General features: G+C 67.4%; 51 protein-coding genes, 2 tRNA genes and 1 pseudogene (1 of these 54 running past the window's edge). 35 read left to right on the top strand and 19 right to left on the bottom strand.

Annotation, left to right across the window (positions count from 1 at the left end):
- The 3 genes in view from LK533_RS14850 to LK533_RS14840 are tightly spaced (each overlapping or abutting the next) and all read left to right on the top strand, a layout consistent with a single transcriptional unit that may run on beyond the window.
- A protein-coding gene (locus LK533_RS14850) for a hypothetical protein (RefSeq protein ID WP_229363859.1) crosses the window boundary here: on the top strand, positions 1-178 show its 3' portion. The gene continues 89 nt to the left of window position 1, outside the view; the window shows 178 of its 267 coding nt (coding positions 90-267); its start codon lies beyond the left edge, outside the window; the stop codon is at positions 176-178.
- A complete protein-coding gene (locus LK533_RS14845; RefSeq protein ID WP_229363858.1) occupies positions 175-468 on the top strand; it encodes a hypothetical protein in 294 nt (97 codons plus the stop codon). The genes LK533_RS14850 and LK533_RS14845 overlap by 4 nt, the downstream gene beginning before the upstream one ends.
- Positions 465-2,054, top strand: coding sequence for a PepSY-associated TM helix domain-containing protein (locus LK533_RS14840; protein WP_229363857.1), 1,590 nt, complete (start codon positions 465-467; stop codon positions 2,052-2,054). The genes LK533_RS14845 and LK533_RS14840 overlap by 4 nt, the downstream gene beginning before the upstream one ends.
- A 308-nt stretch (positions 2,055-2,362) precedes the next feature.
- Here LK533_RS14840 and LK533_RS14835 read toward each other — a convergent pair whose 3' ends face one another.
- Together LK533_RS14835 and LK533_RS14830 are read right to left on the bottom strand one after the other, a co-directional pair.
- On the bottom strand, positions 2,363-3,580 hold the full coding sequence (locus LK533_RS14835; RefSeq protein ID WP_229363856.1) for a tyrosine-type recombinase/integrase: 1,218 nt from the start codon (positions 3,578-3,580) through the stop codon (positions 2,363-2,365).
- A 150-nt stretch (positions 3,581-3,730) separates the two neighbouring features.
- Positions 3,731-3,806, bottom strand: a tRNA-Thr gene (locus LK533_RS14830).
- A 195-nt stretch (positions 3,807-4,001) separates the two neighbouring features.
- On the opposite strand from LK533_RS14830, the gene LK533_RS14825 reads away from it, so the two are divergent.
- Both LK533_RS14825 and LK533_RS14820 read left to right on the top strand, forming a co-directional pair.
- Positions 4,002-4,850, top strand: coding sequence for a hypothetical protein (locus LK533_RS14825; RefSeq protein ID WP_229363855.1), 849 nt, complete (start codon positions 4,002-4,004; stop codon positions 4,848-4,850).
- A 75-nt stretch (positions 4,851-4,925) separates the two neighbouring features.
- Entirely contained in the window at positions 4,926-9,527 is a 4,602-nt protein-coding gene (locus LK533_RS14820) for an NAD-glutamate dehydrogenase (protein WP_229363854.1), read from the top strand.
- A 175-nt stretch (positions 9,528-9,702) separates the two neighbouring features.
- Here LK533_RS14820 and LK533_RS14815 read toward each other — a convergent pair whose 3' ends face one another.
- The 6 genes from LK533_RS14815 to LK533_RS14790 form a co-directional block, all read right to left on the bottom strand.
- Entirely contained in the window at positions 9,703-10,137 is a 435-nt protein-coding gene (locus tag LK533_RS14815; protein ID WP_229363853.1) for a DUF6188 family protein, read from the bottom strand.
- 390 nt (positions 10,138-10,527) lie between these two features.
- On the bottom strand, positions 10,528-10,782 hold the full coding sequence (locus LK533_RS14810) for a hypothetical protein (RefSeq protein ID WP_229363852.1): 255 nt from the start codon (positions 10,780-10,782) through the stop codon (positions 10,528-10,530).
- 73 nt (positions 10,783-10,855) lie between these two features.
- A complete protein-coding gene (locus LK533_RS14805; RefSeq protein WP_229363851.1) occupies positions 10,856-11,116 on the bottom strand; it encodes a ribbon-helix-helix domain-containing protein in 261 nt (86 codons plus the stop codon).
- Positions 11,113-12,939, bottom strand: coding sequence for a cobaltochelatase subunit CobT (cobT, locus tag LK533_RS14800; protein ID WP_229363850.1), 1,827 nt, complete (start codon positions 12,937-12,939; stop codon positions 11,113-11,115). The genes LK533_RS14805 and cobT overlap by 4 nt, the downstream gene beginning before the upstream one ends.
- Positions 12,940-13,944 (bottom strand): cobaltochelatase subunit CobS, encoded by a 1,005-nt coding sequence (gene cobS, locus LK533_RS14795; RefSeq protein ID WP_229363849.1) that lies wholly within the window; start codon positions 13,942-13,944, stop codon positions 12,940-12,942.
- 58 nt (positions 13,945-14,002) lie between these two features.
- Positions 14,003-14,665, bottom strand: coding sequence for a winged helix-turn-helix transcriptional regulator (locus tag LK533_RS14790; protein WP_229363848.1), 663 nt, complete (start codon positions 14,663-14,665; stop codon positions 14,003-14,005).
- 85 nt (positions 14,666-14,750) lie between these two features.
- Here LK533_RS14790 and LK533_RS14785 point away from each other — a divergent pair, with 85 nt between their 5' ends.
- Genes LK533_RS14785 through LK533_RS14750 form a run of 7 tightly spaced genes read left to right on the top strand, consistent with a single transcriptional unit; the run spans position 14,751 to position 18,078 of the window.
- Entirely contained in the window at positions 14,751-15,179 is a 429-nt protein-coding gene (locus tag LK533_RS14785; RefSeq protein ID WP_229363847.1) for a VOC family protein, read from the top strand.
- A 1-nt stretch (position 15,180) separates the two neighbouring features.
- Complete coding sequence (locus tag LK533_RS14780; protein ID WP_229363846.1) at positions 15,181-15,300, top strand: DUF4287 domain-containing protein; 120 nt, start codon at positions 15,181-15,183, stop codon at positions 15,298-15,300.
- Positions 15,297-15,410: a DUF4287 domain-containing protein gene (locus tag LK533_RS14775; RefSeq protein WP_229363845.1), complete on the top strand. Its 114-nt coding sequence runs from the start codon at positions 15,297-15,299 to the stop codon at positions 15,408-15,410. The genes LK533_RS14780 and LK533_RS14775 overlap by 4 nt, the downstream gene beginning before the upstream one ends.
- Entirely contained in the window at positions 15,407-16,096 is a 690-nt protein-coding gene (locus LK533_RS14770; protein ID WP_229363844.1) for a glutathione S-transferase family protein, read from the top strand. Before LK533_RS14775 ends, LK533_RS14770 begins: the two co-directional genes overlap by 4 nt.
- Complete coding sequence (locus LK533_RS18070) at positions 16,093-16,806, top strand: DUF1428 domain-containing protein (RefSeq protein ID WP_420705869.1); 714 nt, start codon at positions 16,093-16,095, stop codon at positions 16,804-16,806. Before LK533_RS14770 ends, LK533_RS18070 begins: the two co-directional genes overlap by 4 nt.
- A 10-nt stretch (positions 16,807-16,816) precedes the next feature.
- Positions 16,817-17,593, top strand: a complete 777-nt coding sequence (locus LK533_RS14755) for a VOC family protein (RefSeq protein WP_229363843.1) — start codon at positions 16,817-16,819, stop codon at positions 17,591-17,593.
- Positions 17,590-18,078, top strand: coding sequence for a VOC family protein (locus LK533_RS14750; RefSeq protein WP_229363842.1), 489 nt, complete (start codon positions 17,590-17,592; stop codon positions 18,076-18,078). The genes LK533_RS14755 and LK533_RS14750 overlap by 4 nt, the downstream gene beginning before the upstream one ends.
- 9 nt (positions 18,079-18,087) lie before the next feature.
- On the opposite strand, the gene LK533_RS14745 is transcribed toward LK533_RS14750, so the two are convergent.
- A complete protein-coding gene (locus LK533_RS14745; RefSeq protein WP_229363841.1) occupies positions 18,088-18,693 on the bottom strand; it encodes a J domain-containing protein in 606 nt (201 codons plus the stop codon).
- 11 nt (positions 18,694-18,704) lie between these two features.
- Here LK533_RS14745 and LK533_RS14740 point away from each other — a divergent pair, with 11 nt between their 5' ends.
- The 12 genes from LK533_RS14740 (at position 18,705) to LK533_RS14685 (ending at position 28,032) form a co-directional block, all read left to right on the top strand.
- A complete protein-coding gene (locus LK533_RS14740) occupies positions 18,705-19,013 on the top strand; it encodes a BolA family protein (RefSeq protein WP_229363840.1) in 309 nt (102 codons plus the stop codon).
- A 5-nt stretch (positions 19,014-19,018) separates the two neighbouring features.
- Positions 19,019-19,726 carry a glutathione S-transferase gene (locus LK533_RS14735; RefSeq protein ID WP_229363839.1) on the top strand — a complete coding sequence of 236 codons (708 nt, stop codon included), beginning with the start codon at positions 19,019-19,021 and terminating at the stop codon, positions 19,724-19,726.
- A 78-nt stretch (positions 19,727-19,804) separates the two neighbouring features.
- On the top strand, positions 19,805-20,467 hold the full coding sequence (hisG, locus tag LK533_RS14730; protein WP_229363838.1) for an ATP phosphoribosyltransferase: 663 nt from the start codon (positions 19,805-19,807) through the stop codon (positions 20,465-20,467).
- Positions 20,461-21,747 (top strand): histidinol dehydrogenase, encoded by a 1,287-nt coding sequence (hisD, locus tag LK533_RS14725; RefSeq protein WP_229363837.1) that lies wholly within the window; start codon positions 20,461-20,463, stop codon positions 21,745-21,747. Before hisG ends, hisD begins: the two co-directional genes overlap by 7 nt.
- A gap of 41 nt (positions 21,748-21,788) precedes the next feature.
- A complete protein-coding gene (gene nusB, locus LK533_RS14720; RefSeq protein ID WP_229363836.1) occupies positions 21,789-22,304 on the top strand; it encodes a transcription antitermination factor NusB in 516 nt (171 codons plus the stop codon).
- A 31-nt stretch (positions 22,305-22,335) separates the two neighbouring features.
- Positions 22,336-23,253, top strand: coding sequence for a thiamine-phosphate kinase (gene thiL, locus LK533_RS14715; RefSeq protein WP_229363835.1), 918 nt, complete (start codon positions 22,336-22,338; stop codon positions 23,251-23,253).
- Positions 23,254-23,643: 390 nt separating this feature from the next.
- Positions 23,644-25,806 (top strand): sodium-translocating pyrophosphatase, encoded by a 2,163-nt coding sequence (locus LK533_RS14710; RefSeq protein ID WP_229363834.1) that lies wholly within the window; start codon positions 23,644-23,646, stop codon positions 25,804-25,806.
- Positions 25,807-25,963: 157 nt separating this feature from the next.
- Complete coding sequence (gene infA, locus LK533_RS14705) at positions 25,964-26,182, top strand: translation initiation factor IF-1 (RefSeq protein ID WP_003049127.1); 219 nt, start codon at positions 25,964-25,966, stop codon at positions 26,180-26,182.
- Positions 26,183-26,192: 10 nt separating this feature from the next.
- A complete protein-coding gene (locus tag LK533_RS14700; RefSeq protein ID WP_229363833.1) occupies positions 26,193-26,762 on the top strand; it encodes a Maf family protein in 570 nt (189 codons plus the stop codon).
- Positions 26,763-26,766: 4 nt separating this feature from the next.
- Complete coding sequence (locus tag LK533_RS14695) at positions 26,767-27,747, top strand: ribonuclease (protein ID WP_229363832.1); 981 nt, start codon at positions 26,767-26,769, stop codon at positions 27,745-27,747.
- Positions 27,725-27,925, top strand: a complete 201-nt coding sequence (locus LK533_RS14690) for a DNA gyrase inhibitor YacG (protein ID WP_229363831.1) — start codon at positions 27,725-27,727, stop codon at positions 27,923-27,925. The genes LK533_RS14695 and LK533_RS14690 overlap by 23 nt, the downstream gene beginning before the upstream one ends.
- Positions 27,926-27,956: 31 nt before the next feature.
- Positions 27,957-28,032: transfer RNA gene (locus LK533_RS14685), tRNA-Phe, on the top strand.
- A 1,294-nt stretch (positions 28,033-29,326) separates the two neighbouring features.
- On the opposite strand, the gene LK533_RS14680 is transcribed toward LK533_RS14685, so the two are convergent.
- Both LK533_RS14680 and LK533_RS14675 read right to left on the bottom strand, forming a co-directional pair.
- Complete coding sequence (locus tag LK533_RS14680) at positions 29,327-32,041, bottom strand: TonB-dependent receptor (protein WP_229363830.1); 2,715 nt, start codon at positions 32,039-32,041, stop codon at positions 29,327-29,329.
- A 39-nt stretch (positions 32,042-32,080) separates the two neighbouring features.
- On the bottom strand, positions 32,081-34,972 hold the full coding sequence (locus LK533_RS14675) for a TonB-dependent receptor (protein WP_229363829.1): 2,892 nt from the start codon (positions 34,970-34,972) through the stop codon (positions 32,081-32,083).
- 156 nt (positions 34,973-35,128) lie between these two features.
- Here LK533_RS14675 and agaR point away from each other — a divergent pair, with 156 nt between their 5' ends.
- The gene (agaR, locus tag LK533_RS14670; RefSeq protein ID WP_229363828.1) at positions 35,129-35,899 is read left to right on the top strand and encodes a transcriptional repressor AgaR; all 771 of its coding nucleotides are present in this window, start codon (positions 35,129-35,131) and stop codon (positions 35,897-35,899) included.
- A gap of 33 nt (positions 35,900-35,932) precedes the next feature.
- Here the strand turns inward: agaR and LK533_RS14665 are convergent, their stop codons facing one another.
- Positions 35,933-37,039, bottom strand: coding sequence for an amidohydrolase family protein (locus LK533_RS14665; RefSeq protein WP_229363827.1), 1,107 nt, complete (start codon positions 37,037-37,039; stop codon positions 35,933-35,935).
- Between the two features lie 158 nt (positions 37,040-37,197).
- Here LK533_RS14665 and LK533_RS14660 point away from each other — a divergent pair, with 158 nt between their 5' ends.
- The 7 genes and pseudogenes from LK533_RS14660 to LK533_RS14630 form a co-directional block, all read left to right on the top strand.
- Entirely contained in the window at positions 37,198-39,288 is a 2,091-nt protein-coding gene (locus LK533_RS14660) for a glycoside hydrolase family 36 protein (RefSeq protein WP_229363826.1), read from the top strand.
- Positions 39,285-40,211, top strand: a complete 927-nt coding sequence (locus LK533_RS14655) for a DMT family transporter (protein ID WP_229363825.1) — start codon at positions 39,285-39,287, stop codon at positions 40,209-40,211. Before LK533_RS14660 ends, LK533_RS14655 begins: the two co-directional genes overlap by 4 nt.
- Before the next feature lie 73 nt (positions 40,212-40,284).
- Positions 40,285-41,565: a D-tagatose-bisphosphate aldolase, class II, non-catalytic subunit gene (locus LK533_RS14650; RefSeq protein WP_229363824.1), complete on the top strand. Its 1,281-nt coding sequence runs from the start codon at positions 40,285-40,287 to the stop codon at positions 41,563-41,565.
- Positions 41,558-42,688, top strand: coding sequence for an SIS domain-containing protein (locus LK533_RS14645; RefSeq protein WP_229363823.1), 1,131 nt, complete (start codon positions 41,558-41,560; stop codon positions 42,686-42,688). The genes LK533_RS14650 and LK533_RS14645 overlap by 8 nt, the downstream gene beginning before the upstream one ends.
- Positions 42,685-43,626: an N-acetylglucosamine kinase gene (locus LK533_RS14640; RefSeq protein WP_229363822.1), complete on the top strand. Its 942-nt coding sequence runs from the start codon at positions 42,685-42,687 to the stop codon at positions 43,624-43,626. The genes LK533_RS14645 and LK533_RS14640 overlap by 4 nt, the downstream gene beginning before the upstream one ends.
- A gap of 63 nt (positions 43,627-43,689) precedes the next feature.
- Positions 43,690-44,370 carry an HAD-IA family hydrolase gene (locus tag LK533_RS14635; protein ID WP_229363821.1) on the top strand — a complete coding sequence of 227 codons (681 nt, stop codon included), beginning with the start codon at positions 43,690-43,692 and terminating at the stop codon, positions 44,368-44,370.
- An 8-nt stretch (positions 44,371-44,378) separates the two neighbouring features.
- Positions 44,379-44,504 (top strand): annotated as a pseudogene (locus LK533_RS14630) (integrase core domain-containing protein); the annotation flags it as partial.
- A gap of 406 nt (positions 44,505-44,910) precedes the next feature.
- Here LK533_RS14630 and LK533_RS14625 read toward each other — a convergent pair.
- The gene (locus LK533_RS14625; RefSeq protein ID WP_229363820.1) at positions 44,911-45,297 is read right to left on the bottom strand and encodes a hypothetical protein; all 387 of its coding nucleotides are present in this window, start codon (positions 45,295-45,297) and stop codon (positions 44,911-44,913) included.
- A 169-nt stretch (positions 45,298-45,466) separates the two neighbouring features.
- Here LK533_RS14625 and LK533_RS14620 point away from each other — a divergent pair, with 169 nt between their 5' ends.
- Positions 45,467-47,224, top strand: coding sequence for a M14 family metallopeptidase (locus tag LK533_RS14620; protein WP_420705870.1), 1,758 nt, complete (start codon positions 45,467-45,469; stop codon positions 47,222-47,224).
- Positions 47,225-47,368: 144 nt separating this feature from the next.
- Here the strand turns inward: LK533_RS14620 and LK533_RS14615 are convergent, their stop codons facing one another.
- Entirely contained in the window at positions 47,369-48,313 is a 945-nt protein-coding gene (locus tag LK533_RS14615; protein WP_229363818.1) for a serine hydrolase, read from the bottom strand.
- 496 nt (positions 48,314-48,809) lie between these two features.
- Between LK533_RS14615 and LK533_RS14610 the strand changes: the two genes are divergently transcribed.
- Complete coding sequence (locus LK533_RS14610) at positions 48,810-51,632, top strand: TonB-dependent receptor (RefSeq protein WP_229363817.1); 2,823 nt, start codon at positions 48,810-48,812, stop codon at positions 51,630-51,632.
- A 56-nt stretch (positions 51,633-51,688) separates the two neighbouring features.
- Here LK533_RS14610 and LK533_RS14605 read toward each other — a convergent pair whose 3' ends face one another.
- The gene (locus tag LK533_RS14605; RefSeq protein WP_229363816.1) at positions 51,689-52,363 is read right to left on the bottom strand and encodes a fumarylacetoacetate hydrolase family protein; all 675 of its coding nucleotides are present in this window, start codon (positions 52,361-52,363) and stop codon (positions 51,689-51,691) included.
- 144 nt (positions 52,364-52,507) lie between these two features.
- Positions 52,508-53,086, bottom strand: coding sequence for an opacity protein (locus LK533_RS14600; protein ID WP_229363815.1), 579 nt, complete (start codon positions 53,084-53,086; stop codon positions 52,508-52,510).
- Between the two features lie 350 nt (positions 53,087-53,436).
- Between LK533_RS14600 and LK533_RS14595 the strand changes: the two genes are divergently transcribed.
- Entirely contained in the window at positions 53,437-53,745 is a 309-nt protein-coding gene (locus LK533_RS14595; RefSeq protein ID WP_229363814.1) for a hypothetical protein, read from the top strand.
- Positions 53,746-53,978: 233 nt separating this feature from the next.
- Here the strand turns inward: LK533_RS14595 and LK533_RS14590 are convergent, their stop codons facing one another.
- The 3 genes from LK533_RS14590 to LK533_RS14580 form a co-directional block, all read right to left on the bottom strand.
- Positions 53,979-54,281: a hypothetical protein gene (locus tag LK533_RS14590; protein ID WP_229363813.1), complete on the bottom strand. Its 303-nt coding sequence runs from the start codon at positions 54,279-54,281 to the stop codon at positions 53,979-53,981.
- 11 nt (positions 54,282-54,292) lie between these two features.
- Complete coding sequence (locus LK533_RS14585; RefSeq protein WP_229363812.1) at positions 54,293-57,175, bottom strand: M16 family metallopeptidase; 2,883 nt, start codon at positions 57,173-57,175, stop codon at positions 54,293-54,295.
- Between the two features lie 143 nt (positions 57,176-57,318).
- Positions 57,319-57,671: TonB family protein (locus tag LK533_RS14580; protein WP_229363811.1), on the bottom strand; the 353-nt coding region annotated here is incomplete at its 5' end.

Genomic DNA, 57,671 nt, shown 5'->3' with positions numbered 1-57,671 from the left:
ACCGGGTCGGAGCAGGGCGCCCGTCGGCGCGCTGCTGCTGGTTCTCGGAACGGCCCTGCTGCTGCAATGGGCGGGTCCGGCGACGGCTCTGTTCATCGCCTGCACGCTGGCGATGCTGGTCTGGTCGGTCGTGCCGCTCGCCGCCGCATGGGCGCGCCGCCCGCGGAGCAGCCCATGACCGCGCGACCGCTCTCCAGCCGCAACTGGTTCGGCAAGGCAAGCGCCGGTGTGGTGCTCGGCTTTGCCCTGGCCCTCGGCCTTTCCGGCCTGATCGCCTGGGCGATCGGCGTCGGCGACACCTACTTCTCCACGCGCGGACAACTGACCATGTGGGCGATGGCGCCGATCTGGTGCACGATCCTGAGTTTCGTGTTCCTGTTCCGCTCGGGCGTGCGAGCCTGGGCGGGGCTCGGGGTTGCGACCCTCGTCGTCTGGCTGCTGCTCTTTGCAACGGGATCGCTCGCATGAAGCTGCGCGCCGACATCGTGCGGATGTACAAGGACATTCACGGCTGGGTGGGTATCCTTTCCGGGCTCGCGCTGTTTATCGCCTTCTACGCGGGCGCGATCACCATGTTCGAAGAGCCGCTGCAGCGCTGGGCGTCGCCGCCGAGCCCGCTGGCCGCGCCCGTGTCGCTCGACCGGACGTCCGAACTGGTAACCAAGGTGCTGGCCGCGCATCCGGAGGCGGCACGGGACTATACCGTGCATCTGCGCACCGGCCCGGAGCAGCCGGCGCGGGTCAGCTGGTCTTCGCGTCCGGCCCGCGAGCATGCGGCGGGCACGACCTATTACGCCGCCCTGGCCCCGGACGGATCGCTCCAGGTCGACCGCCGGGGGCCTTCCGCCGTGGCCCAGTTGATCGACGTGCTGCACCAGCAGGTCGGCCTGCCCTTCGATCATGAGATCGCGATGCCGATCATGGGCACCATCGCACTGCTCTACGCGATCGCGCTGGTCTCCGGCGTCGTCGTGCTGTTGCCGAGCCTCGTCAGCGATCTGTTCGCGCTGCGGATCGGGCGCAATGTGAAGCGCATGTGGCTGGATGTGCACAATGTACTCGGCGTCTTCAGCCTGCCCTTCCACCTGATCATGGCCCTGACGGCGGTGGTGTTCGCTTTTCACGACCAGTTCTACGACGCGCAGAGCGCGACCTTCGCGCACGGCGGCCGTCCGCCCGCTTCGGCCAAGGCGCCGCCGCCGAACGGACCGGTGCTCGCGCCTGTTCAGGTTGTACAGCGGCTCGCCGAGCAGGCGCCGGCCTTTACGCCGGTCGGCATCAGCTATGGTGAAGGCCGGGACGGCGCCCCCACCCTTCGGGTCCGCGGCTATGATCCGCGCTACGGACTGCGCGGGCCCAATTTCGGCATGGCAACCCTGGATCCCCGATCGGGCGCGATCACCGTCAGCGACTATATGCCGGGCAAGCAGGACGGCTGGGGTGCGGCGATCACCAGTTTCTTCGCACTTCACTTCGGCAACTTCGGCGGTGCGGGCGTTCGCTGGGCTTATCTCCTCCTTGGCCTGGCCGGCGCCTTCCTGTTCTACACTGGCAACCTCCTGTGGGTGGAAAGCCGTCGCAAGCGCGAGCGCAAGGCGGGCGCCGTCGAGCAGACCCGCGGCACACGTATTCTGTGTGCGCTGACCGTGGGCGTCCCGCTCGGCTGCGTCGCCGGGATCGCCGTCACGATCGCAGCCGCCAAGCCGATGGGGCTTGACGCCAGCGAAGAGCTCCACAGCGCCATTTACTACGCCGTCTTCCTGGCTTTCACCGCTTGGGCACTGGTGCGCGGCGGCGCCCGCGGAGCCTTGGAGTTGCTGCCAGCGACTGCCGGAACCCTGATGTTGATCCCGGTCGCGACACTGGCATGCCTTGGCGCTCATCCCCCGCGCGAGTTGCTGGTCGATCTGCTCGCCCTCGTCGGTGCCGGCAGCGCGATGCTGATGTGGCGCATGACCCGCCGTCGCCTTCGTACCGGGCCGACTGACAGCGTCTGGAGCCGTCCTTCAGATCCTGACGGGCGTGTCACCATCGTCGAGACGGCATCCGCCTAGAAGCGCGACAAATCGAAGGCCGGCTTTGATCGACAGAGTCACGCTGGAGCTTCATCTGAACACTCGCATGCCGTCCGGAGCGTTCGGTTAGCCACAAAGCTTGACTGACCGCTTCCTTACACGCGCATGAGCGTTTTCGGCGTTAAGCGGACGTTTAAGCGTTGGCCACGAAATGGCCGTGAGTGGATCGGAAGTAGCCGTGGTCTGTGATCGGCCGGGGACGGCAGCTTTCCTGTGTCGAGCCCTACAAGCTGCCTGTCCGCAGCCGGCCCACTTTCAGCCGCGGGGCGCTAATCTAAACCGCTCCATTACGCTCGTTTGCGGAACCTGCCCTTGATGACCTCGCCACCGGCACGAAGCTGATCGAGATAATCCGACCACCATTGCGCCATGCGCACCCTTTCCGCCCAATGGGCGCCGCGATGATACGCGGCACGAACCTTGTCCTTCTGGCCATGCGCAAGAGCGCGCTCGATGGCGTCGGGATGCCAGAGGCCTGACTCGTTGAGCAGCGTGCTGGCCATGGCGCGAAAGCCGTGGCTGGTCATCTCGTCGTGTTCGAACCCGAGGCGGCGGAGCGCGACGTTCAACGTGTTGTCTGACAGCGGGCGCTTCGTCGTGTGGAGCGCAGGGAACAGGAACTCGCTGTCGCGTGCAAGCGACCGCAGGTCCTGCAGGAGGTACAGCACCTGTCGCGAAAGCGGCACCGCATGCGGCTGCTTCATCTTCATCCGCTCGGCTGGCACTCGCCACACTTTCTCTGCGAAATCGATCTCGCTCCATTTCGCCTGCCGCAGCTCCCCTGGGCGGAGGAAGACATGCGGCGCAATCCTTAGGGCATGCAGCGTTTCAGGCCGTCCTGAGTAGTTGTCGATCGCGCGGAGCAGCTCGCCGACCTTTTTCGGCTCAATGATCGCCGCATGATGTTTGACACGCGGGATGGTGAGCGCACCGCGCAGGATATCCGCCGGATTGCGCTCCGTGCGCAGCGTGGCGAAGCCATAGCGGAATACGCGCCCCGCGAACGACCGCAACCTGAGCGCCGTCTCATGATGTCCGCGGCGCTCAACGCGCTTCAGCACATCAAGAAGCTCGTGCGGCGTCACCGAAGCAATCGGGCGCTTGGCGATGCCGTCGAGAAGCTCGAGGAACCAACGGGCCTTTTTGATGGTCGCGGGGGATCGCCCCTCACGCTCCATCTTCTGGATATACTCTTCCGCTACCAGCGCGAAGGTAGTCTGGGCTGCCAACTCCGCCTTGAGTCGCCGTTGGCGCTTCTCCTCAACGGGATCGATCCCATCGTCCAGTTCGGCCTTGGCCTCGTCTCGCTTCCTGCGCGCCTGAACCAGGCTGACCTCCGGAAAATTGCCGAGCGAGAGCTTTCGCTCGATCCCACAGCATCGGTAGCGGAAACGCCAGAGCAAGGCTCCGGACGGCTGCACCAGCAGATACAAGCCATCGACATCGGCAACTTTGTAGGGACGCTCAACCGGTTTCAGCGCCCGAATCTGCACAACCGTAAGCATGGGGCCACGCCTCCTGCAACGTTCGTGGCCCCATGATTCGTGGCCCCTTTTGCGTGGGCCACGGCGGAACAAAGTGAGACTTCACGGGACCGCTGACACGCAGTTTACCGCAGATTTCCGCCGCTTTCTAGAGATGTTCCCAGTTTGTACTGGTGCCGCTTACAGGACTCGAACCTGTGACCCCCGCATTACGAATGCGATGCTCTACCAACTGAGCTAAAGCGGCACATGGGCGCACAGCGCCTTGTGGGAAGCGCGCGCCTACCAGCGCCGATCGGGGCTGGCAAGCGTCGCGATGGGGTGGCGGCAGTTTTTGCCAGTCCCACGCGAACCGCGGGGCGGCCCCGTGTCCCTTCACCCAACCTTTACCATGACCAGTCACACTGCGCACGGGCAGCTAGGGCCCGGGCGAGGATCGGACATGGACAGGGCGCGTGGGCCGGACGAGCCGCCGGAGCGGGACGACTTCGATCGCGACGGCGTGGGCCAGGGCCCCGAGCCGCGGCTGCCGGTGGGCGGCGACGAGCGGCGGATGCATGTGCGCGCCTATAACCACTGGGTGTCGCTGCTGAACGGGCGCGCCTATCCGGCGATCGACGAGCTCGATCCGGCGGCCGCCGGCGACATCGGCCCGCATGGCGTATTGCTGGACTTTTCGGATGCCGCCGCCGAGCCGCGCGTCCGCTTCATCGGCCAGGCCGTGCGCGCGGAATGCGGGGTCACCTCCGGCATCCGCCGCATTGCCGATGTCCCGCAGGCATCGTTGCTCGCGCGGTTGACCGAACAATATCCGCGCATCCTCGCCAGCCGCGCGCCGATCGGGTTCGAGGCGGAGTTCGTGTCGCAACGCGGGCATCCCACCCTCTACCGCGGCATCCTGATGCCGTTCTCGTCCGACCAGCAGCGGATCAACTTCATCTACGGCGTGATCAACTGGAAGGAGATCGCCGACGCCGCCGTGCACGCGCAGCTCGCTGCCGAAATGGCGGACGCGCGCAGCGACGATCCGCCCCACCCCGCCCCCGTGGCGCCCGCCTGGGCCGACGGGCCGAGCGCGGGGCTTGAGGACACGGCCACCTTGTTCGCGGTCGATCCCGCGGTCGATGCGCTGCGGACGGCGCCGCCGCTCGCCACGCTCGCGCTCGATGCCGGGGGCGAGGCGTTCGTGCTGCTGCTGGCGCGGGCGGCGGGCGACGGAACGGTCGAGGTGGTGGCGCAGGTGCCCGCGGACGACGCGCTGCTCGCCCAGGCCATCCGCCGCATCGCCTGATTGACGCACCGCAGCATTCCTCTCGCACCTGCCACAAGGGTTGAGCCGGCGCGGCCCCAAGCGCATACCCCTGCCATGAGCGAAGACGATAAGGTGCCGCAGGCCATTGCGGCCAGGTTGTTCGAAGACGCGCTTCCGAGCGAAGTCGAAGGGCTCGGAAGCGAGGAGCGGGAGGCAGCGGCACGGCTGGTGGCGGATGCCGCCCGCACTCGCCCGCCCGGCACCCCGTCGCTCGCGATCGACAGCGTCACCACCGACGGTCGCCGCCGGATGCGGCTGGCCGTGGTCAACGACGACATGCCCTTTCTGGTCGATTCGATCGCAGCGACCATCACCGGCCACAATCTTCCCATCGAACGCATTCTCCACCCCGTCGTGCCCGTTGTGCGCGACGCGGCCGGCACCCTTCGCGGCATCGGTGCGGAGGGCACGTCCGAATCCATGGTCTATGTCGAAATGGACCGCGTCGACGCCCGATTGCGACGGGAGCTGAGCGGCGAGATCGAGCAGAATCTGGGCGATGTCCGCGCCGCGGTCGCCGACTGGAAAGCAATGCAGCAGGCGATGCGCGACGATGCCGCCGCCACGCCCGACGCGGAAAGCCGCGCGCTGCTGCACTGGTTCCTCAACCGCAACTTCACGCTGCTCGGCCACCTGCGCTGGGTTCCGGGCGAGGAGGATCGTGACTGCCTGGGCATCGCCACCCGGCCGATCCGCGCCCAGATTCTGGCCGAAGGCTCGCGGGAGCGCGCGATCGCCTGGTTCGAAGGCGGCGCATCGCTGCTGCTGCTGAAGTCGAATGCGCTCTCCACCGTCCACCGCCGCGCGCCGCTCGACCTGGTGGTGCTGCCGATCCGTGAGGGCGGCCGGGTCACCGGCCTGTCGATCCATGCGGGTCTCTGGACCAGCGCGGCGCTGCACGCCGACCCGACCGACGTGCCGGTGCTGCGCCAGAACCTGGCCGCGCTCCAGGCGCAGTTCGGCTTTGATCCCGCGGGGCACGCCGGCAAGGCGCTGGCGCATGCGCTGACCGCGCTTCCCCACGACCTCACCACCGCCTTCCCGCCCGCAGAGCTTGAGACGCTGGCGCTTTCCGCCATGTCGATCGCCGATCGGCCGCGCTCGCGCGTGGTGCTGATCCGCAGCCCGCTTGGCCGCCACCTGTTCGCCTTTGTCTGGCTGCAGCGCGACGATCTTTCGACCGGCCGCCGCAGCGCCATTGGCGAGCTGTTATGCGAGGCCGCCAACGCGCGCCTGCTCAGCTGGGCGATCGCGGTTGAGGGCGATGCCGCGCTGATCCGCTACATGCTCGACCTGCGCGGCGATGGCCGCATGCCGGACGCGGCCGAGCTCGACCGCCGGGTCGAGCGCATGGTGCGCGGCTGGAGCCCGTCGATCGAATCCGCGCTGGGAGAGGTCGCGCCCGCCGGTGCCGCCGCCCGCCTCGCGCTGCGCTTCGCCAACGCCTTTCCGGTCAACTACCGCAACGTCACCACCCCCGAAGAGGCAGTGCACGACGTGTTGCGCCTGGGGTCGCTGAGCGATGCCGGCAGCCGGTCGGTGCGGATCGTGCCGGCGGCCGATGGCGCGGCGCTGCGACTCAAGGTCTATCGCCAGGGTGCGCCGCTGCCGCTGTCGGATGCGGTGCCGGTGTTCGAGAATTTCGGCTTCCGCGTGGTCGAGGAAATTCCGACCCGCCTCACCGACGACGCCCGCTCGTTCATTCACGACTTCGCGGTCGAACTGCCGGGCACCGGGGGCGCTCCAGGCTTCGACGTGGCGGTGGCCGAGGATGCGATCGCCGCGGTGCTGGAAAACCGCGCCGAAAACGACGGATTTAACCGGCTGATCGTGGAGGCGGGGCTGGCCCCTGCCTCAGTGGTGCTGTTCCGCGCCTGGTTCCGCTATCTGCGCCAGGCGGGGCTCACCTACCCGCTCGGCACCGTGGTCGACGCGCTGCGGCGGGCGCCGGAGGTGGCGCGCGCGCTGGTGGCGCGCTTTGTCGCGATCCACGATCCCTCCCGCGCCGATGCCGCACAGGCGGAGGAAGCGAAAACGGCAATCCACCGCGGCCTCGACGCCGTCTCCGCGATCGACGACGACCGCATCCTGCGCGCGCTGCGGGCGCTGGTCGCAGCCACGCTGCGCACCAACGCCTTTTCACCCGCTGCGGCCGAGGCGCTGGCGTTCAAGCTCGACAGCGCCAAGGTGCCGGGGCTGCCCAAGCCGCTGCCCTGGCGCGAGATATGGGTCTATTCGCCCCGCGTGGAGGGCATCCACCTGCGCGCCGGCCCGGTCGCGCGCGGTGGTCTCCGCTGGTCCGACCGGCGCGACGACTTCCGCACCGAGATCCTGGGCCTGATGAAGGCGCAGCGGGTCAAGAACGCGGTGATCGTGCCGACCGGCGCCAAGGGCGGCTTCTATCCCAAGCAGCTGCCGGCCCCGTCGGATCGCGACGCCTGGCTGGCCGAGGGCACCGAAAGCTACCGCATCTTCATCCGCGCGCTGCTGTCGGTCACCGACAATCTGGTCGAGAACCGCGTCGTCCACCCCGAGGGCGTGACGATCCTCGATGGCGAGGACCCCTATTTCGTGGTCGCGGCCGACAAGGGCACCGCCACCTTCTCCGACGTCGCCAATGCACTCGCGCTGGAGCGCGGCTTCTGGCTGGGCGACGCCTTCGCCAGCGGCGGCAGCCACGGCTATGACCACAAGGCGATGGGCATCACCGCGCGCGGCGGCTGGGTCTCGGTCCAGCGCCACTTCCTGGAGATGGGCGTCGACGTGCAGGCCGATCCGGTCACCGTCGTGGGCTGCGGCGACATGTCGGGCGACGTGTTCGGCAACGGCATGCTGCTGTCCAAGTCGATCCGGCTGCAGGCCGCCTTCGACCACCGCCACATCTTCCTCGATCCCAATCCCGATGCGGCGAAAAGCTGGGAGGAACGCCAGCGGCTGTTCGCCCTGCCCCGCTCCAGCTGGGACGACTATGACAAGGGCCTGATCTCGCAAGGCGGCGGCGTCTTCCCGCGCACCGCCAAGACGATCCCGCTGTCCGAACCCGTGCGCCGCATGCTGGGCATCGAGGACACCGAACTCGACCCCACCGCGCTGATCTCCGCGATCCTGCGCGCGCCCGCCGACCTGCTGTGGTTCGGCGGCATCGGCACCTATGTGAAGGCAGGCCACGAGGCACATTCGGAGGTCGGCGATCCCGCCAACGACCGCATCCGCGTCAATGCCGAGACGTTGCGCGTCAAGGTGGTCGGCGAAGGCGCCAATCTGGGCGTGACGCAAGCCGCGCGCATCGCCTTTGCCTCGGCCGGCGGCCGCATCAACACCGACTTCATCGACAATTCGGCCGGCGTCGACTGCTCGGATAACGAGGTGAACATCAAGATCGCGCTCAACCGCGAAGTGACCGAAGGGCGCCTCACGTTCGACGATCGCAACGCGCTCCTGGCCGAGATGACCGACGACGTCGCCCGGCTGGTGCTGGAGGACAACCGCCTCCAGACGCTCGCCCTCTCCTTCATGGAGAGCGACGGCGCCGTCGCGGTGCCGAGCTATGTCCGCGTGATTGAGATGCTGGAAGGCGCCGGCAGGCTCGACCGGGCCGTCGAAGGGCTTGCCCCCAACGACGAGCTGCTGCGCCGCGCACAGGACGGCCAGGGCTTCACCCGACCCGAGCTCGCCGTGCTGCTCGCCTCGGCCAAGCTCGCGCTCCAGGACGCGATCGAGGCGAACCAGCTCGGCCACACCCCCGAACTGCTGCCGGACCTGCGCGCCGCGTTTCCCGGCGCCATGCAGGCGCGGTTCGGTGACGCGATCGAACAGCATCGCCTGCGTGGGGAGATCGTCGCGACCAAGCTCGCCAACCGCATCGTCAACCGGCTGGGCGTCCTCCACCCGACCGAACTGGTCGAGGAGGAAGGCGCTGCCGTCGGCGACCTGGCCGCGATGTTCGTGGTGGCCGAGCGGCTGTTCGACCTGCCCAGCCTGTGGGCAGAGATCGAGCAGGCCGACATCGGCGAGGACGCGCGCCTGGCCTTGATCGGCCATGCCGCCGCCGCCACCCGCGTGCAGATCGCCGACCTGCTGCGCGCCTGCCGCCCGGGTACCCGCCCGGCCGACGCCATCGCCCGGCTGAAGCCGGCGATCGACCGGCTGGACGCGCAGGCGGACTCACTGCTGCTGAGCGAAGCGCGCGCCCAGAGCGAGCGGATGCGCGAACGCCTCGCCACCGCCGGCGCGCCCGACGCGCTGAGCGCCCGCGTCGTACGCCTGTTCGACCTGGACGGCGCCATCGGCCTGGCCGACCTGGGTGCCGAGCGCGGCGTGGACGAAGTCGTGCTCGCCCATGCCTTCACCCATCTGGGCGAGGCGCTGGGGCTCGACTGGGCACAGGCGGCATCCGCGCGCATCACCAGCGGCGATCCCTGGGAGCGGCTGCTGATCGCCGGCCTCTCGCGCGACTTCCAGCAGCTGCGGCTCGACTTCCTCGACCGGATCGACGGCGCCGATCCGCGCGCGGCGGTCGATGCCTGGATCGCGGAGCACGAGCCCCGCGTCGCGCAGTTCACCGCGCTCGTCGCCCGCGCCCGTCTGGCCCCCACGCCCACGCTGGCGATCCTGGCGCAAATCGCCGGCCAGGCCCGCGTGCTGCTCGGCCGGTGATCCGCTGATCCCGTACCCCGGCGGAGGCCGGGGTACAGTCGCGAATGCGTCGGAGGGGTGCGCAACAGCCCCGAGGTCCTTGCAAATGGCCCCGGCCTTCGTCGAAGGTACGCACTAGACTGCGTGGACGAATCCTGAAGACGGAGGTCTGAAGTTGGATGGAAGCGGACATAGCTTACTCGTCCGGTACGACCGCGATTTCACCCCCACCCATCGCGATCATGCCCCACCGTTCGCCATGGGCGGAATAGTAAGCATACCAGCCTTCATAGCCGAGTGAATGATTGAACACGTCTAGGCGTGTGTCACCATCAAACACGATACGAAGATCACCCGTCTGCCGATCAAGCTGAACAGCGATAACAAATTTGCCATGCAGGAGTTTTGCGGAGCGTTCGACCCCATTGACAGGAGCAGGTAATCCAAAGAGTTGGCCTTCGTCTTCATTGCCAAACGCTACTCGGCCGTTTGTTACGATGCGCCATGGAACGCGGAACGCCATCGTGTATCCATCGCCGAAGTTTGCACGCCAGAAGGGTAGCTCACGTTCAATCGAGCAGGCCCGTCCAACGAATGCTTGTTCAAACTCACCTTCAAAATCCCGTTTCATCGTGCATGGATGCCATTGAAGGCGACCGTCCACAACTGGGCGTTAGCGGTCATGGTCGGGCGGCAGGCAGATCGACCTTTACCGCATGTGTCTGGATCGGCGTCACTAGGAACATCACGGCGCTTAGTAGGCCGACAATTCCCCAGCCGTACCTGCGCGCACGAAGGTCAGTCACGGCCCTGGCTATGCAGTAAATGGCGGCAGCTAGAGCCGCAAAGTTCCACAGGAAGAAGGTCCACATGGGCCAAAGCTATCTGGGCCCGCTAAGGTTAGCAACGTCCGCGACCGGGCCCACGCTGCCGTAGCTGTGTCGCTAATGCGCTGACTTCCCGGCGTCGCATATGTCGGCGCTTGTGCGACAACACGTCGGCGAAGTCTGGTGGAAAGGGGTCATTCACCGCCGCCGAAGTCGACCCCGTTTCGTTGCTGCGGATTTCCATGATCCCGATGGTCGAACGCGATGTGAAGCAGGGTGCCGATCACACAAACACCGAAGGCGAGCAGGGCTTCTTTGCTCTTCGACGCACCGGTGCACACGCAGACGACGATGAAGAGCCAAGCCGGGTAGATGCCGACCAGCGTCACTAGCTTGAGCCAAGCCGGCAAGGGCTGCCACCAGCTCCGGTAACTCTGAAGGCGGTCCATCCGGCTACTTTAGTGCTGATGCTCAACGTCCGCAATTGGGCGATAGCAGTCGCGCTGGATGTGTCCGCGCGGTCTAAGTTCTCCGTTCCATCGCCCGCCCCAGCAACCACGACCGCAGCGCACTCGCCAGGTTGGGCGGATCGTCCGCCTCGATCCGCGCGACGTCGATCGCTGCGATCAGCGCGTTGAGCGGCAACGCCCGCTCGGCCGCCGCCGCCTCCAGCGCCTGCCAGAACAGCGGCTCCAGGCTGATCGAGGTCTGGTGCCCCGCGATCGTCACCGATCGCTTTACCGGCCCGGCGAAGCCGCCCGGCGGCGGCTCCACATGCTTCACGGCGTGTCGAACAGGTCGGCGAGCTGGTCGATCATGGTGCCGGCCAGCTGCTCGGCATCCATGATCGTCACCGCGCGCGAATACCAGCGCGTCACGTCATGGCCGATGCCGATCGCCACAAGCTCGACGGGCGAGCGCCCCTCGATCCAGCCGATCACCTGCCGCAGGTGCCGCTCCAGATAGCTGCCAGAATTCACCGACAGCGTGGAGTCATCCACCGGCGCGCCGTCGGAGATGACCATCAGCACCTTTCGGTCCTCGGCCCGCGCGATCAGCCGGCTGTGTGCCCACAACAGCGCCTCGCCGTCGATATTCTCCTTGAGCAGCCCTTCGCGCATCATCAGGCCCAGCGCCTTTTTCGCGCGACGCCACGGCTCGTCGGCCTCTTTGTAGACGATGTGGCGCACGTCGTTCAGCCGTCCCGGCTGCGGCGGGCGCCCTGCCGCGAGCCATGCCTCGCGCGACTGGCCGCCCTTCCACGCGCGGGTGGTGAAGCCCAGCACCTCGACCTTCACCCCCACCCGCTCCAGCGTGCGCGCGAGAATGTCGGCGCTGATCGCCGCGATCGAGATCGGCCGCCCGCGCATCGAGCCCGAATTGTCGATCAGCAGCGTCACCACCGTGTCGCGGAACTCGGCCTCGCGCTCTATCTTGTACGACAGGGACTGGCCGGGGTTGATGACGACGCGCGCCAGCCGGGCCGCGTCGAGCATCCCCTCTTCCTGGTCGAAGTCCCAGCTGCGCGACTGCTGCGCCATCAGCCGCCGCTGCAGCCGGTTGGCGAGCTTCGTCACCACGCCCTGCAGCTGCACCAGCTGCTGGTCGAGATAGGCGCGCAAGCGGTCGAGCTCGTCGGAGTCGCACAGCTCGGTCGCCGCCACCACCTCGTCGAACGCGGTCGTGAACGCCTTGTAGTCGAACTGCGCCGGCTGGTCGGACCAGTTGCGGTTGGGGCGCACCGGCATGGTGCCCTCGCCCTCGTCGCCCGGCTCGCCGTCGCCATCGTCGGCCATGTCGTCGGCGCGGTCTTCCCCCTCGCCCTCGCCCTGCTCGTCGCGCCGGTCCTCGCCGCGCGCCTCGACCTCGCCCTCGCCGGGCTGTTGCTCGGCCTCGCCTTCGTCGCCCTCGTCGTCGGCCTCGTCGGGAGTGCTATCCTCCTCCTCGCCGCCTTCGTCGCTGTCCTCGGGCTCGACCTCGCCCTGCACCAGCTCCAGCCCCTCGAGCATCCGCGTCGTCGCGCGCGCGAACGCCGCCTGGTCGCCGACCGCCGCCGCCAACGCGTCCAGCGCATCGCCCGCGCGTTCCTCGATCCAGTCGTGGACCAGCGCCATGCCCGGCGCCACCGAGCCCGGCGGCAGCTTGCCGGTCAGCCGCTCGCGCACCATCAAGCCGACGGCGGTCGAAAGCGGCACCTCGGCGCGGGTGCGCGCGCGCGCGATCGGGTCGGTGCGCAACCGCATCGCCAGCGCCTGGTCGAGATTGTCGGCGATGCCGGCATAGCCTTGCGACCCCAGCGCCTCCACGCGCGCCGTCTCCGCCGCATCGAACACCGCGCGCGCAACCGCCTCGGCCGGCGCGTTCCTCGCATGCACGCGCGCGTCATGCAGCCGCAGCCGCAGCGCAAAGCCATCGGCAAAGCCGCGCGCCTCCGCCACCTGCTCGGGCGGCAGCGCACGCGCGGGCATCGGCACCTTGATGTGGCGGCCCGAGGCGGCCGGCACATCGGCGCTATAGCCCAGCTCCACCTCCGCATCGCCGGCAATGGCGCGCGCGGTGCCCCGCAGGGCTTCGCGGAACTGGTCGAGGAGGGTGTCTGTCGCCACTTAGCCCTTCTTCGCCACGCTTTCGGGCAGGTCCTTGCCGAACACGCGCTGGTAATATTCCGCGACCATCGCGCGTTCCGCCTCGTCGCACTTGTTGAGGAAGGAGAGGCGGAAGGCGAAGCCCACGTCCTTGAAGATCAGCGCGTTCTGCGCCCAGGTGATGACCGTGCGCGGGCTCATCACGGTGGAGATGTCGCCGTTCATGAAGCCGCGGCGGGTGAGCTCGGCCACGCGGACCATCTTCTCCACCGTCTCCTTGCCGCCCGGCTGGTCATATTCGCCCGACTTGGCGAGGACGATGTTCGCCTCGGTCGCGGCCGGCAGGTAGTTGAGCGTCACCACGATGTTCCAGCGGTCCATCTGGCCTTGGTTGATCTGCTGGGTACCGTGATACAGCCCGCTGGTGTCGCCCAGGCCCACGGTGTTGGCGGTCGCGAACAGCCGGAAATAGGGGTTCGGGCGGATCACGCGGTTCTGGTCGAGCAGCGTCAGCTTGCCCTCCGTCTCCAGCACGCGCTGGATCACGAACATCACGTCCGGGCGGCCCGCGTCATATTCGTCGAACACCAGCGCGGTCGGCGTCTGCAGCGCCCAGGGCAGCAGGCCCTCGCGGAATTCGGTGACCTGCTGCCCGTCCTTCAGCACGATCGCGTCGCGGCCGATCAGGTCGATGCGGCTGATGTGCGCGTCCAGGTTGATGCGGATCGACGGCCAGTTGAGCCGCGCCGCCACCTGCTCGATGTGGGTCGACTTGCCGGTGCCGTGATAGCCCTGCACCATCACGCGGCGATTGTGCGCAAACCCCGCCAGGATCGCGAGCGTCGTGTCGGGATCGAACACATAGGCCGGGTCGGCATCGGGCACGCGTTCGTCGGCGATGCTGAAGGCCGGCACCTCCATGTCGATGTCGATGCCGAACAGGTCGCGCACCTTTACGGTGCGGTCCGGCGCGTCGAGGACGGTGGTTTCGCTGCGGTCGAGCTGGAGGTCGGAGGTGCTGGTCATGGATGCCTTTCGTGCCCTTCGCCGGGGCTTGCCCACGCTTTAGGCCGAACCCGGGGCGTTACTCAACGGCCACCTTGTCCGGCAGGGCGAAGAGGGTGACGAACCGCTCGGCCACGCTGCGGTTCCCTTCGATGGCGAGCATGCCCGCCGCTTCGGCGACCGCAAGCGGCATGCCGCCATAGATCACGGGCAGAAAGGCAGACGGCGTGCCCGAAAACACCGCCTCCGCTGCGTCGACGGCCCCGCGTGCAACCGTCAGCTCGCCTGCCTCCAGCCGCGCCACAAACGTCTCGTCCCCGATCCGGACACCGACCGTCGCCGCCCACTTTCCCGCCCGCTCGGGCACCAGCAGCATGCGCAGCGACAGCAGCAGCGACACGGCCGAGAACGGCAGGCTCGGGTCGTGCGTCGGCGAACGCAGCGCCCAGCGCGCCAGCGCCAGGATCACCGGCTCGCTTTCCCGCCCCCAGGCGGTCAGCGCATAGACCTGCACGTTCGCCGGCGATGGCAGCCGCTCACGCCGGACGATGCCCGACTGCTCCAGCGAGGCGAGCCGCTGCGTCAGCACATTGGCGCTCAGCCCCGGCAGGCCGGCGCGCAGTTCCCCGAACCGGCGCGGCCCCAGCAACAGCTCGCGCATGATCAGCAGCGCCCAGCGCTCGCCGACGAACTCCATCCCCAGCGCGGCGCCGCACGCATCGTCATACCAGCGCTTGTTCACAGTAGTTATCTTTAGTGACTCCATGGTTGTCAAAGATAAGTATCGCCGGCATGCTGGTCAAATAACGAGTCGGAGAGGATGCACCATGCCCCGCGCGATCTTCGTGAACCTGCCAGTTGCCGACGTGGCCAAGGCCACCGCCTTCTACGAAGCGATCGGCTTCGAAAAGAACCCGACCTTCTCCAACGAACAGGCCTCGGCGATGGTCTGGTCGGACAGCATCTACGTCATGCTGCTCGAACACGGCTTTTACCGGACCTTCACGGGCAAGCAGATCCTGAACGCGCACACCCACAGCGGCGCCCTGCTCGCCCTCTCCTTCGACAGCCGGGCGGAGGTCGACGCGATCACCCAGGCCGCGATCGCCGCCGGAGCCACGGAGATGCACGAGCCCGAGGATCTCGGCTTCATGTACAGCCGCGCCTTCGACGATCCCGACGGCCATGGCTGGGGCCCGTTCACCATGGACATGGCGTCCGCGACCGCGAGCCACTCCCAGCCGGCAGAGGCGTGACATGTCCTTCCAGGCCTATCTCGACACGGTCGAGCGCAACACCGGCAAGACGCCGGCGGACTTCCGCGCGCTCGCGGCGTCCCGCGGCCTCACCCGCGAGGGCGCATCGCGCCGGGGGTGAAGGCGACCGAGGTCACCGACTGGCTGAAGGCCGATTTCGGCCTGGGCCACGGCCACGCGATGGCGATCTACGCCCTGCTGAAGGGCATGAAGAAGGAGGGAGACGCATGACCCCGCCCGTGATCACCGCCTATGACTGGGTCCCCGATTTCGCGCGCGGCCTGGTGCGCGACCTGCCGGTGCGCTGGGCGCTGGAGGAGACCGGGCAGCCCTACACCGTCCGATATCTCCCGCAGGGAAGCCAGAAGGATCCCGCCCACCGCGCGCTCCAGCCGTTCGGACAGGTGCCGACCTATCAGGACGGCGATCTGGTGCTGTTCGAATCCGGCGCGATCGTGCTGCACATTGCTGAGAGCGGCAGCGGCCTGCTTCCCGCGGACCCCGCGGGCCGAGCCCGTGCGGTCCAGTGGATGTTCGCCGCGCTCAACAGCGTCGAGCTGCCGATCGCCGGCTTCGGCATGGCGTCGCTGTTCGAGCGCGACATGCCCTGGGCGAAGGACCGGCTGCCGATCGTGCGCGCCCGTGTGCAGGACCGGCTCGATGACCTCGCCGCGCGGCTGGGGGAGGCCGCCTGGCTCGACGGCGACTTCTCCGCCGGGGACCTGATGATGGTCTGCACGCTCCGCCAGTTGCGCGGCAGCGGCTTGGTCGAGGCGTATCCGGCGCTCGCCGCCTATGTCGCCCGCGGCCAGGCCCGGCCCGCGTTCGGACGCGCGCTTGATGCGCAGCGCAAGGGCTTCACCGGGCAGCCGCCGCACTCCGCGGCGATGCTCGCGATGCAGGGAGAGGACGCATGACCTTCATCCAGGGCTTCGTCGCCGCGGTCCCCACCGCCAATCGCGACGTCTATCGCGACCATGCCGCCCAGGCGCTGCCGCTTTTCAAGGAATTCGGCGCCCGCCGGATGGTCGAGGCTTGGGGCGATGACGTGCCCGACGGCACGGTCACCGATTTCCGGGGCGCGGTGCAGGCAAAGGACGACGAGACCGTCGTGTTCAGCTGGATCGAATATGCCGATCAGGCCGCCTATGATGCCGCGCTCGCTGCCATGAGGAACGACCCGCGCATGGAGGACATGGCCGAAATGCCGTTCGACGGCAGCCGTATGATCTTCGCCGGTTTCGACCCGCTGGTCGACGAGGGTCCCGGCGGCGCCACCGGCTATGTCGACGGCTTCCTGATCCCCGTGGCACCCGACCGGAAGGACGCCTTTTTCGACCTGGCGCGCCGGGCGGCGCCGGTCTTCCTCGAACATGGCGCCACTCGCGTGGTGGAGGCCTGGGGCGACGACCTGCCCGACGGCAAGGTCACCGACTTCAACCGCGCGACCAAGGTGATCGACGGCGAAAAGGTGGCGTTCTCCTGGATCGAATGGCCGTCCAGGGAGGTGCGCGACGCCGGCCAGGCCAAGGTGATGGCCGATCCCCGCATGCAGGACCCCGGCACCGTGCCGTTCGACGGCAAGCGCATGATCTTCGGCGGCTTCCTCCCCATCCTCGACCAATAGGAGCACCCCCATGCGCAATCCGCACGGCTTTCCGATCTGGTACGAACTGCTCACTCCCGATCCCGACGGCGCGCGCGGCTTCTACGAAGCGGTGATCGGCTGGACCGTGGGCGCGCCCATGTCCGATGCGATGGACTATCGCCTGATCGACACCGGCGAGGGCGAGGTCGGCGGCATCGCCCGGCTGACGCCCGAGATGCCCGGCGCGAAGCCCGGCTGGCTGTTCTACATCGGGGTGGACGACGTCGATGCGGCGGTCACCAGGATCGAGCAGGCCGGCGGCGCCGTCCACGAGCCCCCGCAGACGATCGCGGGCGTCGGCGGTCTCGCCCTGGTCGTCGACCCGCAGGGCATCCCCTTCTACGTGATGCGCGGCGAAATGGACGAGGCGAGCCATGCCTGGCAGGCGAACGGGCCCGGCAAGTGCGGCTGGAACGAGCTGACCACGCCCGACCAGGCCCGCGCCCTTGCCTTTTATGCCGAGGTGTTCGGCTGGGCCTATCCCGATCGCATGCCGATGGGCGACATGGGCGACTATGTCTTCGTCGAGGCGGGCGGCGAGACGATCGGCGCGATCATGCAGCGCCCCGCCGATGCCCCGCCCGGCGGGTGGCAATTCTACTTCCGTGCCGCCGAAATCGACGCGGCCGCTGCCGCAGTGGTGGCGTCCGGCGGCACCGTCGACATGGGCCCGATGGACGTGCCCGGCGACGAGCGCATCATCGTCGCCACCGATCCCCATGGTGCCCAGTTCGGCGTCGTCGCCGGGGCCAGGGCTACGCCATGAGCACCCCGGCCAAGGTCGTCGCCTGCCTCTGGTACGACGGCTGCGCGGAGGAGGCCGCCCGCTTCTACGTCGACAGCTTCGACGACAGCCGCATCACCGACATCCACCGTGCCACCACCGACTGGCCGGCAGGCAAGGCGGGCGACGTGCTGACGGTCGACTTCACCATCGCCGGCAACGCCTTTCTCGCGCTCAACGGCGGGCCAGGCGTGGCCTTCACCGACGCGATCTCCTTCCAGCTGATGACCGAGGATCAGGCCCAGACCGATCGCTATTGGGCCGCCATCACCCAGGCCGGCGGCACGGAGATCGCCTGCAGCTGGTGCCGCGACCGCTGGGGCGTCCGCTGGCAGATCGTCCCGCGTGCCCTGGTCGACGGGCTGGCCGATCCCGACCCGGCCGCCGCCGCCCGCGTGATGCAGGCGATGATGGGCATGGTGAAGATCGACATCGCCGCGATCGAGGCGGCCCGACGCGGAGAATGACCGGCGCCGTCAGGCGAACGCCGCCGATCCCTTGAGCTGCTGATAGGCGGCGATGACCTTTTGCAGCGCATCCTCATGGCTGCGGTCGCCGCCGTTACGATCCGGATGGTAGCGCCGCACCAGCTCGCTGTACCGCTTGCGCAGCGCTGTGCGGTCGGCGTCCACCTCCAGGTCCATGACCTTGAGCGCCGAACGGTCGCCGGGCGTCAGCGGCCGCCCGTCCTTGCGCTCTGCACGGACGTTCGCCCGGAACTTCGCCCCGATCGCATCCAGCGGATCGGCGAAGTCGGCCCAGCGCGGCCCATGGTCGCCCCCGGCTCGCGCAAAGGCACGCGTTTCCCGCTCCCAGCCGGCAAGCGGCCGCTGGGCGTCGTGGATCTCCTCGGCGGTCATGCCCGCGAAATAATTATAGCCGGCATTGAATGCACGGACATGGTCCAGGCAGAACCAGCGATAGCCGCTCGGCCGATCGCCACCCTGCGGCGCACCCTCCAGCGGGGGTGCGCGGAACTCGCCCGCTTCGCCGCAGCCCGGCGCCTCGCAGGAGCGTCCACTTTCCACTCGACCATGGAACCGCGTGTTCGGCCGGTCCTTCCCAATCTTCTCGCGCGCCACGCGACTCCCTCATGCAAACCAACTATATAGGCGCGATGCAGACCATCGCTACCGGCCCCATCGCCTCTGAAATCACCGCCCGTCTCACCGAGGCGCTCGACCCCACGCACCTGGAGGTCATCAACGACAGCGGCCGCCATGCCGGCCACAGCGGCGACAATGGCACCGGCGAATCGCACTTCACCGTTGTCATCGAAAGCCGGGCCTTTGAAGGCCGCTCGCGCGTTCAGCGCCAGCGGCTGGTGAACCAGGCCTTGGCCGACCTGCTCATTGAGCGCGTGCATGCGCTGGCAATCCGGGCCCGCGCGCCGGGAGAATAGCGCCGATGCAGTACAACCTCTGGTATTGGCCAGGCATCCAGGGTCGTGGCGAATTCGTTCGCCTGGCGCTGGAAGCGGCCGGCATCGAGTACTGCGACTGCGCGCGCGAACGCGGCGCCTGGGCGCTGGTCGAGGACATGGCGCGCTATACCCAGCGCCCGCCCTTCGCCCCGCCCTATCTCGAACTCGGCGGCTTCGTGATCGCCCAGACGACCAACATCCTGCTTTATCTGGGCGAGCGCCACGATCTGGCACCATCCCGGCTGGCGGACCGGCTGTGGCTCCATCAGCTCCAGCTCACCATCGCCGACATGGTGACGGAGGTGCACGCCGTCCACCACCCGATCTCCAGCGGCGCCTATTATGAGGAGCAAAAGGCGGAGGCGATGCGCGCGGCCGAGCAGTTCCGGCGCGATCGCATGCCCAAGTTCCTCGACCATTTCGAGACTGCGGCCAAGGCGAACCAGGGTGAATGGCTGATCGACCATCGCTGGACTCATGCCGACACGGCACTGTTCCAGATGGTAGAGGGCCTACGCTACATGTTCCCACAGCGCATGGCCGCGATCGAGCACGACTATCCGGAGCTGCTCAAGATCCACGGCCAGGTAAAGACGCTGCCGGGCATCGCCGCCTATCTGGCGAGCGACCGGCGCCTGCCGTTCAACGAAGACGGCATCTTTCGCCACTATCCGGAGCTCGACGGCGCGTGAGCGCGGCCATACCGGCTGGCTGCTACCGCGCACTGCACGTTGCGCCCGGCCGGTGCGCCAAGTAAAGCCGCGCCGCTCATGACCGATCCGCTCATCCTCGCCGTCCCCAAGGGGCGCATCCTCGAAGAGGCGCTGCCGCTGCTCGCGGCCGTCGGCATCGTGCCCGAGCCGGCCTTTTCCGACGAAGGCAGCCGCGCGCTGCGCTTCCGCACCAACACGCCGGCCGTGGACCTGATCCGCGTGCGCGCGTTCGACGTGGCGACCTTTGTCGCGCACGGCGCCGCCCAGCTCGGCATCGTCGGCTCGGACGTGCTCGCCGAATTCGAATATTCGGAGCTCTACGCGCCCGTCGACCTCGGCATCGGCCACTGCCGCATCTCGGTCGCCGAGCCTGCCGGCATGGCCGAGCACGACGATCCGCGCGGCTGGAGCCATGTCCGCGTCGCCACCAAATACCCGCACGTCACCCGCCGGCACTTCGCCGCCCGCGGCGTGCAGGCCGAGTGCGTGAAGCTCAACGGCGCGATGGAACTCGCCCCCGTGCTGGGCCTCGCCCCGCGCATCGTCGATCTCGTCTCCTCGGGCCGCACGCTCAAGGAAAACGGCCTGGTCGAGGTAGAGGTGATCGCCGAGGTCAGCTCGCGCCTCGTCGCCAACCGCGCCGCGTTCAAGACCCGGCCCGACGTGGTGCCGCTGGTGGACGCGTTCCGCCGTGCGGTGATGGAGAAGACCGCATGCTGAGGCTCGACTACACCGACCTGGATTTCGAGCGCGGCTTTGCCGAGCTGGTCGACGCCCGCCGCGAGGCCGATGCCGATGTCGCCCGCGACGTCCGCGCGATCCTGGCCGCCGTGCGCGACGAGGGCGATGCCGCCCTCGCCGCCTTCACCCGCCGCTTCGACCGCCACGATCCCGAGGAAACCGGCTGGCGCATCGAAAAGGCCGACTGCATCGCCGCGCTCGAGGGCCTGGCCCCCAACCTGCGCGAAGCGTTGCAGCTCGCCCATGACCGGATCGTCGCCTACCACTCCAAGCAGCGCCCCGCCGACAGCGACAGCGTCGACGACGCAGGCGTGCGCCTGGGCGCGCGTTGGCGCGCGGTTCAGGCAGCCGGCGTCTATGTGCCCGGCGGCCGCGCCGCTTACCCCTCTTCCGTGCTCATGAACGCCGTTCCCGCCAAGGTCGCGGGTGTCGAGCGGCTGGTGATGGTGACGCCGACCCCGGACGGCGTGGTCAACCCGCTCGTCCTCGCGGCCGCAGCACTTGCCGGCGTGGACGAGGTGTGGCGCATCGGCGGCGCGCAGGCGATCGCAGCCCTCGCCTATGGCACCGAACGCATCAAGCCGGTCGACGTCGTCACCGGCCCCGGCAACGCCTGGGTCGCGGAGGCCAAGCGCCAGCTCTACGGCGTCGTCGGCATCGACATGGTCGCCGGTCCCTCCGAGATCGTCGTGGTCGCGGACGGCGCCAACGATCCCGAATGGATCGCCGCCGACCTGCTCAGCCAGGCCGAGCACGACCCCACCAGCCAGTCGATCCTGTTCACCGACGACGGCCTGTTCGCCGACGCGGTGGCAGATGCCGTCGATCGCCAGATCGCGACCCTCGCCACCAAGGCGGTCGCCCGCGACAGCTGGGACGCCAACGGCGCGATCATCGTCGTCGAGCGCCTCGACCAGGCGATGCCGCTCGTCGATCGGCTCGCGCCCGAGCATCTCGAACTCGCCGTCGACAATCCCGAACCGCTGTTCGACCGCGTTCGCAACGCCGGCTCGGTGTTCCTGGGCCGCCACACGCCCGAGGCGGTTGGCGATTACGTCGCCGGCCCGAACCATGTGCTGCCCACCGGCCGCCGCGCGCGCTTCGCCTCCGGCCTGTCGGTGCTCGACTACATGAAGCGCACCAGCTTCCTGGGCTTGGATGCTGCGGCGCTTGGGCGTATCGGCCCTGCCGCCGTGACGCTCGCCGAGGCGGAGGGGCTTCCCGCCCACGCCCGCTCCGTCGCGATCCGCCTTTCCTGAACTTTCCCGCCGGCGCGCGCATTCTCCTTGCGCCCTGGCTAATGGACGACTTGACCATGAACACGCCCAACCCCCGCCCCCGTGCGCTCCGCCAGGCCCGCGCCGCCGCGCGCCTCGCCGCCGTCCAGGCGCTCTATCAGCAGGAGATGGAGGGCACGCCGATCCCGACGCTGCTGCACGAGTTCCACCAGCACCGGCTGGGTGCGACCATCGAGGGCGTGGAATATGCCGAGGCCGACATCGCCTTCTTCGACGACGTGGTGCGCGGCGTCGACGCCCGCCGCGAGGAGATCGACCGCGCCATCACCGCCAAGCTCTCCGCGGGCTGGTCGCTCGACCGCCTCGACAAGCCGATGCGCCAGATCCTGCGCGCCGGCACCTATGAGCTGATCGCCCGCGTCGACGTGCCCGCCGCAGCCGTCATCAGCGAGTATATCGACGTCGCCGACGCCTTCTACGACCGCCGCGAAAAGGGCTTCGTCAACGGCCTGCTCGATGGCGTCGCCAAGACCGTGCGCGGCGGCTCGACCACCCCCGCGGAAGCACCGGAGGCGTGACGCGCCGCCCCGTCCGGGGCACAACCGCCGCATGACCGAGGCCGAGTTCCTGGAGGCGCTGCGCGCGCTGCCGCTCCACCCCGCCGCCCGCGGGCTCACGGACGACGCGGCGGTGCTGCCCGCCGGGAACGTCCCCGCCACCGTCCTCACCAGCGACCTGCTGGTGGAGGGCGTGCATTTCCTGCCCGACGATCCGGCCGAAACCGTCGCCTGGAAGCTGCTGGCCACCAACCTCTCCGACTTGGCGGCCAAGGGTGCCACGCCGGTGGGTGTGCTGCTCGGCTACCCGCTCGGCGACGATGCCTGGGACCGCGCCTTTCTCGCCGGGCTCGCCACCGCGCTCGCCACGTTCGACTGCCCCCTGCTCGGCGGCGACACGGTGCGCCAGCCCGCCGGCAGCCCGCGCTTTCTGTCCCTAACCGCGATCGGCCATAGCGAGGCGACGCCTGCCCGCGACGGCGCGCGCGCGGGCGACACGCTGTGGGTCACCGGCACCATCGGCGACGCCGGTGCCGGCCTCGCCATCGCCCGTGGCGCGGAAGGACCGCCGACGCTGCTCGACCGCTACCGCCGCCCCACGCCGCGCCTCGGGGAAGGCCGCGCGCTGGCGCCGGTGGTCCACGCGATGATGGACGTCTCCGACGGCCTCCTCCTCGACGCCAGCCGCATGGCCGCCGCCAGCGGCCTCGGCGTCGCCATCGACCTGGCAGATGTGCCCCTGTCCGCCGACCTGATCCACCACAACGGCGATATCTCCGCCGCCCGCTTGGCGGCCGCGACCGCCGGCGACGATTACGAGCTGCTGTTCGCCCTCTCCCCTGGCACCGCCGCGCCGATACCGGCCACCCAGGTCGGACGCTTCCTCGCTGAACCCGGATTGACCCTCACCGACGGTGGCGCTCCCACACCGCTCCCCGCCCACCTCGGCTTCCAGCACCGCGGCAGCTAGAACCAGACCGTTCGTGCTGAGTAGGGGCTGAGCGTGTCGAAGCCCCGTATCGAAGCACCTCGCGCGGTCCTTCGATACGCCATTTCGACTTCCCTCAATGGCACCTCAGGGCGAAAGAGCATACTCAGCGTCGTCACCGCCCCGCCCGTGGTCAAACACCCCGTTCGTTTCGAGGAGCCGTCGAGCTTGTCGAGACGGCCTCTCGAGAAACCGGCCGCGGCTCTCTCGACACGGGCTCTCGGCAAGCTCGATCCCTGCTGGAGACAAACGGAAGGGCGCGGCAAACCCTGCCCAACCGGACTTGTGCTGCCGCCACAACGGCATATGCTCCGCCATATCGGTTAGACCCGACGCACGCACGCCGGGCCACCTTCTGGAGAGGAGGGGCGTATGACGATCGTCTATTTCGCCATGATCTGCGGCGTCATCGCCGTTCTCTACGGCGTGTTTACCGGAGCTCAGGTGCTGCGCGCCTCCCCGGGCGACGTTCGAATGCAGGCGGTCGCCGCCGCCATTCAGGAGGGCGCGGGCGCCTATCTCGGCCGCCAATATCGCGCGGTCGCCGTGGTCGGACTGGTCGTAGCCGTCCTGCTCGTGCCCACGCTCGGCTTCCTTTCCGCCGCCGGCTTCGTGCTCGGTGCGATCCTGTCGGGTGCGGCCGGCTATGTCGGCATGACCATTTCGGTGCGCGCCAACGTCCGCACCGCAGAGGCCGCGCGCCGCTCGCTCCAGGCCGGGCTCACGCTCGCCTTCCGCTCCGGCGCCATCACCGGCATGCTGGTGGCCGGCCTCGGCCTGCTCGCGATCGCCGGCCTCTTCTGGTACCTGGTCGCCGTAGCCGGCCACGCTCCCAACGACCGCGAAGTGGTCGAGGCGCTCACCGCGCTCGCGTTCGGCGCGTCGCTCATCTCGATCTTCGCCCGGCTTGGTGGCGGCATCTTCACCAAGGCCGCCGACGTCGGCGCCGACCTGGTCGGCAAGGTCGAAGCCGGCATCCCCGAGGACGATCCCCGCAACCCCGCCGTCATCGCCGACAACGTCGGCGACAATGTCGGCGACTGCGCGGGCATGGCCGCCGACCTGTTCGAAACCTATGTCGTGACCCTCGGCCTCACCATGGTGTCGATCGCGCTGCTGGTGCAGGCATCCTCGGCCGAGCTGCTCGGGCTGATGGCGCTGCCGCTGGTGGTGGGCGGCGCCTGCATCCTCGCCTCGATCGCCGGCACCTATATGGTCCGGCTCGGCCGCAGCGGCTCGATCATGGGCGCGCTCTACAAGGGGCTGTGGACCACCATCCTGCTCGCGGTGCCGCTGATCTATCTCTCCTGCCGCTGGGTGCTGGGCGATCTCCATGCGGTGATCGGCGGCGCCGGCTTCCTTGATCCTGCAAGCGACGCGCTCACCACCGAAGCGGCACTCGGCGCCGCGGCCACGCCCGGCACCCACTTCACGGGCATGGACCTGTTCGGCTGCATGCTGATCGGGCTCGCCGTCACCGCACTGCTGGTGTGGATCACCGAATATTACACCGGCACGCGCTATCGCCCGGTCCGCTCAATCGCACGTGCGTCCGCTACCGGCCACGGCACCAACGTCATCCAGGGGCTCGCCATCGGCCTCGAATCCACCGCGCTTCCCACGCTGGTGATCGTCGTCGCGGTGATCGCCGCCTATCAGCTCGCCGGCATCATCGGCGTCGCCTTTGCGGCGACCGCGCTGCTGGCACTCGCGGGCATGGTCGTGGCGCTCGACGCCTATGGCCCGGTCACCGACAACGCCGGCGGCATCGCCGAAATGGCCGGCCTCCCCGACGACGTCCGCCAGCGCACCGATGCCCTCGACGCGGTCGGCAACACGACGAAGGCGGTGACCAAGGGCTATGCCATCGGCTCCGCCGCCCTTGCCGCCCTCGTCCTGTTCGGCGCCTACACCACCGACCTCACCCGCTTCTTCCCCGATCTCGCGGTCGATTTCTCCCTCTCCAACCCGTACGTCATCGTCGGGCTGCTCCTGGGCGCCCTCCTCCCCTATTTGTTCGGCGCGTTCGGCATGACCGCCGTCGGCCGCGCCGCCGGATCGGTGGTGGAGGACGTCCGCCGCCAGTTCCGCGACGATCCCGGTATCATGGCGGGCACCAGCCGCCCCAACTATGCCCACACCGTCGACATCGTCACCCGCGCCGCGATCCGCGAGATGATCGTCCCCTCGCTGCTCCCCGTGCTCTCGCCGATCCTCGTCTACTTCGTCATCACCGCGGTCGCCGGCCAGGCGCAGGGCTTCGCAGCGCTCGGCGCAATGCTGCTGGGCGTCATCGTCTCCGGGCTGTTCGTCGCCATCTCCATGACCTCGGGCGGCGGCGCCTGGGACAATGCCAAGAAATACATCGAGGACGGCAACTATGGCGGCAAGGGGTCGGAGGCGCACATGGCCGCCGTCACCGGCGACACGGTCGGCGATCCCTACAAGGACACCGCCGGCCCGGCCGTGAACCCGATGATCAAGATCACCAACATCGTCGCCCTGCTGCTGCTCGCCGCCCTCGCCGGCACCTGATCGGGCCTTCAGCCCCGCCTTTCGTGGACTTTGGGCAACAGCCTCCCCATATCGGGCGCATCGGATGTGCGGCGGCCCGTGCCGGAACCGCGTCCGCCTTTCCTTTTCGCGGCGCCCGGAGTAAGGCACCGCGACTTTTCAGCCCTGCGAGGATTTTTTGGCAAAAGAAGAACTTCTGGAAATGCGCGGTCAGGTGGTGGAGCTTCTGCCCAACGCCATGTTCCGCGTCCGGCTTGAGAACGACCATGAGATCCTCGGCCACACCGCCGGCAAGATGCGCAAGAACCGCATCCGCGTGCTGGTCGGCGACGAGGTGCTCGTCGAGCTGACCCCGTACGACCTGACCAAGGGTCGCATCACCTACCGCTTCAAATAAGGCCCGAGCCATGCGGCTCGTGCTTGCCTCCACCTCTCCGCGCCGCCGCGAGTTGCTGGCGCGACTCGGCGTCGTGCCCGATCGCATCGCCGGCCCGGAACTCGACGAAACTCCGCGCCCCGGCGAACTGCCGCGCCCCTATGCGCTGCGGCTGGCCGAGGAAAAGGCGCGCGCCGTCGATCGCGCATCGGACGAGATCGTTGTCGCCGGGGACACCACCATCGGTGTCGGCCGCCGCATCCTCAACAAGCCCGCCGACGAGGCCGATCATCGCGCGATGCTCGGCCTCCTGTCCGGCCGCCGGCACCATTGCCTGTCCGCCGTCTGCGTGATCGGGCTCGACGGCAAGGCGCGCGTGCGCGTCACCGACACGGTGGTCGTCTTCAAGCGGCTCACCGACGACGAGATCACCTGGTATCTCCGCTCGGGCGAGGGTGAGGGCAAGGCCGGCGGCTATGCCATCCAGGGCCGCGCAGAAAGCTTCGTGCGCTTCCTGTCGGGCAGCCACTCCGGCGTCGTCGGCCTCCCGCTGTTCGACACCCGCGCGCTGCTGGAATCCAGCGGCTACCGCTTCGCCTGAACCCATGCGCTGGATCGTCGAGCGCGGGATCGGCGAGACCCGCGCCGCGCTCGTCGACGGCGACACCATCCTCGAAGCCTGCATCGAACCCGACGACACCGTACGCGCAGGCACGGTGCTCGCCGCCCGCCTCGCCAAGCGGCTGACGCAGCGCAACGAAGGCGTCATCGTGTGGGACGGCGGCGAGGCGATGCTCGCCCCCCTGCCCCGCGGCGTGCCCGAAGGCGCCAGCCTGCTGGTCGAGATCACCCGCCCACCGCTCCCCGAACCCGGCAAGCCCAAGCGCGCCCGCGCACGTCCTGCCGCTGAGGGCGCGACGCTGGGCGAGGGCCCCGACCTCCTCCAACGCCTCCCCGACGCCCAGCTGCTCGGCCGCTTCGACGCGGACCTGCTCGAGGACGCCGGCTGGTCCACGCTGCTGGAGGAAGCCGTCACCGGTCAGGTGACCTTCGCGACCGGCAACCTAACCCTCTCGCTCACCCCCGCGATGACGCTGATCGACGTCGACGGCGAACAGGCACCCGCCGCCCTCGCGGTCGCCGGTGCCGCCGCCGCCGCCCGCGCGGTCCGTCGCCTCGACATCGGCGGCTCGATCGGCATCGACCTGCCCGACGCCGGCGACAAGGCCGCGCGCCAGACTGCCGCCGCCGCCATCGACACCGCCTTGCCGCAGCCGTTTGAGCGCACTGCCGTCAACGGCTTCGGCTTCGTCCAGATCGTCCGCCGCCGCGCCCGAGTGTCGATCCCGGAGCTCTACGCCCACGACCCCGTCGCCGCCCACGCCCGCGCGCTGCTCCGCTTGGCGGAGCGCACCGGCGGCGCCGGCGAGCGCACGCTGACCGCCCACCCGGCGCTCGTCGCCCACCTCTCCGCCCGCCCCGCATGGCTGGGCGAGCTTGCAAGCCGCATCGGTGCGCCCGTTGCCTTGCGGGAGGACCCCGCCCTCGCCATATCCGCCGGCCATGTCCAAGCGCGCTTCCCGTGATGTCTGCGCGCTGTGCGGAGCCCCCGTGGCCGCGCAGCACGCCCCCTTCTGCAGCCAAGGCTGTCGCGACCGCGACCTGCTCAACTGGCTGGGCGAAGGCTATCGCCTGCCCGGCACTCAGGCCCCTGCCGAACAAATTTCGCATGGCGGGCTGGACAGCGACGAATCCGCCGACTAACAGGCGCGCTCTGTCCGGTTCAGGACGGAATGCCCGGGTAGCTCAGTTGGTAGAGCATGCGACTGAAAATCGCAGTGTCGGCGGTTCGACCCCGTCCCCGGGCACCACTTTCCACCGAACCTACTGTGGGCGCTATCTAGCCCTGCCTCTGGAGCAACCTTCTTCGCCCCTGGCGTGTTGGCGGCCTTGTTGAAGTGATCGTATTTCGCCCTGGGTGCGCCGGCGGCGCATCAACCGGGCCCCGAAGAGAGGTCCGCCGCCTTCCAGGGCGGTCCGTTCCCGATCGCAGCGAGATCGCTTCGGCGGATTAGACGATCTGCCTAGGCGCTTTCTCGCTGCTCGAGGGTGCGGGGAAATCGGGTGGCCTGTCGTCGGAACACCGAAGATCGCCATCAAGTGATACAACTTGTTCACTCTTCGAGTTTTGCACACCGAGCCATGGACAAGGATGATCGGTGTAAGGCGTGCCGCGACCTCGCGGAGGCACAATCCCGAGTCCAACCCTCCGTTCCCGATCTGCGCGACGCTTAGGTCGATCTCGACCAGCTGGTGCGGAGCGCCCCTTGGAACGTCCGCAACTCCTTGACGGAGATCGCCGAGCAGGAATTGGCGGATGCGTCCACGGACCATCTCCGGCGCATCCAGACAGGGACACTGGCGTGGCCCCACAAGGCGATGGGGCATCAGCGGGCCCTTCTGGCGCTGGCCATCCAGATCCGCGCCGTGGACGCCCTGCTTACGGCGCTTAACACGCGTCAGAGTCGGCCGCCGGCGCGGTCGGCTCGCCAGTGGCGCTGCAGCGACGGTCGGGCCTACGTGATCCCGTGCAGGCGGGAACGGGACTTCGGCAGCATCGCTGGAGACGCTCTGGGGTATGGATGCCGGGGCGCGCTCGCCCACCGGATCATTCCCGTGATGGTCTCAGGCATGCCGGTTAGGATCGTCCCGATCGGAACGCTCGAGTCCAAGGCGGCGACGGCGCCGCTTCGGCTTGGCCCAGCGCTCTTCCCCGCACTCACCCTCGACTCGCTACCCAGCGGGCACGACTTCCGCGCCGACAAGGTGGTGCACGAGGATGGCGGCGCCGTCATCGAAGCACAGGTGCACAAAACGCCGGCACATTTGTGCCTGCGAAATCGGCATCCACCGGGATCACAACGCTGCCCTAAACATCCTGCGCGCGGCCTCGCCACGCATGTGGCCGCTACGGCTGCCAGCGTGGCGAGGCTTGCTCAACGCCAGCGTTCGAGCTGCGCGTCCGCCCGAAGACGCAGCAACGGTTGCTCAGCGACCCGGCCCGTGGTCTCGGCTAGCAACGTAGTTCCCACCGTTGACCCAAATAACCTCTAGCTCGGCGAGGCGAGACGGATCGTTCCAGCGAGGCCAACCGGACCGCCTGCGTTAGAGGATGATCCGCGCCGTGAGCACGAAGCGGCGTTCCTGCTCCAGGAAGCTCGCCGGCATCTTCGCGCCGCTGTCGATCAAGATGTACTCCTTGCGCTGCGTATCCAGCAGGTTGTTGACGTTGAAGCCGAGCTGGACGCTGGGGAGGACAAAGGCATTCACCGATAAGTCGAGCTGGCCGTAGCCGCGGATGTAGCGCTCGGCACCGAACTGAGCCCCGACTGCGTCCGCACGCAGATAGGTGCTGCGCCAGGCATAGGCGAGCCGCGCGTCCAGACCCGCATGATCATAGTAGAGCACCGCGTTGGCGCTCTTCTTCGACAAGCCAGGCAGCGGGGTGGTGCGCGACGAGCCGTCGGCCGACCGCGTGGTCGCCTTGCTGGAGGCATAGGTGAAGTTGAGTATACCGCCGAAATAGCTCAGCTGCCCCGGGAGGAAGAAGAAGGGCGATTGAACGCCCGCCTCCACGCCGTGGATCGTCGCATTGTCGCCATTGGTGGGCTGGGTGAAGGCGACGATGCCTGAGGTGGGCTGGCCGGTCTCCTGATCAGGGAAGCTGGCCAGTTCCGACACGGTCGTCTGCGAGATCAGTGAGTTGATCTGCTTGGCGAAGCCGTTGATCGTCAGCAGCGCACCAGGATGGAAATACCATTCAAACCCGAGATCCTCCTGGTCCGCCAGGTACGGCCTGAGGTTCGGGTTGCCGCGGGTGCCGGTGCGCGGGCCGGAGTTGATCACCGTCGCCGGGCTCAACTGGTCCAGCGTCGGCCGCGTCATCGCACGCGAATAGGTCCCGCGGATCAGCATGTTGGGCGCGACTTCCCAGCGTGCGTTGAAGGCGGGGAGGAAATTCGTGTAGCGCGCCTGCACATTGCTAGGCGTCAGCTCGGTGCCGATCAGGCTCGAGCCCCTTGAGTCAGTATCGGTGACGATCGCACGCACACCCGCGTTGACCGACAACGATCCAAAATCGAAATTGCCTTGTAGGTAGCCGCCATAGGTCTGCTCGATCACTTCGAACGAGTTCAGGGTGTCACCCTGCGGATCGGTGGCGAACTGATCGGAGTTGAACGGATCGAGGCCCGGATAGATGGTGTCGATCAGCTTCTGGCGGTCGACCGACAGGATACGGTCGGGCGTTTCGGCGTTTCGCACGCTGAACTTCAGCGTGTCCGCGAACGATCCGAGACCGAGCGGATTGTCGCCGAGCAGTTCGGCACCGCGGTACAGGCCTACGTTGCGAGCCCGCTGGCGCGAGGTGCGATGGGTGTAGCGCGCACCGGCCTGGATGCTGGCGAGCCCAGGCACGTCGTCGAAGTCACGCGTGGCATCCACGCGGCCGACATATTCGCCAATCGTGTTCACCGCACGATTGAAGATGAAGACGTTGTAGCCGAACGCCTCGGGATTGGTGCTGAAGTCGGTCGCAGTGGACGAGAATTGCGGCACGTCGCCATCGACGCGATAGGTGACGTCGGCGCCGTAAGCGGCGAAGGAGAACAGGTTAAGCTCGTTGCTGGCGCGCTGGTGCGCGTAGCTGAAGCCCGGCGTGATGGTCAGGTGCTCGGCCGTCTGCCATTTGGCGCGCAGCGTTCCCTGATAGACCTCGTTCTCCTGCGGCTGATAGCTGTACCCCACGCGGTTTTGGATATTGCGGAACGTCGCCTGGGTGACCGCGCCGTTCTCGATCACGTAATCGACCGGCGCCTGGTTGCCGGGCGAACTGGTGCCGTCGGCGAAGAAGCTGGTGCCCTCGATCGGCGCGTCGGGGCGGTCGTCGATCTGCGTGCCACGACGGCGCGCGTAAAGGAAGTCGGTGGTCAGTTCGAGCGTCTCGGTCGGGCGAGCCTGGCCGGCCAGCGTGATGCCCAGGTTGTCGCGCTTCTGCTGGTAGCTGTAGAAGGCCGTCGTGCGCGGCGTGGCGGCATCGAGCAACACGGCTGGCGCAGTGGCGAGCACGTCCGCCGATGCGATGTTGCGGAACGCGACCCACGGACCGAAATCGACTTCGTTCGTACGGAAATCGGTCTTCGAATAGGCAACACCGAGGGTCAGGCCGTATCGGTCGTCCCAGTTTCGGCTGACAAGTCCGAAGAAGCGCGGCACTGGCTCCGCCTTCTGCCCGATCGTCACCCCGCCGGTGACCGTCGCGCGGAAGCCCTGGATGTCGAAGGGCTTGGGGGTTTCGATCTTGACCGTACCGGCAAGGCCGCCCTCCACCGTGCTGGCGGTAGGCGATTTCTCCACCTCGATCCGCGCGAACAGTTCGGGCGCGAGGACACTGAAGTCGAAGCCATTGAGGGCAGTGCCGCCATTGATCTCGCTGCGCGTGAATTGCGGCCCCAGGCCGCGCAGGTTGATCGTCTGCCCCTCGCCGGTGACCGAGCGGTCGATCGTGATGCCGGGCACGCGCTGCAGCGATTCGGCCAGGTTGTTGTCGGGGAACTTGCCGATGTCTTCGGCCGAGATCACGTCCACCACCGAGATCGCGCTTCGCTTGTCCGACAGCGACCGCTCGATGCCGGCGCGAAGGCCCGTGACGACGATATCCTCTCCGGGAGTCTCCGCAGGCGCGGTCTCGACACCCTCGACCGGCGCGTTGGCGCCCAATGTCTGTGCCTGCGCCGCCACAGGCGCCAGCATCATTGCCGAACCGACCATCAGGCGCGCACGCCACGCCGAACGACGCGTCGCAGGTCCACGAATGCTCATATTTCCCGCCCGGTTTTTCTTGTTGGATGGAAGCCGCGCCTAAAAGCGGGCGCGCACGCCCGCGAAGAACGCCCGGCCCGAATATTCGTAGAAGTTCGGAACGTTGCGGTATGTATTGAAACGCTTCACTGCCGATCCGAGCAGGTTGGATCCTTGCCCATAGATGGTGAAGTTCTTCGCCACGTCGTAGGAGAGGCTTGCGGAGACTTCATGATACGGATCTTCCTTGACCGGAAGATAGCCAAGATTTCCGGACTGAGCGTATACGAAGCGCGACTGGTAGCTGTAGGAGACCTGCGCCCCGATTCCGTGGTTCTCGTAGAACAACTTGGCATTGGCCGAGAAGGGGATGGCGCCCGGCAGATCAGTGGTGGTGTCGCCTGATTTCGCGCGCGAGTGGTTGTAGGTTGCGTTAGCCTGAATACCGAAGCCGTTGTCGAGGAAATATTGGCCGCCGACTTCGACGCCGTAGACATTGGCGCTGTCGCCATTGACGACCTGATATTGGACGAAGTTGAAATTCTGCTGCTGGTTCGCCGGCTGCTCGGTCGGCGTGACAACTACGTCCACCGGCACGGTCGAGACGAAATTGGTGATATGCTTGAAGAAAGCGGCCGCGGTGAGCGCGAGGCGGTTCGACGGGTAATATTCGAGCGAAACGTCCAGCTGGTCGGCACTGGTGGGGCGAAGGTCCGGGTTGCCGGCGTTGTAGATGATGAACGTACCCGACTGGGCAGAGGTCGCGTCCTGCGCCGGTGAAAGCTCCGCGAAGGTCGGCCGCGAGATCGCCTGCGATGCGGCAAGACGGATGCGCAGGCCATCGTCGAGATCGTAGGAGAAGTTCGCGGCAGGCAGCAGCCGCAGATAGTCGCCGCCGCCGTTGATCGCCTCCACGGGATTGAAATCGACGTCATTGTCCTGCGTGCCGACGCGCGGCAGGATGCTGGCGATGGTGGCGCCGTAGCCCGTCGAGTTCACCTTGGTATAGATCAGCCGCCCGCCGACATCCGCACGCCAGCGCTCGCCGGCGAGATTGAACTGGACGTATCCGGCCCAGGTGCGCTCCTTGATGCGGTAGGAAGCCGGAAGATCGGCCTCGATCACCTGCGTCGAATAGCCTGCCGGATAGGGCGACAGGGCACAGCCTGGAATGGCCGTCCCGCTATCGTCGAGGCAGCTGTTGGGATTCAGGATCGCGGGGTTGTTGTCGGCCCGTGGCAGCGCCGCGAGATAGGTGTCGATATCGAACACCGGCAGGTTGCGCGGGAAGTTGCCCGGCAGCTTGGAAAGGATGTTGTTCTGCGAGCCCTGGCGAACGACCTGTGCGCCGATCTCGCCGAAGGTGAAGGGGTAGCCGCAGTAGCTGCATGACGTCGTATATTGATTGTCGATCGTGTCGACGATCTTGCGCCGGTCCGTCCAGGCGGCGCCAAAGACGATCGAGCGGAACGTGTCGTTCTCGATCTCCCACTCGCCGTCCAGCTTCACGCTCTGAATGCGGTCCTCGATGTCCTGCCCCTGGATGCCGATGTAATGGGCCCGGAAATCGTCATCGGTAGCCTGGTCGAGCGTTCGCCCGCCGGGGAGCGTGATTGCGAGATCGGGAATACCGTTTTCCCTCGTCGCGAAGGTGGCTGATGCGCCGGTAATGCCCGCGACCACGAAGCGGTTCTGCCCGCCGGTATTGTCCGTCGCCTTGCCATAGTAGCCGTCCACCGCGAGCTTGAGCCGGTGGCCGACCTGCCAGTCGATACGCCCGCCGATCTGATAGGTCTGACTTTTCCGCGGCTCGTTCGTGGTGAGCACTTCCGACACGAGATTGTCGAGCGCGAAGCCGGTAACGACATTGTTCTCGTCGGTGGTGATCGATGCGGGGTCCCACCGCGGTGACCCGTCGTCACCTAGCGGATTGAGATAATTGGACGACCGGTAGTTGCTCTGCTTGACGTCGAAGTGGCTGTAGATCCCGTCAATCGTCAGCGCGAAGCGATCGGACGGCTTCCATTGAAACGCGCCGGCCGCGCCGATCCGCTCACGCTCGCCCTCGACATAGCCAACGCTATAATAGTCCGGCCAGATATAGGCCGGGCCATCCGGATTGTCGTCGACCCGACCGTCGCCGTTGAAGTCGACGCCATAGCCCGCCTCGGTGCCGTCGGTGATCGAATATTCGCCAAGATTGTCGGTGCGGAACTTGTACTTGTTGTAGCTCGCCCCGACGAGGATGCCCATTGTATTGTTGGCGAAGGTGGTGCTGACGACGCCGCTGGCGCGATAGCCGCCCTTCTCGGCGAAATCGTTATACTGCCCCTCGATTGCCGCCGAGGCATGGAAGCCGGTTCGGTCGAGTGGACGCGCGGTGCGCAGATCGACGTTGCCGCCGATGCTGCCCTCCAATTCGTTGGCCCGCACCGCTTTCTTGACCTCGGCACCCGAGATGATCTCCGACGGCAGCACGTCGAAGGCGAAGGAGCGGTCGGTGCCGTCGGTCGGCAGGATGCGGCCGTTGAGCGTCGTGATCGCGAAATTCTGGCCCAGGCCTCGAACGGTTATGTCGCGCCCCTCGCCCCGGCCGTCTCGGCCAACCGTCACGCCGGGGATGTTGGCGAGCGCCTCGGCGACGTTGCGGTTGGGAAATTTGCCGAGTTCCTCGGCAGAGATCGCGTCGACGATCGTGTCGGCGCTGCGCTTGGCCTGGATCGAGCGTAACAGGCTGCCGCGAACGCCGCGGACGATGATGTCGGCACCGGAACCGGGCTCACCCGTCTCGCCCGGCTGCTGCGCCGGATCGGTCAGCACCGCCTCCGGCTGGGGCGGTTCGTCCGCAGATTGCGGGCTCCCGGTTTGAGCGAGGACCGGCGGGCTTGCAGCGAGCGCAGCCGCGCAGACGCTCACCGATGCCAGATAATGCCACGTACCAAGTCGCGCCATTTCTCTTCCCCTTCCCGCTCTCATATTCGAGCGCGATATATTGCGTTTGGGTATCTTGGCTGTCGCAGAACTGTCAAACAGAAAAGAAACGAAACGTGCGTTTTTCTTGTCGCTCCGGTTGCGCGCTGATAAGTGCCCTGGTTCAGGGAGATGATGATGATCCGGGACACCAGCGAGCGACGCCAGCAGATCAGCGCCCTGGTGCGCGAGCGCGGCAGCGTCCAAGTGGCCCCGCTGGCCGAGCGGTTCGGCGTTTCGATGCAGACGATCCGCAAGGATCTGCACTATCTCGCCAAGCGCGGCGTGGCGGAGCGCTCCTATGGCGGCGCGATCTCGGCCGACGCGGTAAACGTCGCCACCGAAGCCCCCGTCGAGGCCAAGCGCCTGATCCTGCCGGCAGAGAAGGACCGCATCGGTCGCTGCGCCGCCGCGATGGTCGCGCCGGGCGATTCCATCGTGCTCGATTCAGGTACCACCACCCTCCAAATCGCGCGTCATCTGCCCGATTTGGAGGATGTCACCGTGCTGACCAACGATCTCGACATCCTCGCTGTGCTCTCGCGCAAGGAGCGGCTCAACGTCGTGATGCTCGGCGGCCAGCTTCGGCGACGCAACATGGCCTTCTACGGCGCGCAGACCGTCGCCGCGCTTGAGGATCTGCATGTCGACAAGCTATTCCTCGGTGTCGACGGCTTCGACGTGGATCGCGGTATCACGACCCATTTCGAGCCAGAGGCGATGCTCAACCGCAAGATGGTGCAGACGGCGCGGCGCGTGATCGCCGTGGCGGACCACAGCAAGTTCGGCCGCGTATGCCTGCATCGCATCATCAACGCGGGTGACATCGACGATCTTGTTACCGATGGCGCAACCAGCGATGTCACGCGCGCCGCCGACCGGCTCGGCTTCGCGCTGCATCAGGCATGAAAGGAGGCCGAATCGGCCCACCCCTCGCCCCTTCTACGTGCCGAGCCTGAAGACCCGCCTCGCGTTGGCATAGTAGATCTTGTCGATGACCCCGCGCGGCAATGCCAATCCCGCCGCGTCGCCCTTGATTGCATCGACCCGCTGCGACAGCCCCGTCGCGAGGTAACGCCAATCGGCACGCCACACCCGGCTCGCCTCGGCAGGGAAATCGTCGGCTGCCGGCGGGTTCTGCGCTCGAGCAGCGGGATCGGGCGGATTCTGCGTTAGATCAGTGCCGTACAACAGGCGATCCTGATATTTCAGGAAGAAGGCGCGGACCTTGGCCTGATCCTTCACCGACTGCGCCTGCAGGTTGGTCATACGCGCCGCCAGGTCCACCGTGGCGTTTGGATAATGGTCGAGGAAGCGCGCCAGCTCGTCGACGCTCCATTCCAGGCTGGCCATGTGCGCCCCGACGACGGAAAGTTTCGGATGTCGCGCCACGAACCGATTGCGGGCCGCCATCAACGCTTCGTAGCTCGGCTCTTCCGGGTGGAGGTACATGTAATACTCGGAGTGCGCCTTGAAATAGGCGCGGTCGTTCTCCGTCGTCATCTCGTCGAGGGGCAGCCAGCAATTGCGTGGCTCTCCCTGATGAGCGATCAGCGGCACACCCCGCGTCTCGATGTTCGCCATGACGGGATCGAACCGCGGATCGTCGAGGAAGACGCGCTTACCCTGCGTATCCTTGGCGACCATGCCGATGTTCTTCCACACCTTCACCGCGACCGCACCTCTGGCGAGTCCGGCCGTGACCTGCTGTTGGGCCCGCGCCGGCCAGCCCGGCGTGCCGAAACCGTCCATCGAGAAGGTGGTGGCGAAGTGGAAGCGCTTCGGATCGGCCGCGTGCATCTTGACTGCAATCGCCTCCTGCGTCGCCAGCGGCGGGAAGTCCGGATAGTCGACGTTGATCGACAGCAGTTCGAATCCGTCGCTCCGCGCGACGGCGAGGAACTCGGGCGTGTCGACGTTGGCATGAACATGGGCATCGAACTTGCGGACCCGGACGAAATCGCCCTCGCCATAGGTTGCCACTGGCGGCGGCGATGCCGCGGAGGCGAGCAGCATCGCCACGGTCGGAAGAAGGATGCGGACGATCATCAAGACACTCCCTCGCGCAAGGAAACGAAAGAAAACATTCGTGTAAGTTGCGTTATGGTTTGCGCTGGCACGTTCGATCGTGCAAGCTCTTTCCGGCGGCCGAAACCACATCCGGGTCACCGGAGGGGATAGCGGATCGCGTTGGAGGGACACGGAGAATGCCGCAGAATCATATCTCACGGCGTCAGGCACTGCGCGGGCTGATGTCGGGTGCGGCAATGATCGGCGGCGCCACGATACTCCCCGCCCCGCTCTACGCCGCACCGCCAGCAAGCACGCGGCTTACCGATGGCGTGCTGACGATCGAGATTGACCAGGGAATGCGCTCACGTCTGTGGCGTGGCAAGCAGGCGCTGACCGCGCTCGAGCCGGGTGAAGCACTGCGGCTGGTGGACGGCGGCGCGATCGACCGCTTCCTGCTGCTTGACCAGCAGCGTGAGCGCGTGAATGGGCCGCATGGTCCCGGCCAGCGCCACGTTCTGCGCAGCACCGCCTCGGGCAGGATCGAGCAGCGCAAGGCGATCACGTTCCTCGATCGCCACCCCGGCCTGGCGCTCGTCGATATCAGTTATCGCAACACCGGCACCGCGCCGTTGGGGATCGCGAGCTGGCGCAGCCTTAGCCACGATCTGCTGACGCACGCCGACGGCGCCTGGACATTCGCAGGAGCCTCCTACCCCGACCGGCGCGACTGGATCCAACCGGTCAAGCCCGGCTTCGAGCAACGCAACTTCATGGGAATGAACGGTTCCGACTATGGCGGCGGCACGCCGGTCGCGGTCGTGTGGCGGCGCGATGCTGGGATCGCGGTCGGCCACGTCGAAACGGTGCCACGCCTCGTCGCGCTTCCGGTTGCCGCGCAACCGACCGGCACCCGCATCGGAATGAGCGGCGACGCGCCGACAGTGCTGCAACCCGGCGAGACGCTGACGCTGCCCGCCAGCTTCGTGATGGTTCACGAGGGCGATCATTTCCGACCACTCGACGCTTATCGCCAACTCATGGCCGACCGCGGGCTTGCCGCACCGACCATCCCGGCCTCCAGCTACGAGCCGATCTGGTGCGCTTGGGGCTATGGCCGGAACTTCGACACCGAGCAGATCTACGCCACCTTACCCAAGGCCAAGGAGGTCGGGCTGGAATGGGCGGTGCTCGATGATGGCTGGCAGAAGTCCGAAGGCGATTGGATCGTCGATCAGAAGCGAATGAAGCGCGGCGACGCCGACATGAAGGCGTTTGCGGATCGCGTGAAGGCGGCAGGCATGAAGCCACGGCTGTGGCTTGCGCCGCTCGCGGTCGATCCCGGCACGGAGATGCTGCGCGATCATGCCGATATGCTGCTGCTCGATCGCGACGGGGCGGCCCAGAACGTTAGTTGGTGGAGCGCCTTCACCCTGTGCCCGGCGTATCAGCCAACGGTGGACTTCTTCCGCGCGCAGGTGCGCCGCATCGTCGGCGAATGGGGCTATGACGGGCTGAAGCTCGACGGCCAGCATCTGAACGGCGTCGCCCCGTGCTACAATCCGGCGCACAACCACGCCCGTCCCGAGGAATCGTTCGAGAAGCTGCAGGATTTCTGGAAAGCGATCTACGATGAGGCGATCGCGGCCAATCCGCAGGCGGTCGTCGAACTGTGCCCATGCGGCGATTCGTTCGCTTTCCACAACATCCCGGCGATGAACAACACGCCGGCATCCGATCCGCTCAGTTCGTGGCAGGTCCGGCTCAAGGGCAAGACGTTCAAGGCCTTGATGGGGCCGGCGGCGCCCTATTCCGGCGATCACGTCGAGCTGAGCGACAACCGCGACGATTTTGCCTCGACCTATGGCATTGGCGCGATCCCATCGACCAAGTTCACCTGGCCGCACGACACCGCAGATCCTGCCGAACCGCTGCCGCCCGGCGGATTCGTGCTGACGCCGCAGAAGGAAGCGGTGTGGCGCAAGTGGATCGCGCTGTACCGGGCCAACATGCTGCCCATGGCCGAGTATCTGGGCGGCTTGTACGACATCGGGTTCGACAAGCCCGAGGCGCATGTCGTCAACAAGGCCGGCACGCTCCACTACGCCTTCTTCGCCGACAAGTGGACCGGGCCCATCGCGCTGCGTGGGCTCAGTTCCGGCCGCTACACGTTGACCAACAGCTTCACCGGCACGCCGCTGGGCACGGCCAGCCGCGACAAGGCGAGCATCCCGGCGACCTTCGAGCGTTTCCTGCTGATCACCGCCACGCCGGAGACCGCCGCATGACCACCGCGACGCTGACGGCCGTCCCGTCCACGGGCGGGCGGGCCTGGCTAATCAATGCGCTGACCACCGTGGTGCTTTGGGGGTTCTGGGGCGCATTCTCGGGCCTGTCGCCGAAGCACGGCTTTCCCGACACTCTGGTTTATTGCGTGTGGGCACTCACGATGGTGCCGCCCGCGCTGCTGGTGCTGGGGCTGACCGGCTGGAAGCTGGACCCCTCACCGCGCGCGGTCGCTTACGGCCTCGCGGTAGGTCTGCTCGGCGCCGGTGGACAGATGGTGCTGTTCTACGCGGTGGCGCGCGGGCCGGCATATCTGATCTTCCCGATCATCTCGCTGTCACCGGTGGTGACGATCGCCTTGTCGTTCGTGATTCTACGCGAACGAACCGGGCGGCGCGGCGTGCTGGGAATCATCTTGGCGCTGCTCGCACTGCCGACGTTCGACTTCGCGACCGGTTCCGGCGGCAGCGCCATCTGGCTGCTCCCGGCGTTGCTGGTAATGCTGTGCTGGGGCGTGCAGGCCTATTTTATGAAGGCCGCCAACAACCTGATGTCGGCGGAAAGCATCTTCTTCTACATGATGCTGACGGGGCTGCTGCTGACGCCGGTCGCTTGGGCGATGACCGATCGGACACAGGCGATCAACTGGGCCGCGGACGGGCCACTGCTCGCCGCCGGCATCCAGCTGCTGAACGCGATCGGCGCGCTGACCCTGGTGTTCGCCTTTCGCCACGGCAAGGCGATCATCGTCGCTCCGCTCGCGAATGCCGGCGCACCATTGGCCACTGCCATCATCTCGATGATCGTGCTCGGCGTCATGCCGGGGCCGGTCAAGCTCGTCGGCATAGGCCTTGCGCTGATTGCATCGCTGCTGCTCGCGATCGAGCCGGACGCTGAAGACTCATCAGCGGCAACGTGGTCCTGAGTTTCGTTTGGTTTCGCTTTCTTGCGCTTGAGCGTGTTGAAGGTTATTGCGATTTGCGAAGGGGGACTCACCCGTGCAGACCATCAGAGACATCGTAGCGCGCCACAAAGCGGGTGAGCGTATCGGCATCCCGTCGGTCTGCTCGGCGCACCCGATCGTGATCGAGGCCACCCTGCGCCACGGGCTGACACGCGACTCGACCGTGCTGATCGAAGCGACGTCAAACCAGGTGAACCAGGACGGCGGCTATACCGGGATGGTGCCCGCCGACTTCCGCGCCTTCGTGGAAGCGATCGCACAACACGTCGGCTTTCCCCTTGATCGTCTCGTGCTCGGCGGAGACCATCTCGGGCCGAACGCCTGGACCGCCCAGACGGCCGAAGAGGCGATGGCCAAGGCCGAAGTGATGGTGGCCGACTACGTCGCCGCCGGCTTCCGGAAGATCCATCTCGATTGTTCGATGAGCTGCGCCGACGATGCAGTGCCGCTGCCCGAGCGCATCATCGCCGAGCGTGCCGCCCGGCTCGCGCGTGCCGCGGAAGACGCTTTCTCGGGCGAGGAGCACGACGCGCCGGTCTATGTCATCGGCACGGAAGTCCCCGTTCCTGGCGGCGCGGCGGAGTATCTGGAGGAACTGGCGGTGACGACCCCGGAAGCCGCCATCGCCACACTCGACATGCACCGCGACCTCTTCCGTGAGGCCGATCTCTCCGCGGCGTGGAACCGCGTGATCGCCACAGTGGTGCAGCCGGGTGTCGAGTTCGACCACGACAAGGTGGTGGACTATCGCCCGGAAAAGGCACGCGCGCTCAGCACCGCGCTCGAACTGGTCGCCGGCATCGTCTTCGAAGCGCATTCCACTGACTACCAGACCAGCGAAGCGTTGGCGGCACTGGTGCGCGACCATTTCGCCATACTGAAGGTCGGCCCCGGCGTCACCTTCGCGTTGCGCGAGGCGCTGTGGGCGCTGGACGCGATCGAACGCGAGACCGTGCCGGCCGAGCGTCGCGCGTCCCTGCGCGCCGTCGCGTTGGAGCGGATGCACGCCGCGCCCGGCAACTGGCGCAAATACTATCACGAGCAGGGCGAGGCACTTGAGCAGCAGCTGCAATACAGCCTGAGCGACCGCATCCGTTATTACTGGCCGGCCCCTGCCATCGCAGCGGCGCAAGAGCGGTTGTTCGACAATCTGCGCCAAACCGCGCCGCCATTGCCGCTGGTGAGCCAGTATCTGCCCCTTGCTTATGCCGCGGTGCGCGCCGGGACGGCGACCCGCGATCCTCTCGACCTAGTGATGGCGCATATCGCCGCCACGCTGGACACCTATTACGGAGCCTGCCACCCCCATGCCTGAAACCCTGATGGCGGCCAGTGCCGACACTGCCGAGTGCTGGACGCGGCGCGAGATCCTCCAGCAGCCGGACACGCTCGCCGAAACGCACGCGCTGATTGCACGTGATGCAGGTGCGCTCGACGGCTTCCTCCAGCCGCTGCTCGCGCGTCCGAACCTGCGCATTGTGCTGACCGGCGCAGGCACCTCGGCCTTCATCGGCGACAGTCTGGCGCCTTGGCTGTCGCAGTTGCTTGGCCGCTGCGTTGAGTCGATCCCGACCACTGATCTGGTCAGCTCGCCGGCATTGTTCCTGCGGGCGGGTGCACCGATCCTGCTGGTGTCGTTCGGTCGTTCGGGCAACAGCCCCGAAAGCGTCGCGGCGCTGGATCTGGTCGATGCGCGCGTCGCAGACGTGCATCACCTGATCATCACCTGCAATGCCGAGGGCGCACTGGCCAAGCGGCACTACGCCGACGGACATGTCATCCTGCTGCCCGAGGCCACGCACGATCGCGCCTTCGCAATGACGTCGAGCTTCAGCGCGATGATGCTGACCGCGCTCACCGCCTTCACCGGTCCGGCCGCAATGGCCGAGCGGGTCGTCGCGATCTCGGACGCGGTGCGCGCGGTCGCCCGCGACGTCGAAGAGAAGGCGACGGCGCTGGCAGCACGCAACTTCTCGCGGGTCGTCTATCTCGGGAGCGGCGTGTTCAAGGGTCTGGCGCGTGAGGCGGCGCTCAAGCTGCTCGAACTCAGCGATGGAAAGGTCGTGACGGCATTCGATACCGCACTCGGCTTCCGCCATGGGCCCAAGACGATCGTCGCGCCCGACGCGCTGATCGTGGTGTTCCTGTCCAACGATCCCCTCACCCGTCATTACGATCTCGACATCGTCGAGGAACTGCGTGCGGATGCGCGCTGCGGCGCGCTGTTGACGGTCTCGGCGCAGCCCGGTGACAATGCCGACGTGATCGTTCCGGGCATGGCGGCAGCGACGGATGCCGACCTGCTGTTCCCCTTCATCGTGCCGGCACAGCTCTACGCACTGCAGGTCTCGCTGGCGCTTGGTCTCACGCCGGACACGCCGAACCAGAACGGCACCGTCAATCGCGTCGTCCAGGGCGTGCGAATCCACAACGCATGACCGCGAGCTATTTTCTGGGCGTCGACGGCGGGGGAACCAAGACCGAATTCCTCTGCATCGACGACGGCGGACGCGAACTGGCGCGGGCGAGAACGGGCACCACTTATCATCTTCAGGTCGGACTGGATGGCGCCAAAGCTGCGCTGAGCGAAGGCGTCGGCGCGATCTGCGCCGCGCTTTCGATCACGCCCGCCGACATCGCCTTCGCCTTTGTCGGCCTTCCCGCCTTCGGAGAAGACAAGGCGACCGACCCGCTGCTCGACACCGCCTGTGCGGCGCTGCTCGGGCACGACCGCTATCGGTGCGCCAACGATATGGTGTGCGGCTGGGCGGGATCGTTGGCCTGCGAGGACGGGATCAACCTGGTCGCGGGGACCGGCTCGATCGGCTACGGGCGACGCGGCTCAGTGGAGGCGCGCACCGGTGGCTGGGGCGAGGTGTTCAGCGACGAAGGCTCGGCCTATTGGATCGCCGTACAGGGCCTCAACGCCTTTACCCGGATGAGCGACGGGCGCCTGCCCCGCGGGCCGCTCCACGCCGCCTTTGTCGACGCGCTGTCCCTCACAAACGATCTCGACATCTGCGCGAAAACGATGGGCTCCGGCGGGCTCGGTCGCGATGGGATCGCCGCCTTGGCGCCGATCGTCTCCAGCGCGGCGGCGGCGGGAGATCCGGCCGCGCTCGCGATCCTGACGCAGGCGGCACGCGAACTTTTCGCGATCGCCACTAGTCTGCGTGCACAACTCGGCTATGCGACGGGCGAACGCGCTGCCTTCTCCTGGTCTGGCGGCGTCGTGCAGCGGCAGGACGTTGTTCGCGAGACGCTGCGGCAGTTGTTGAACGAAAACGGGCAGTTCGAGGTGGTCGAGCCCCGATGGAGCCCAGTCGAGGGCGCCGCGCGTTATGCCCGCCTACTGAGCAGGGCCACGGCAGGCTGATTGTCACCCCGCCGTGGTGCGGCGGTTGCGCCCTCCCCCACAATCCTATTGAGGGTTTTCCTCATGCACATGCTCTCTTCCACTTCCGCCGTTACGCCCCTCGCGGGCCGTCGGTTCTCCGCCTTCCTGTTCGACATGGACGGTACGCTGATCACGAGCATCGAGTCGGCTAATCGCGCCTGGACGACTTGGTCACGCATGCGTAATTTCGACCCAGCACATGTCATCTCCATCATGCACGGCGTGCGCACGGTGGAAACGATGAAGCGCCTTGGCGTCAGCGATCCGGAAGCCGAGGCGGCGTGGATCACCAAATTGGAGATCGAGGATACCGACGGGGTGGCACCGATCGCCGGCGTAGCTAAGTTCCTCGCCGGGATCCCCGAAGGCCGCTGGGCGATCGTGACATCCGCCTCGCGCAAGCTAGCCGAAGCGCGTCTTGCCCGAGCCGGGATCGCGATCCCGCCCGTGCTGGTCACCTCGGAAGATGTCGAGCGTGGCAAGCCCGATCCTGCATGCTTTCTGCTCGGTGCGAAGCGGCTCAACGTCGATCCCGCCGAGTGCCTGGTGTTCGAGGACACCGTTGCGGGCCTCAACGCCGCCGACGCAGCTGGTGCCGCCGCTCTTGCAATCACTGCCACGCACAGCCACCCGATCGGCACGGCGCATTCAGCCATTCCCGATTATCGCGGTCTGGCCGTCAGCGCCAACACCCAGGGTGTTGCTGTCGTCAGTGCTGCTTAGCCGTCACCAACGGCGAGATCTTCTACAGCCTCGCAGAGGCCAGGATGCTGATCGAGGCGGGGCGACGTCACTACAACACAGCCCGGCCGCACAGCAGCCTCGGCTACCGACCGCCGGCCCCGGAAACGCACTAACTATCAACCCGGACCACCCGGTGGGGGCCGCTCACCGCCGTCGCTGATCTACCTCGCGGAGCGGCGCTCATCCCGTCTCGCTGAAGTAGACTCATTTGTGACTAAGCGCTTTCTTCTGAGCGAGTTCTACCGGCTGGACAGGGCGTAGGTTGATCGTGACCCCCGTCAAGACGTGCAGACCGTAATGAGGGAACGGCGAGCTTGCTCATGGGTGTGCGGCTAGCTCGAGTTTGCATCCATTCCAAAAGGGCAAGCGGGTTACAGAGATAAGGTTACAAACCGCCGTTTTCCCTCCCACATTAGGCGCACTTCAAGGTTGCGCCCACAAACGTACCTGCGAATCTCTCGTGTCGCTGCGGCGACAGGGGGTGACCTTGTCCGGCTGGCCTAGAGCACGAAGGCAGGGCTACCCGCGGTCGAACCGGGTGTTGGACGTTGCGAGGTCCGCTCGCGGGGCATGCAGCACTTGATCCAGCAGGTCGCGGAACATCGCGGGCGTCACTTCTGGTTTGCGCCGGATGCTGGCGCGTTGGAGCATTCGTTCGGCGCGCGCCTCCAGCACCGCTCGACGATCAGGGGCGGCCAGCAACACCCGCAAGTCCGCCTCCCGAATATCAAAGGCCGGAGTGCGGGCTGTGCCTGAGGTCACCGGCAATACATAGACGAGCCGCCCTGCCACATCATCGACGTGCGGCGCCGCGCGGCGATCTTCAACACCAAACCGTTCTCCTGCCGGCGGTTGCGGATGTGTGTAGAGGGGACAGCTTTCCGGCCGTTCGCGCCGGGAACGCATCCAATCCGTACCACCAACGGCCGCTCGGTTGCATAACGATATATCATCGCGTACGCAGAGCCGCGCCGTTGGGCGGTGCCCCTGGATCCCCCCAGGACGATGGCGCGGTGCCCTGGAACAACCGCCAGTTGCAGACCATCAGGAGTCGTCCTTGCCCTTCCGCGCCGCCGTGTTCGCAACCGCCTTCCTCTGCTCCCCGTTTTCAGCCGCCGCCCAACAACCAGCGTCACTGCCCCCCGCCCTTCCCTGGTCCGGCAGCAGCGAGGCATTGATCGCCGCTCCGAACGACCCCTGGATCACCCCGGCCGAGCGCGCCGGGTTCCAGGCGACGCCAAGCTATGCCGAGACGCGCGCCTGGCTCGAACGGCTCGACGCCGCCTCGCCGCTGGTCTCGATCGAAACCATCGGCCGCACCGGCGAAGGCCGCGACCTGCTCGCCGTGCGGGTCAGCAAGGGCGGCGCGAGGAAGCCGGTGGTGCTGATCCAGGCCGGCATCCATCCGGGCGAGATCGACGGCAAGGACGCCGGCCTCATGCTGCTGCGCGACATCGCGCTGCGCGGCAAGGACGGGCTGCTCGACGCGGTCGACCTGGTGTTCGTGCCGATCCTCAACATCGACGGGCACGAGCGGACGGACGTCCTGAACCGCCCGCACGACCGGATCCCGTTCGCCAAGGGCTATCGCGCCAACGCCCGCAACCGCGACCTCAACCGCGACTATGCCAAGCTCGACGCGCCGGAAACGCGCGCGGTCGTCGGCCTGCTGCGCACGCTCGATCCGCTGCTCTACATGGACTTCCACGTCAGCGACGGCTTCGACCACCAATATGACGTGACCTTCACCTACGCCGGCTGGGGCACCTACGCCCGCCACCGCGCCACTGCGGACTGGCTGGAGCAGCGGTTCGGGCCAGGCGCCACCGCCGCGCTGGAGCGCGCCGGGCACATCCCCGGCGTCTATCCCAGCGCGATCGACGCGCATGATCCCACCAAGGGGATCCGCTTCAGCCCGGAAGGGCCGCGCTATTCGACCGGCTATGGCGACTTCATCGGCGTGCCGACCGTGCTGGTGGAGAACCATTCGCTCAAACCCTATCGCCAGCGCGTGCTCGGCAGCTATGTGCTGATGGAAGCGGCGCTGCGCCTGGCAGCCACGGACGCCGACCGCATCCAGGCGGCCAAGGCGAAGGACCGCGCCAGCCGCCCCGCCCGGCTGATGACGCGCTGGACGCCCGCCAGCCAGCCGATCGGCTGGATCGACGGCTTCAAGGGCGTCGGGTACGAGACCTATCGCTCGCCCGCCTCGGGCCGCATGGAGCAGCGCTGGCTCGGCCGGCCGATCCGCTTCCGCATGCCGATCATCGGCCAGACCGCGACCGAGCAGGTCGACCTGCCAAACGCCTGGTGGGTGCCGCCCGGCTATGGCGACATCGTCGAGCGGCTGACGCTCCACGGCATCCGCTTTGAGACGCTCGATGCGCCCCGCACCCTCGATCTCGACCGGGTGCGCCTGCGCCACCCTGCGCTCGGCAAGCCGAGCGAAGGCCGCGTACCGGTCACCGCGACCACTTTCCACGAAGCCGTGCGCGAGACGCTGCCCGCCGGCTCGGTCCGCGTGCCCGCCGACCAGCCGCTCGGCCTGCTCGCCGCCGCGCTGCTGGAGCCGGAGAGCCAGGATTCCTTCTTTGCCTGGGGCTTCTTTGCCGAGGCGCTGCAGCCCCCGCCCGGTACCGAGGATTTCGTGCTGGCGCCCATGGCCGACCGGCTGCTCGCGACAGACGCAACGGCGCGCGCCGCGTTCGAACAGCGCCTCGCCGCCGACCCAGCCTTTGCCGCCGATCCCGCCGCGCGCCTGGCCTGGTTCCGCCACCGGCTGCTGCCTGCCGACCCCTATGCGCTGCGCTACCCGATCCTGCGCGAGCGCTGAACAGGCGGAGGCCCTGGCAAGGATCCTGTTCATGCTCCCGCGAAGGCAGGAGCCCAGGGCTCCAGACCCCGCAAGGCGTTGCCCTGCTTGGCCCTGGATCCCTGCCGCGCCTCTTCGCGCTGCCCCTCCGTCCCGGCAGCCGGGTCAGTCGGTCGACGCGATGATCGCGCGGCTGACGTCGCCCATCAGCCGCATCCGCACCGGGATCGGCTCGCGCGTGCTGGCGATCATCACCGCCACCGCATAGCGGTGCCCGTCGGGCCCCCGCAGCAGCCCCACGTCGTTATAGCCGGTCGACAGGCTGCCCAGCTCCTGCCCCGTCCCGGTCTTGTGCGCCAACGTCCAGCCGGGCTGCAGTCCCGACTTCAGCCGCAGCGGCCCGGTCTTGCTCGCATGCATCAGCGTTACCAGCGAATCCGTCGACCGGGCGCTCAGCAGCTTACCCTGCGCGAGCAGTGCGATGCCCAGGGTCACGCCATTGGCCGATGCGCCGTCATAGGGGTCGGCCAAATAGCGTTCGAGCGCCCGGCGCCGCGTCTCCTGGTTCATCGCAGCGCGCGCCTGCAGGAAGCCCGAGCCGCCGGCCCATTCCGGCTTCCACTCCAGCCCGGCGGTGCGCGCCTGCAGCAGCCGCTCGCCAGGGCCAAAGGTCACGCCCTCGATCCCCTTGGTCTTCAGCATGCGCCGGATCGCCTCGGGTCCGCCGACCTTCCACAGCAGCACGTCGTTGCAGGTGTTGTCGCTGCGCGTCATCGCGCAGGACAGCAGGTTGCCGATGGTGGTGCGATACCCGTCGGCCCCGATCTGCGCCCGGATCGGCTGGTGGAATACGGTCAGGTCCGATCGCCGCACCGTGATGGGGTCACTGAGCGAAAGCCGGCCCTGGTCCACCGCATCCATGACTGCGATCGCGACCCAGAATTTGCTGACGCTCTGCTGCGGCCGTGGCGTGTCGCCGCCCCAGGCGACGGTCCAACCCTCGTCGATGTCGCGGACCGAGATGCCGACTTCCCCGCGAAAGCTGCCGCCCAGCGCCTGGATCGCGTTCAGCAGCCGTGCCGAAGGCTGCAGCCGGACCGGAGGCGACACCGGCGGGCGCAACACGGGCGGGGCGGGCGCGACGGTGATCGGCGGCGGGGCCGGCGCCGGACGCTGTGGCCCCGACGGAATACAGGCAGCAACCGAACAGAGCGACGCGACAAGGACGCCACGACGCAGAGACTGGATAGGTGACATTGTTACTTCCCTTTGATCCCTGCTTAGCGCCTGGCCGGGCAGCGGGAAGCCTCCGAGCGCCGCCTGTCCCGCAACAGCCGCCGTTCGTCGCACGGCGCGCACGACCACGCCGCCGCACGGCTCGCGGCAGCGGTCGCTGACCTGAAATGGCGAAGTGTTGCACCGATACCGCTCCCATTGCTTTGGGGTCGGGTACTTCGGCCTGCCAACTGTTGCCGAATGTCCACAAAAGCCCCAGCCCAAGAAAAAATATGATTAGATACTTGCGTCCGTAAAATTGTCGGCGCTTATGTCGGACATAAGCGAGCGGCCTAAGCCGCCGTGACACTGATTCCTGGGGAGGATGTCTATGATCGACGCAAGGCGCTTCTGCGTCACCACTTCGGCACTCGCGCTGCTGGCAGCTGCGCCGGCTGCCTGGGCACAGGACGCGCAGGTTCCTGAGGCCGGGCAAACCGCAGAAGGGGGCACTCCGGCGTCCGCTCAGGAGTCCATCTCCGCACCGGCGGATACCGGCGAGGCTTCAGGCGACGTGATCGTCGTGACCGGCCTGCGCCGCAGCCTTGCCACCGCCGCCGCAATCAAGCGCAACTCGGAAGGCATCGTCGACGCCGTCGTTGCCGAAGACATCGGCAAGCTGCCCGACACCTTTGCCTCGTCGGCGCTTCAGCGCGTCGCAGGCGTCAACGTCACCCGCGGTGGCGGTGAGGCTGCGGGCGTCACCGTGCGCGGTCTTCCCGACCTGACCACCACCTATAACGGCCGCCAGATCTTCACCGCCGAAGGCCGCTATGTCGCAATTCAGGACTTCCCGGCCGGCACCGTCGCCGCGCTTGAAGTCTTCAAGTCGGGCCTCGCCCCGCAGATCGAGGGCGGCATCGCCGGCTCGATCAACGTGCGCGGCCGCAAGCCATTCGACTTCAAGGGCTTTGAGCTTTCGGGCTCGCTCAACGGCGTGCTGTCGCAGCAGTCCGAAAAGATCGTGCCCAACGGCAACCTGCTGATCAGCAACCGCTGGGATACCGGCATCGGCGAAATGGGCCTGCTGCTCAACGCCTCCTATGTTGGCGTGAACTTCCTCGACTCCACCCGCGAGCAGTCGCTGGTGATCGCCACCACCAACGTCACCAACGCGGACGGGACGGTGTCGAACCGCGCTCCCGGCGCCGCCTCTGGCCTGCGCTTCCCGGACGCACAGGGCAATTTCCTGGGCTATGGCAACCGCTACCGCCCGTCCGCCAACGCCGCCTTCCAGTGGAAGCCGACGCCGGAGCTGGAGATCTACGCCGACGGCCTGTACCAGGGCTTCCGGTCCAAGGATTACAACCGCTGGATGTTCATCCCCATCTACGGGGACCTGACGCTCACCAACGTCGAGACGATCGGCGGCACCAACCAGATCGGCAGCGCCACCGTCACCGGTGCGTCGCGACCGGACGGCTACACCGGCTCGTTCAACGGCAAGACCGACACCTATCAGGCCGGCGCCGGAGCGATCTGGACGAAGGACCGGCTGCGGCTGTCCGCCGACATCGCCTATACCGACAGCAAGTACAGCACGAGCGTCATCAACATCGACTATGCGATGGCCAGTTCGCCCGTGCGCAACGTCCAGTTCGAGGCGGCAAAGGACGGCGGCCCGACCCAGAGCTTCGTCGACTTCGACATCACCGATCCGTCGAACTACATCAGCCGCGGCCTTTGGCAGGAGCGCCTGGTCGTCAGCGGCCAGGACTGGCAGACGCGTGCCGACCTCTCCTATGATCTCGACCTCGGCTTCCTGAAGCGCATCGACGTCGGCATCCGCTATTCCGACCGCAAGGCCGGCCGTGACCTCGGCAACCTCTACATCAACAACGAAGGGGATCGCGTCCCGCTGAGCTCTCTGCCGGGGCTGGACATCACGACCATGCTGCCGGGCTTCACCTACAACCAGGTGCAGCCGAACGTCTTCTTCGCGGCGCCCACGCGAGACAGCATTCGGGACAGCATCGTCGATCTGCGCAGCGTCTTCGGCGCACCGGAAGGCGTTCCCGCCTTCAACCCGGCCGAGAACTTCCGCGCCAACGAGAAGTCCTACGCCGCCTACGCGCAGATCAAATATGGCTTCAACCTGGGCTCGGTGGTCCTGGATGGCGTCGTCGGCCTGCGCGCGGTGAAGACCAAGACCAAGATCGACGGCTTCTCGCGCGTGGTCGACGGCGTCGACGAGGATGGGGCGGAAATCGTCTCCTACCCGGCGATCAGCGCAAGCAACGACTATACCGACTATCTGCCCAACGCGAGCGCACGCATCGGCCTAACCGACGAGTTGCAGCTGCGCCTGGCCTATACGCAGACGCGCACCCGGCCGAACTTCTTCGACCTGCGTCCCAACCTCTCGCTCGGCCAGCCGGTCGTGCTGGCCCCGGACGATCCCTGCAACGACGACCCCACGACCGCCGCATGCGTCGAGCGCCTGCGCCGGGGCGGCTCCGCGGGCAACCCGGACCTGAAGCCGCTCACCTCGAACAACTACGACGTGAGCCTGGAATATTATTTCTCGCGCACCGGGTCGTTCACCGCCGCACTCTTCCGCCACGATGCGGAGGGCTTCCTGGCGACCGTCGACGATCGCTCGGTGGAGGGCCTGCGCATCGCCCGCCCGGTCAACCTCGGCAAGACCCGCCTTCAGGGTGCGGAAGTCACCTTCACCAGCTTCCTCGACTTCGAAGGGCTGCCGGATTGGGCCAAGGGCTTCGGCATCCAGGCGAACGGCACCTATATCGACGCCAAGGGCGACCTGATTCCGAGCTTCGCCGAGACGCGCGACGGCGGGAAGGAAGCATTCCCGGGTGTGTCGCGCTGGGCCTACAACCTCGTCGGCCTGTACGAGCGCAACCAGTTCTCGGCGCGCCTGGCGTACAACTACCGGTCGAAGTTCATCACCGCCTATACGCTCGAGACGTTCGATCCGGTCGCGCACGCCATCGTCGAGCGCGGTCGCGGCCAGCTGGACTTCTCGACCTCGGTGACGCCGATCGACAATGTGACGATCGCGTTCGACATCGTGAACCTGCTCGGCAACCCGCTGCGCCGCACCCGCCAGTACAGCGAGACGGGCGACGCCTACACGCGTCAGGTGCTCTATCTGGAGCGCGCCTACTCGCTGGGTGTCCGCTTCCGCTTCTGACGCGCGGAACGGGTGGAAAGGAGGCGCGGTCCCACGGGACTGCGCCTCTTTTGCATTCAGGCGAGTTCGATGCGGACCGGCGGCAGACCGTCAACGGCTGCCGTCACCTGGTCGCCCGGGTTGAGCGGCCCCACGCCCGAAGGTGTCCCGGTGAAGATCAGGTCGCCGGGCGCCAGGCGCACATAGGTCGACAGGATCGCCAGGATCTCGGCCGGCGACCAGATCATGTCGGACAGCACGCCGGACTGGCGACGCGCGCCGCCGACGTCCAGCGTGATCGCCGACGTCGCGGCGGGCAGCGCGCCCGGCACGATCGCGCCGATCGGCGCCGACTGGTCGAACCCCTTGGCCATGTCCCACGGCCGCCCGGCCTTCTTGGCCACCGCCTGCAGGTCCCGCCGGGTGAGATCGATGCCCACCGCGCAGCCAAAGATCAGTCGCTCGGCATCCGCTGCCGCGATGTCGCTGCCCCCCTCACCCAGCGCGAGTACCAGTTCCACCTCGTGGTGCAGGTCCTGCGTCTGGCCGGGAAACGGGATCGCGGTGCCACTCGCCACCACCGCGTCGGCGGGCTTGGAGAAGAAGAAGGGCTGCTGGCGATCGGGATCGCTGCCCATCTCGCGCGCATGCTCGGCATAGTTCTGGCCGACGCAAAAGATGCGGCGCACCGGAAAGCGGTCGCTGCTGTCGTGGATGGCCACGGTCGGAATGGGGAGGCTGGGGATGTCCATCCGCCCCAGATAGTACGCACGCCCCCGCCCGGCCAGTGCGGGCTCGGCGGGTGCCCCCCGCGGACCAGCCTGCTCCAGACGCAGAAAGGGCGGCGTCCGGTTACCGAACGCCGCCCCTTCCGGTACGCAGTTACACGATCGCGCTTAGAAGTGCGCGACCAGACCCGCCATCGGGCGGAGGCTCTGGGTGTCACCGAAAGTGGTGACTTCACCGCGGAAACGGATGCCCGCGTTGCCCGTCAGGCCGCTCAGGCCGATGTCCTTCGGGCCGACTTCGAAGCCGAGGCCGTAGGTCATGGCGTGATAATCGGGGCTGTCCTTGCCGAATGCGGCGAAGTTCACCCACTGATAGCCAACCTTGCCGTAGATCAGGCCGCTCTCACCAGCGCGCACACCTGCGCGGCCGGCAACGCCATATTCCCAGTCGATGTCGCCCGAGATGCCCTTCACGGCGTTACCCTCGGCGCCGATGAACACGGGACCCAGCGGCACGTTGAAGCCGACGATGCCCTGCACCAGGCTGCCGTCCAGGCGGCCGCTGCGTGCTGCGGGGATGCCTGCTTCGTTCGGCTCGTTGTCGAACTGCTCCCAGCCGCCCAGCACGGCGACGTACGGGTCGATGCCGAACGCGCGCGAACCGTCAGGTGCAGTGTCCTGCGCGGCCGCCGGCATGGCGACGAAAGCTGCAGCGGCGGCAACGGCTGAAAGCGTGATCTTACGCATACTTGATACCTCTGTTATTCGTTTGGATCCGGTGTCGTTGGTGCGACGGCTATCCGAGGCTCCGTAAACCGGCCAGCATCAGGAATGTTGCACCGCAATCGTTTCCTCGGACACTCCGATCGGAACCCGTGATCATTCTGCAACAGTCCTTAACGCGGGGAAGGTTTATGGCGCGTCAACTGCGGCAGCGGGACCGCCGAAACATGGCGGAGATGTGGCAACTCGCCTCTTTTGATTTGTAAAGCCCGATTTGCTCGCTTCAGCGCACCAGCGGCACGGTTCATGCCGCGCTGGGAACCGTCGCCGGCGGCTGCCGGTTTCGGGCTCAAGTCCCTGAAGGAGAGCGTATCATGTCCAAGACCTTCCTGGCCCTTGCCGCTGCCGGAACGCTGCTTGCAGGTCCGGCCCTCGCCGGCGATCGCAACCGCGCGCCGGTCTATTCGGACTCCAATTCGCACTACCTCGACTACAAGACGGACATCAGCGAGGCGAAGCGCGAGCTTCGCAAGGATCTCGCGCGCGCGGACGATCCGGCCGATCGCGAGGACGCCTGGGCCGAATACCAGCGTGAGGTCGCGGACGCGAAGCATGATTTCCGCAAGGAAATGGCCGAGGAGGGTCGCCCGATCCGCCGCATCCCGGTCGTGACGGTCGAGTGATCCGCCACCGCCGGGGCGTGCTGCTGGCCGACAAGCGTTCGTCCTGAGTAGCGATTGCGCGCAGCCGAAATGGCGGATCAAAGGACCGTCACCGGTGCTTCGATACCGGGCTTCGACAAGCGCATCGCCACCTCGGCACGACCGGTTCTACTGCCAGGGGACCGCCCCCAAACCAGAAGGGCCCGCTTGCCGGCTGGCAGACGGGCCCTTCTTGCTGCGACGTGCGGCCGCGATCAGGCGGCGCGCGTGCCCGTCATCGGGAAGCTGCCGAACGCGCCGGCACCCACGTCCCCGGTGATCGTGTCGCCCTCGATCCGCGCGGTGCAGTCCAGCGTCAGCGGCATCGGCACCGTGACCGACACCTTCCAGCGCAGCGTGTCGCCTTCGACCTGCCCGTTCTCGATCTCGACCGATCCCATCGTGCCCGAATAGCTGCCGGTAAAGCCGCTGCCTTCCTGCCGGATCGTCAGCGTCGCACGCTGGTCGCCCAGCGGCGTCTTGGTCACCGTATCCCAGCTGCCGTCGATATCCGCCATGGTGCGCTCTCCTACTTGCTGCCCTGCGCGGTCGCGGCGGGCGCTGCTGCGACCACCTCCACCGGCAGCCCCAGCCTGTCAAGCTGCGGCCGGACGAGCTTGGCATCGCCCACCACGACATAGACGAAGCGGTTGGGGTCCAGTGCCTTGCGCGCCGCCGCGTTCAGCTGCGGCAGGGTGAAGCCGCGATACTGGTTGGTGATGGTCGCATAATAATCGTCCGGGCGCTTGAGCAGGTCGTTCGTGATCATGGCGTCCAGGATCGCGTTGGACGTCTCGAACCGCCCCGTCAGCTCGCGGGTCTCGCCAGTGATGGTGCGGTCGAACTCCTGGCTGGTCATGCCGTTGGTGGTCAGGAACTCGCGCACGTCCTTTTGCAGCGCCGCGATCGAATCCCCGGTGCGGTCCGCCTGGACGGGTGCCGACACCACATAGCTGACGGCGTTCGGCAGCTGGTTGACCGAACCATGCGCGCCATAGGACCAGTGCTTCTCCTCGCGCAGGTCCATGTTGATCCGCGACAGGAAGTTGCCGCCCAGGGCATCGTTTGCGGTGGTCAGCGCCAGCAGGTCGTCGGTGCCCTTCTCCGGCGTCATCTGCCCGCCATAGATCAGCGACTGGGGCGAATCCGGCCGGTCGATCAGCACGATCTTTGCGCTCGCCTGCTGGGGTGCTGCGGCAAAGTCCTTGGTCCCGCCGGTGCCCGTCGCGCGCCAGCTGCCAAAGCCCCTTTCCAGTTGGGCCTGCACCTCGGCCAGCGGACGATCGCTGGTGACAAAGATCTTGGCCTTGTCCGGCCGCAGCCACGCCTGGTGGAACGCGACCAGGTCCGCGCGGGTCAGCGCCTGCACCGCCGCCGGATCGCCGCTGCCCGCTGCCAGCTTCGCATAGGGCGAGTCCTTGCCATAGAGCAGCGGCGGCATCGCCCGGGTGGCCAGGCCATAGGGGCTGGTCATTTCCTGCGCGATGCGGGCGAGCTGCGTCGCCTTCAGCCGCTCGACCTCGGCCGGCGCGAAGGCGGGGTTGCGCACGATGTCGGCCAACAGCGTCACGCTGCTGGCGAGGTTCGCGCTCGGGCCCCCCAGCCCCACATAGGTCAGGTCCGGCGTGCTCGACGTGAAGATGTTGGTGCCCAGCCGCTCCTGCTCCTCGGCCAGCGCGACCGAGTTGCGGGTGGTGGTACCCTCGTCCATCACCGCCAGTGTCAGTGCCTGGGTGCCGAGCTTGCCGGCCGGGTCCGCCGCGACGCCCGCGTCGAAGCTCACCGCGATCTGCGTCACCGGCACCGCCGTGCGCTGCGCATAGACCAGCTCGATCCCGTTCGACAGGCGGCTGCGCTGGATCGCGGGGAAGCTCAGCTCCTGCACCTGGCCGACGTTCGGCAGCGCGCCGCGCGTGCCCTTGGCCGGCCCCTCTGCCGCAGCCGGCGTGGGTGCCACCGGCGCCTCGGCCACCTTGGGGCTGGCTTGCGCCTCTTCATACGCGTCGCGCGCGCCCGGCTCGACCGTCAGCGCATAGACCGGGCGCGACAGCCACTTGCTCGCCGCCGCCTTTGCCACCGCCGGCGTCACCGCCGCCAGCCGCTGGAGCTCCTTCTTGTAATGGTCCGCATCGCCCAGATAGAGTTCGCCCTGCGCCAGCGCGACCGCCTTGCCGCCAAAGCCGCCGACCGATTCCAGTCCCGCAACCGTGCCCGACACTGCCGTGGTGGCGACGCGCTGCACCTCCTGGGCCGTAGGGCCGGTGCGCAGGAAGTCGGCCACGACCTGGTCCAGCCGCGCTGCCGCCACCTTGGCATCCACGCCCGGGCGCACGTCCATGCTGATCACGAACATGCCCGCCTGCGCCAGCGTCTGGTTGGAGGCCGAGACGGAGACCGCCAGCTTCTCCTGCCGGACCAGCACATTCTGCAGCCGCGAGCTGCCGAGCCCGCCGAGCGCCCCTGCCGCCACGTCCAGCGCGGTGGAATCGGCACTGTCCATCCCCGGCACCGCCCACATGCGCATCACGCGGGTGGCGGCGACGCGGTCACGGATCGTCTCCGCCTTGGGCGCCGCCAGCGTCGGGATGCTGATCGCCGGCCGCGCCGACTCCGGCCCCTTGGGGATCTTGCCGAAATATTTCTCGACCAGCGGCCGCGCCTCGGCGGCGGTGATGTCGCCGGCCAGCACCAGCACCGCGTTGTTGGGCCCGTAATGGCTGCGGAACCAGGTCTTCACATCCTCCAGGCTCGCCGCGTCCAAATCGGCCATCGAGCCGATCACCGAGTGGTGATACGGGCTGCCTTCCGGAAACAGCCCCTCGGTCATCTTGTAGCGCACCAGGCCATAGGGCTGGTTATCGCCCTGCCGCTTTTCGTTCTGGACGACGCCGCGCTGCTCGTCGAGCACGCCCTGGGTGATCGCGCCGAGCAGATAGCCCATGCGGTCGCTTTCCAGGAACAGCGCCCGCTCGAGTGCTGCCCGCGGCACCGTCTCGAAATAATTGGTGCGGTCGAACGAGGTCGTGCCGTTGAAGTCGGTCGCCCCCACCTCGCGCAGCGGCGCGAAGAAGTCGCCCGGCGCATTCTCCGACCCGTTGAACATCAGATGCTCGAACAGATGCGCAAAGCCGGTCTTGCCCTTGGGCTCATGCTTGGAGCCGACATCATACCAGGTCGACACCGCCACGATCGGCGCCTTGCGATCGGTGTGTACGATCACGGTCAGGCCGTTCGCCAGCGTGAACTTCTCGTGGGGAATGTCGACCGGCCGGATGAGCTCGGCGATGGGCGCGGCAGGCAGCTGCGCCACGCTCTTGGGCGCGGGCGCCTGGGATGCGGCGGGCGCCGCCCAGCCGGCGGAGCCGGTCGCAAGCGCAGTGGAGGCGGCAAGAAGTGCGGCAAAGCGGAGCATGGAACCTCGGCGATCCAGGACGGAATAGTCGGAGCCTATGGTCTTGAGTCTGCACTGACAATCGAAACTGCGGCTTGTCGCGCGAAAACTGCGGGTCGTCGTACGCGCGCGTCCTGCACCGGCGGCCTCGGCATCCAATCGTTTCAGCGGATGAAGTTATACTCGATCGGCACGATCACCCAGGCCAGGTCCGCCGTCTTCCCGTCCACCTTGGGCGGATAGATGCGGAACTTGGGAGAGGCGGCAAGCGCCGCGGCGCCAAAGCCGCTTCCCTGCGGTGTTTCCTTCAGCACCGAACAGTCGCGCAGATGCTTGTCACGCCGGACACGGCACACCAGGAACGCCTTGCCGGAAATGCCGCGCTTGCGCACCTCCGCCGGGATGTCCGGGTTGAGCTCGCGGGGTCCCGGCCGCTTGACCCAGCGCGCGACCGTCACGGTCGAATCGCCGCTGCCGCTGCCGGCACCCGTTCCCGCGCCACTCCCGGTCCCCCGCC

The sequence above is a fragment of the Sphingomonas sp. PL-96 genome, assembly GCF_020707215.1.
GTDB lineage: Bacteria > Pseudomonadota > Alphaproteobacteria > Sphingomonadales > Sphingomonadaceae > Sphingomonas.
The sequence above is the reverse complement of the archived record's forward strand: the minus strand, read 5'-3'. Positions and strand labels throughout refer to the sequence as shown.

Coding starts and splice junctions, on each gene's coding strand:
- LK533_RS14845 (WP_229363858.1), top strand. CDS start 175: ATGACCGCGCGACCGCTCTCCAGCCGCAACTGGTTCGGCAAGGCAAGC.
- LK533_RS14840 (WP_229363857.1), top strand. CDS start 465: ATGAAGCTGCGCGCCGACATCGTGCGGATGTACAAGGACATTCACGGC.
- LK533_RS14835 (WP_229363856.1), bottom strand. CDS start 3,580: ATGCTTACGGTTGTGCAGATTCGGGCGCTGAAACCGGTTGAGCGTCCC.
- LK533_RS14825 (WP_229363855.1), top strand. CDS start 4,002: ATGGACAGGGCGCGTGGGCCGGACGAGCCGCCGGAGCGGGACGACTTC.
- LK533_RS14820 (WP_229363854.1), top strand. CDS start 4,926: ATGAGCGAAGACGATAAGGTGCCGCAGGCCATTGCGGCCAGGTTGTTC.
- LK533_RS14815 (WP_229363853.1), bottom strand. CDS start 10,137: ATGAAACGGGATTTTGAAGGTGAGTTTGAACAAGCATTCGTTGGACGG.
- LK533_RS14810 (WP_229363852.1), bottom strand. CDS start 10,782: ATGGACCGCCTTCAGAGTTACCGGAGCTGGTGGCAGCCCTTGCCGGCT.
- cobS (WP_229363849.1), bottom strand. CDS start 13,944: ATGACCAGCACCTCCGACCTCCAGCTCGACCGCAGCGAAACCACCGTC.
- LK533_RS14785 (WP_229363847.1), top strand. CDS start 14,751: ATGCCCCGCGCGATCTTCGTGAACCTGCCAGTTGCCGACGTGGCCAAG.
- LK533_RS14780 (WP_229363846.1), top strand. CDS start 15,181: ATGTCCTTCCAGGCCTATCTCGACACGGTCGAGCGCAACACCGGCAAG.
- LK533_RS14770 (WP_229363844.1), top strand. CDS start 15,407: ATGACCCCGCCCGTGATCACCGCCTATGACTGGGTCCCCGATTTCGCG.
- LK533_RS18070 (WP_420705869.1), top strand. CDS start 16,093: ATGACCTTCATCCAGGGCTTCGTCGCCGCGGTCCCCACCGCCAATCGC.
- LK533_RS14755 (WP_229363843.1), top strand. CDS start 16,817: ATGCGCAATCCGCACGGCTTTCCGATCTGGTACGAACTGCTCACTCCC.
- LK533_RS14750 (WP_229363842.1), top strand. CDS start 17,590: ATGAGCACCCCGGCCAAGGTCGTCGCCTGCCTCTGGTACGACGGCTGC.
- LK533_RS14740 (WP_229363840.1), top strand. CDS start 18,705: ATGCAAACCAACTATATAGGCGCGATGCAGACCATCGCTACCGGCCCC.
- LK533_RS14735 (WP_229363839.1), top strand. CDS start 19,019: ATGCAGTACAACCTCTGGTATTGGCCAGGCATCCAGGGTCGTGGCGAA.
- hisG (WP_229363838.1), top strand. CDS start 19,805: ATGACCGATCCGCTCATCCTCGCCGTCCCCAAGGGGCGCATCCTCGAA.
- hisD (WP_229363837.1), top strand. CDS start 20,461: ATGCTGAGGCTCGACTACACCGACCTGGATTTCGAGCGCGGCTTTGCC.
- nusB (WP_229363836.1), top strand. CDS start 21,789: ATGGACGACTTGACCATGAACACGCCCAACCCCCGCCCCCGTGCGCTC.
- thiL (WP_229363835.1), top strand. CDS start 22,336: ATGACCGAGGCCGAGTTCCTGGAGGCGCTGCGCGCGCTGCCGCTCCAC.
- LK533_RS14710 (WP_229363834.1), top strand. CDS start 23,644: ATGACGATCGTCTATTTCGCCATGATCTGCGGCGTCATCGCCGTTCTC.
- LK533_RS14700 (WP_229363833.1), top strand. CDS start 26,193: ATGCGGCTCGTGCTTGCCTCCACCTCTCCGCGCCGCCGCGAGTTGCTG.
- LK533_RS14695 (WP_229363832.1), top strand. CDS start 26,767: ATGCGCTGGATCGTCGAGCGCGGGATCGGCGAGACCCGCGCCGCGCTC.
- LK533_RS14690 (WP_229363831.1), top strand. CDS start 27,725: ATGTCCAAGCGCGCTTCCCGTGATGTCTGCGCGCTGTGCGGAGCCCCC.
- LK533_RS14680 (WP_229363830.1), bottom strand. CDS start 32,041: ATGAGCATTCGTGGACCTGCGACGCGTCGTTCGGCGTGGCGTGCGCGC.
- LK533_RS14675 (WP_229363829.1), bottom strand. CDS start 34,972: ATGGCGCGACTTGGTACGTGGCATTATCTGGCATCGGTGAGCGTCTGC.
- agaR (WP_229363828.1), top strand. CDS start 35,129: ATGATCCGGGACACCAGCGAGCGACGCCAGCAGATCAGCGCCCTGGTG.
- LK533_RS14665 (WP_229363827.1), bottom strand. CDS start 37,039: ATGATCGTCCGCATCCTTCTTCCGACCGTGGCGATGCTGCTCGCCTCC.
- LK533_RS14660 (WP_229363826.1), top strand. CDS start 37,198: ATGCCGCAGAATCATATCTCACGGCGTCAGGCACTGCGCGGGCTGATG.
- LK533_RS14655 (WP_229363825.1), top strand. CDS start 39,285: ATGACCACCGCGACGCTGACGGCCGTCCCGTCCACGGGCGGGCGGGCC.
- LK533_RS14645 (WP_229363823.1), top strand. CDS start 41,558: ATGCCTGAAACCCTGATGGCGGCCAGTGCCGACACTGCCGAGTGCTGG.
- LK533_RS14640 (WP_229363822.1), top strand. CDS start 42,685: ATGACCGCGAGCTATTTTCTGGGCGTCGACGGCGGGGGAACCAAGACC.
- LK533_RS14635 (WP_229363821.1), top strand. CDS start 43,690: ATGCACATGCTCTCTTCCACTTCCGCCGTTACGCCCCTCGCGGGCCGT.
- LK533_RS14625 (WP_229363820.1), bottom strand. CDS start 45,297: ATGCGTTCCCGGCGCGAACGGCCGGAAAGCTGTCCCCTCTACACACAT.
- LK533_RS14610 (WP_229363817.1), top strand. CDS start 48,810: ATGATCGACGCAAGGCGCTTCTGCGTCACCACTTCGGCACTCGCGCTG.
- LK533_RS14605 (WP_229363816.1), bottom strand. CDS start 52,363: ATGGACATCCCCAGCCTCCCCATTCCGACCGTGGCCATCCACGACAGC.
- LK533_RS14600 (WP_229363815.1), bottom strand. CDS start 53,086: ATGCGTAAGATCACGCTTTCAGCCGTTGCCGCCGCTGCAGCTTTCGTC.
- LK533_RS14595 (WP_229363814.1), top strand. CDS start 53,437: ATGTCCAAGACCTTCCTGGCCCTTGCCGCTGCCGGAACGCTGCTTGCA.
- LK533_RS14590 (WP_229363813.1), bottom strand. CDS start 54,281: ATGGCGGATATCGACGGCAGCTGGGATACGGTGACCAAGACGCCGCTG.
- LK533_RS14585 (WP_229363812.1), bottom strand. CDS start 57,175: ATGCTCCGCTTTGCCGCACTTCTTGCCGCCTCCACTGCGCTTGCGACC.